The organism is Bradyrhizobium cajani (assembly GCF_009759665.1).
GTDB lineage: Bacteria > Pseudomonadota > Alphaproteobacteria > Rhizobiales > Xanthobacteraceae > Bradyrhizobium > Bradyrhizobium cajani.
The window spans coordinates 1-50,571 of sequence record NZ_WQNE01000043.1; the positions used below are offsets into that span (position 1 = coordinate 1).

The 50,571-nt window shown below is 65.4% G+C and carries 45 protein-coding genes and 1 pseudogene; 14 read left to right on the forward strand and 32 right to left on the reverse strand.

Translation table 11 applies throughout. From position 1 onward, the window contains the following. From GPL20_RS33830 to GPL20_RS33850, 5 genes are all read left to right on the forward strand, one after another. A partial coding sequence (locus tag GPL20_RS33830) for an extracellular solute-binding protein (protein ID WP_347340050.1) occupies positions 1-470 on the forward strand: 470 nt, incomplete at its 5' end. Next, entirely contained in the window at positions 467-1,396 is a 930-nt protein-coding gene (locus GPL20_RS33835; RefSeq protein ID WP_167533332.1) for a carbohydrate ABC transporter permease, read from the forward strand. The genes GPL20_RS33830 and GPL20_RS33835, both read left to right, overlap by 4 nt. Continuing rightward, positions 1,389-2,246, forward strand: coding sequence for a carbohydrate ABC transporter permease (locus GPL20_RS33840; protein ID WP_167533333.1), 858 nt, complete (start codon positions 1,389-1,391; stop codon positions 2,244-2,246). Before GPL20_RS33835 ends, GPL20_RS33840 begins: the two co-directional genes overlap by 8 nt. Before the next feature lie 10 nt (positions 2,247-2,256). Next, positions 2,257-3,366, forward strand: coding sequence for an ABC transporter ATP-binding protein (locus tag GPL20_RS33845; RefSeq protein ID WP_157336114.1), 1,110 nt, complete (start codon positions 2,257-2,259; stop codon positions 3,364-3,366). Then, positions 3,363-4,130: an SDR family NAD(P)-dependent oxidoreductase gene (locus GPL20_RS33850; protein ID WP_157336116.1), complete on the forward strand. Its 768-nt coding sequence runs from the start codon at positions 3,363-3,365 to the stop codon at positions 4,128-4,130. The genes GPL20_RS33845 and GPL20_RS33850 overlap by 4 nt, the downstream gene beginning before the upstream one ends. A gap of 1 nt (position 4,131) precedes the next feature. On the opposite strand, the gene lpxB is transcribed toward GPL20_RS33850, so the two are convergent. The 3 genes from lpxB to lpxA are packed head-to-tail and all read right to left on the reverse strand — an operon-like array spanning position 4,132 to position 6,980. Next, on the reverse strand, positions 4,132-5,316 hold the full coding sequence (gene lpxB / locus GPL20_RS33855; RefSeq protein WP_254126360.1) for a lipid-A-disaccharide synthase: 1,185 nt from the start codon (positions 5,314-5,316) through the stop codon (positions 4,132-4,134). Then, positions 5,313-6,170, reverse strand: a complete 858-nt coding sequence (locus tag GPL20_RS33860) for an LpxI family protein (protein WP_157336118.1) — start codon at positions 6,168-6,170, stop codon at positions 5,313-5,315. Before GPL20_RS33860 ends, lpxB begins: the two co-directional genes overlap by 4 nt. Positions 6,171-6,188: 18 nt before the next feature. Next, positions 6,189-6,980: an acyl-ACP--UDP-N-acetylglucosamine O-acyltransferase gene (gene lpxA, locus GPL20_RS33865; RefSeq protein WP_157336120.1), complete on the reverse strand. Its 792-nt coding sequence runs from the start codon at positions 6,978-6,980 to the stop codon at positions 6,189-6,191. Between the two features lie 157 nt (positions 6,981-7,137). On the opposite strand from lpxA, the gene GPL20_RS33870 reads away from it, so the two are divergent. Continuing rightward, entirely contained in the window at positions 7,138-7,461 is a 324-nt protein-coding gene (locus tag GPL20_RS33870; RefSeq protein ID WP_254126362.1) for a KTSC domain-containing protein, read from the forward strand. A gap of 12 nt (positions 7,462-7,473) precedes the next feature. Here the strand turns inward: GPL20_RS33870 and fabZ are convergent, their stop codons facing one another. From fabZ to GPL20_RS33960, 18 genes and pseudogenes are all read right to left on the reverse strand, one after another. Continuing rightward, a complete protein-coding gene (fabZ, locus tag GPL20_RS33875; protein ID WP_157336123.1) occupies positions 7,474-7,935 on the reverse strand; it encodes a 3-hydroxyacyl-ACP dehydratase FabZ in 462 nt (153 codons plus the stop codon). Further along, the gene (gene lpxD / locus GPL20_RS33880; protein ID WP_157336125.1) at positions 7,932-8,999 is read right to left on the reverse strand and encodes a UDP-3-O-(3-hydroxymyristoyl)glucosamine N-acyltransferase; all 1,068 of its coding nucleotides are present in this window, start codon (positions 8,997-8,999) and stop codon (positions 7,932-7,934) included. Before lpxD ends, fabZ begins: the two co-directional genes overlap by 4 nt. A 124-nt stretch (positions 9,000-9,123) precedes the next feature. Further along, positions 9,124-11,652, reverse strand: coding sequence for an outer membrane protein assembly factor BamA (gene bamA / locus GPL20_RS33885; protein ID WP_157336127.1), 2,529 nt, complete (start codon positions 11,650-11,652; stop codon positions 9,124-9,126). 177 nt (positions 11,653-11,829) lie between these two features. Continuing rightward, positions 11,830-12,981 carry an RIP metalloprotease RseP gene (gene rseP / locus GPL20_RS33890; RefSeq protein WP_157336128.1) on the reverse strand — a complete coding sequence of 384 codons (1,152 nt, stop codon included), beginning with the start codon at positions 12,979-12,981 and terminating at the stop codon, positions 11,830-11,832. A gap of 43 nt (positions 12,982-13,024) precedes the next feature. After that, positions 13,025-14,248 carry a 1-deoxy-D-xylulose-5-phosphate reductoisomerase gene (gene dxr / locus GPL20_RS33895; protein WP_157336130.1) on the reverse strand — a complete coding sequence of 408 codons (1,224 nt, stop codon included), beginning with the start codon at positions 14,246-14,248 and terminating at the stop codon, positions 13,025-13,027. Positions 14,249-14,252: 4 nt separating this feature from the next. Continuing rightward, positions 14,253-15,095, reverse strand: a complete 843-nt coding sequence (locus GPL20_RS33900) for a phosphatidate cytidylyltransferase (RefSeq protein ID WP_254126364.1) — start codon at positions 15,093-15,095, stop codon at positions 14,253-14,255. After that, complete coding sequence (locus GPL20_RS33905) at positions 15,092-15,850, reverse strand: isoprenyl transferase (RefSeq protein WP_157336132.1); 759 nt, start codon at positions 15,848-15,850, stop codon at positions 15,092-15,094. The genes GPL20_RS33900 and GPL20_RS33905 overlap by 4 nt, the downstream gene beginning before the upstream one ends. 123 nt (positions 15,851-15,973) lie before the next feature. Next, positions 15,974-16,537 carry a ribosome recycling factor gene (frr, locus tag GPL20_RS33910; protein WP_157336134.1) on the reverse strand — a complete coding sequence of 188 codons (564 nt, stop codon included), beginning with the start codon at positions 16,535-16,537 and terminating at the stop codon, positions 15,974-15,976. A 67-nt stretch (positions 16,538-16,604) separates the two neighbouring features. Further along, positions 16,605-17,321 (reverse strand): UMP kinase, encoded by a 717-nt coding sequence (pyrH, locus tag GPL20_RS33915; RefSeq protein WP_157336136.1) that lies wholly within the window; start codon positions 17,319-17,321, stop codon positions 16,605-16,607. 60 nt (positions 17,322-17,381) lie between these two features. Then, positions 17,382-18,305, reverse strand: coding sequence for a translation elongation factor Ts (tsf, locus tag GPL20_RS33920; RefSeq protein ID WP_157336138.1), 924 nt, complete (start codon positions 18,303-18,305; stop codon positions 17,382-17,384). A gap of 137 nt (positions 18,306-18,442) precedes the next feature. Then, entirely contained in the window at positions 18,443-19,438 is a 996-nt protein-coding gene (locus GPL20_RS33925; RefSeq protein ID WP_157336140.1) for a 30S ribosomal protein S2, read from the reverse strand. A gap of 231 nt (positions 19,439-19,669) precedes the next feature. Further along, positions 19,670-22,192 (reverse strand): caspase family protein, encoded by a 2,523-nt coding sequence (locus GPL20_RS33930; protein WP_157336142.1) that lies wholly within the window; start codon positions 22,190-22,192, stop codon positions 19,670-19,672. A 132-nt stretch (positions 22,193-22,324) separates the two neighbouring features. After that, positions 22,325-23,065, reverse strand: a complete 741-nt coding sequence (locus GPL20_RS33935; protein WP_157336144.1) for a carbonic anhydrase — start codon at positions 23,063-23,065, stop codon at positions 22,325-22,327. Positions 23,066-23,189: 124 nt separating this feature from the next. Then, positions 23,190-26,693, reverse strand: coding sequence for a DNA polymerase III subunit alpha (gene dnaE, locus GPL20_RS33940; RefSeq protein WP_157336146.1), 3,504 nt, complete (start codon positions 26,691-26,693; stop codon positions 23,190-23,192). Between the two features lie 451 nt (positions 26,694-27,144). Next, complete coding sequence (locus tag GPL20_RS33945) at positions 27,145-27,864, reverse strand: outer membrane protein (RefSeq protein ID WP_157336148.1); 720 nt, start codon at positions 27,862-27,864, stop codon at positions 27,145-27,147. A gap of 366 nt (positions 27,865-28,230) precedes the next feature. Continuing rightward, positions 28,231-29,446, reverse strand: a pseudogene (locus GPL20_RS33950) (MFS transporter). Further along, entirely contained in the window at positions 29,443-30,810 is a 1,368-nt protein-coding gene (locus GPL20_RS33955) for an NAD(P)-binding domain-containing protein (RefSeq protein ID WP_157336215.1), read from the reverse strand. The pseudogene GPL20_RS33950 and the gene GPL20_RS33955 overlap by 4 nt, the downstream one beginning before the upstream one ends. A 48-nt stretch (positions 30,811-30,858) precedes the next feature. Then, a complete protein-coding gene (locus GPL20_RS33960; RefSeq protein WP_157336230.1) occupies positions 30,859-31,176 on the reverse strand; it encodes an ArsR/SmtB family transcription factor in 318 nt (105 codons plus the stop codon). Between the two features lie 132 nt (positions 31,177-31,308). On the opposite strand from GPL20_RS33960, the gene GPL20_RS33965 reads away from it, so the two are divergent. Genes GPL20_RS33965 through arsC form a run of 3 tightly spaced genes read left to right on the forward strand, consistent with a single transcriptional unit; the run spans position 31,309 to position 32,826 of the window. Further along, on the forward strand, positions 31,309-31,671 hold the full coding sequence (locus GPL20_RS33965) for an ArsR/SmtB family transcription factor (protein WP_157336242.1): 363 nt from the start codon (positions 31,309-31,311) through the stop codon (positions 31,669-31,671). 55 nt (positions 31,672-31,726) lie between these two features. Further along, positions 31,727-32,428, forward strand: a complete 702-nt coding sequence (locus GPL20_RS33970; RefSeq protein WP_254126454.1) for an aquaporin — start codon at positions 31,727-31,729, stop codon at positions 32,426-32,428. Further along, positions 32,425-32,826, forward strand: a complete 402-nt coding sequence (gene arsC / locus GPL20_RS33975; protein WP_157336150.1) for an arsenate reductase (glutaredoxin) — start codon at positions 32,425-32,427, stop codon at positions 32,824-32,826. Before GPL20_RS33970 ends, arsC begins: the two co-directional genes overlap by 4 nt. Before the next feature lie 61 nt (positions 32,827-32,887). Here the strand turns inward: arsC and GPL20_RS33980 are convergent, their stop codons facing one another. Continuing rightward, positions 32,888-33,676 (reverse strand): helix-turn-helix transcriptional regulator, encoded by a 789-nt coding sequence (locus GPL20_RS33980; RefSeq protein ID WP_157336152.1) that lies wholly within the window; start codon positions 33,674-33,676, stop codon positions 32,888-32,890. 106 nt (positions 33,677-33,782) lie between these two features. On the opposite strand from GPL20_RS33980, the gene GPL20_RS33985 reads away from it, so the two are divergent. Next, a complete protein-coding gene (locus tag GPL20_RS33985) occupies positions 33,783-34,862 on the forward strand; it encodes an alcohol dehydrogenase catalytic domain-containing protein (RefSeq protein ID WP_157336154.1) in 1,080 nt (359 codons plus the stop codon). Positions 34,863-34,993: 131 nt separating this feature from the next. On the opposite strand, the gene GPL20_RS33990 is transcribed toward GPL20_RS33985, so the two are convergent. The 10 genes from GPL20_RS33990 to GPL20_RS34035 form a co-directional block, all read right to left on the reverse strand. Next, complete coding sequence (locus GPL20_RS33990; RefSeq protein ID WP_157336155.1) at positions 34,994-35,698, reverse strand: ABC transporter ATP-binding protein; 705 nt, start codon at positions 35,696-35,698, stop codon at positions 34,994-34,996. Between the two features lie 7 nt (positions 35,699-35,705). Beyond that, positions 35,706-36,986, reverse strand: coding sequence for a lipoprotein-releasing ABC transporter permease subunit (locus GPL20_RS33995; protein WP_157336157.1), 1,281 nt, complete (start codon positions 36,984-36,986; stop codon positions 35,706-35,708). 73 nt (positions 36,987-37,059) lie between these two features. Beyond that, on the reverse strand, positions 37,060-38,379 hold the full coding sequence (proS, locus tag GPL20_RS34000; protein WP_157336159.1) for a proline--tRNA ligase: 1,320 nt from the start codon (positions 38,377-38,379) through the stop codon (positions 37,060-37,062). A gap of 163 nt (positions 38,380-38,542) precedes the next feature. After that, entirely contained in the window at positions 38,543-40,105 is a 1,563-nt protein-coding gene (locus GPL20_RS34005; RefSeq protein ID WP_157336161.1) for a copper resistance CopC/CopD family protein, read from the reverse strand. Further along, entirely contained in the window at positions 40,105-40,623 is a 519-nt protein-coding gene (locus tag GPL20_RS34010) for a YcnI family copper-binding membrane protein (protein WP_157336163.1), read from the reverse strand. Before GPL20_RS34010 ends, GPL20_RS34005 begins: the two co-directional genes overlap by 1 nt. Positions 40,624-40,655: 32 nt before the next feature. After that, positions 40,656-41,177, reverse strand: a complete 522-nt coding sequence (locus GPL20_RS34015) for a copper chaperone PCu(A)C (protein ID WP_157336165.1) — start codon at positions 41,175-41,177, stop codon at positions 40,656-40,658. 27 nt (positions 41,178-41,204) lie between these two features. Then, positions 41,205-41,702, reverse strand: a complete 498-nt coding sequence (locus tag GPL20_RS34020; RefSeq protein ID WP_157336167.1) for a TlpA family protein disulfide reductase — start codon at positions 41,700-41,702, stop codon at positions 41,205-41,207. Next, positions 41,699-42,910 carry a sialidase family protein gene (locus GPL20_RS34025; protein WP_157336169.1) on the reverse strand — a complete coding sequence of 404 codons (1,212 nt, stop codon included), beginning with the start codon at positions 42,908-42,910 and terminating at the stop codon, positions 41,699-41,701. The genes GPL20_RS34020 and GPL20_RS34025 overlap by 4 nt, the downstream gene beginning before the upstream one ends. Before the next feature lie 26 nt (positions 42,911-42,936). Continuing rightward, entirely contained in the window at positions 42,937-45,336 is a 2,400-nt protein-coding gene (locus tag GPL20_RS34030) for a TonB-dependent receptor family protein (protein ID WP_157336171.1), read from the reverse strand. Between the two features lie 95 nt (positions 45,337-45,431). Then, entirely contained in the window at positions 45,432-45,806 is a 375-nt protein-coding gene (locus GPL20_RS34035) for a DUF2946 domain-containing protein (protein ID WP_205751223.1), read from the reverse strand. A 477-nt stretch (positions 45,807-46,283) separates the two neighbouring features. On the opposite strand from GPL20_RS34035, the gene GPL20_RS34040 reads away from it, so the two are divergent. The 4 genes from GPL20_RS34040 to GPL20_RS34055 all read left to right on the forward strand — a co-directional run bounded on the left by GPL20_RS34040 (position 46,284) and on the right by GPL20_RS34055 (position 50,416). Further along, positions 46,284-46,688, forward strand: coding sequence for a globin (locus tag GPL20_RS34040; protein ID WP_167533334.1), 405 nt, complete (start codon positions 46,284-46,286; stop codon positions 46,686-46,688). 140 nt (positions 46,689-46,828) lie between these two features. Then, on the forward strand, positions 46,829-47,851 hold the full coding sequence (locus GPL20_RS34045; RefSeq protein ID WP_027545749.1) for a sugar ABC transporter substrate-binding protein: 1,023 nt from the start codon (positions 46,829-46,831) through the stop codon (positions 47,849-47,851). Positions 47,852-47,872: 21 nt separating this feature from the next. Beyond that, entirely contained in the window at positions 47,873-49,375 is a 1,503-nt protein-coding gene (locus GPL20_RS34050) for a sugar ABC transporter ATP-binding protein (protein ID WP_157336178.1), read from the forward strand. Between the two features lie 12 nt (positions 49,376-49,387). Beyond that, positions 49,388-50,416, forward strand: coding sequence for an ABC transporter permease (locus GPL20_RS34055; RefSeq protein ID WP_157336184.1), 1,029 nt, complete (start codon positions 49,388-49,390; stop codon positions 50,414-50,416). Positions 50,417-50,571: the final 155 nt, after the last annotated feature.

Sequence of the window (50,571 nt, forward strand, 5' to 3'; positions counted from 1 at the left end):
GGTGGGCCCAGGGCGTGTTGCGCAACGCCGGTTTCAAGTTCGACGATTTCATCATCGTGCCGGGCCCCAGCGACAATGGCAAGCCGGTCTTCCTGTTGAATGCCGATGCCTTCATCTTCTGGCAGCGCAAGGAGCCTGATCTGCAAGCCGGTCAGACGCTGATGGCCCAGCTGGTCATGGATCCGGCGATCCAGACCATGTATTCGCAGATCACAGGATCGATCCCCGTGCGCACCGATGTCGACCTCTCCGGTGACGGCTGGTCGGATGGTCAACGGCGAACCGCGGCCGCGCTCAAGGACGCTGTCGCCAACAATCAGGCCGTCCTGAGCCTCGCGCACAACATGGCGCAGGAAAACGGCCTCACCGCAGCGATGATCGACGTACTCACCGAGTACGTGAAGAACAAGACGATCAAGCCGGAGCAGGCAGTCACCCGCCTCGCCGAGGCCGTCGAGGGCGCGCGTTGACGGACGCCGTCTCCACAGCAACCCGGGCCGGCCGACCGGTAATCTCCGACGTAGTCGGCCGGCTGCCCGAATATCTGATGATCTGGGTGCCGCTGCTCCTGTCCGCGGCGCATCTCATCTCGTTTTCGCTGTGGACGATCTGGATTTCGTTCACGCCATCCACCCTCGTCCCGGTCTCGGGCTGGGTGGGCTTGCGCAACTACACGGCAGTCCTGGCGAGTCGGAACTGGCAGATCGCGTTCGACAACCTGTTGCTGTTTGGCAGCGCTTTCGTACTGCTGAGTTTGCTGACCGGCCTCCTGCTTGCGATCCTGCTCGATCAGCGCATTCGCGGCGAGAACGTGCTGCGATCCATCTTCCTCTACCCCCTGGCGGTGTCGTTCGTCGTTACCGGCACGGTCTGGAGCTGGCTGCTCAATCCTGGCATCGGCATCCAGAAGCTCGTTCACGACCTCGGCTGGACCTCCTTCCGGTTCGACTGGCTGGTCGACCGCGACATGGCGATCTGGACGATCGTGATCGCTGCGATCTGGCAGTCCTCGGGCTTCGCCATGGCGCTCTTCCTGGCCGGCCTTCGCTCCGTCGACGCCGACATCATCAAGGCCGCGCAGATAGATGGCGCCGGGCCATTTCGCCTCTACCGGCGCGTCATCTTGCCGACGCTTTGGCCGATCACGGTCACCGTCATTGTCGTTCAATTGCAGTTCGCGATTTCGGCCTTCGACCTTGTCCGGGCACTGACCAACGGCGGGCCCGGAATAGCGACCCAGCTGCCAGCCCTCGTCGTCTACGACTTGATGTTCCAGCGCAGCCAGCTCGGCCGCGGTGCCGCGGCGGCGGTGCTCATGCTGCTCATCCTTCTCGCGGTGCTGCTGCCCTATGCGGCGTGGCGTTATATCCAGCGACGGCAGGCCGGCCATGCGTGACCGATCCTTCACGCCGGGCCGCATCCTGATCTATCTCGTCGTGACTTTGTTCGCGGCGGCTTACCTCGCCCCTCTGGCTGTCGTCGTCCTGAACTCGCTCCGCACCAACGAGGAGATCGCGCAGGGGTCAATGATCGGCTGGCCGCAACATCTAGCCTGGGGCAACTACGCCAAGGCCTGGAGCGGTTTCTGCGTCGCCGAGACCTGCGCCGGCATCCGGCCCTACATGCTGAACTCCGCGCTCGTCACGATCCCCGCGACGATCATCTCCACCCTGCTCGGCGCCGTCGCCGGCTACGCCGTGTCGCTCTGGCGTTTTCGCGGCGACAACTGGATCTACGGCATCGTCACCCTTGGCCTCTTCCTGCCCCAGCAGATGCGCTTGCTGCCCTGGACCATCGTGCTGCGGGACATCGGGCTCATCAACACGCTGACGGGTCTGGTGCTGATTCACACCATCCAGGGGCTCTCCTTCACCGCGCTGTTCTGCCGGAACTACTATGTCGCCATTCCGCATGAATTGATCCGGGCCGCGCGCATCGATGGCGCCGGATTCTTTCGTATCTTCTGGCGCATCATTCTGCCGCTCTCGGCGCCGATCCTGATCGTCACCGTGATCTGGCAGTTCACGCACATCTGGAACGAGTTCCTCTATGGCGTGACATTCACGACCGGCCAGCAGCAGCCTGTCACGGCCGCCCTCATCGCGCTATCTGCCGCAATCGCAGACATCCCGCAGCATGGCGTGCAGAGTGCTGCGGTGATCATCGCAGCCCTGCCCACCTTGTTGATCTATCTCCTCGGCGGCAGATATTTCGTACGCGGCCTCACTGCCGGGGCCGTGAAATGATGGATTTGTCATGGCAGCACTGAGCATTCGCACCCTGTCGAAGCGCTACGCCAATCTGGAGGTGCTGAAGGGCATCGATCTCGACATCGAGAGCGGTGAATTCACCGTGCTGGTCGGGCCGTCCGGCTGCGGCAAGTCCACGCTGCTCAACATCGTCGCCGGGCTCGATCGTCCGAGCGCCGGGACGATCGAGATCGGCGGGCGCGTCGTCAACGACATCCCGCCCAAGGACCGCGACATCGCCATGGTGTTCCAGTCCTACGCACTCTATCCCTCGATGACGGTACGCCAGAACATCACCTTCGGCATGGAATGCCGCCACGTGCCGAAGATCGAGCAGGAGAAGGCGGTCACGAATGTGGCCAAGCTGCTCCAGATCGAACCGCTGCTCGGCCGCAAGCCGTCGCAGCTCTCCGGCGGCCAGCGCCAGCGCGTGGCGATGGGCCGCGCGCTCGTGCGCAATCCCCTGCTCTTCCTGTTCGACGAGCCGCTGTCCAATCTCGACGCCAAGCTGCGTGTCGAGATGCGGATGGAGATCAAGCGGCTGCACCAGCGCATCGGCGCCACCATCGTCTATGTCACCCACGACCAGATCGAGGCAATGACGATGGCGACGCGGATCGCGGTGATGCATCAGGGCAGCGTGCAGCAGTTCGCCGACCCCGATACCGTGTACCGCTATCCGGCCAATCTGTTCGTCGCGCGTTTCATGGGCTCGCCACCAATGAACACCATGCCGGCACGCCTCGAGGCCGAGAATGGCAGCCTGGTGGTGATCATCGGCGCGGGGCGGCCGGACGAGGTTCGCCTGCGCCTCAAGGGATATGACGCGGCAGCGCCCTTCGTCGGTCGCGAGGTGGTGTTCGGGATCAGGCCGGAATGCATTGCAGAGGGCAGCCGCGCGTTTTCCGGCGATGCTCCTGTCCTCGTCAACGCGCCGGTGGAGATGGTCGAGCCGACCGGTGCCGAGACGATGGTTTTGCTGCGGCTCGGGGGCGAGCCCGCGATGGCGCGCATCTCGCCCGATATCCGCCCCGCGCCCGGCGCGTCCGCCTCCTTCGCGCTCGACACCCGCCGCATTTGCCTGTTCGATCCCGAGACGGAGCGACTGATCGCATGACGAAGACGACCTATTCAGGCCTTGCGGGCCGCGTGGTACTGATCACCGGCGGCGCCAGCGGCATCGGTGCCGCCTTCGTACGGGCCTTCGCGGCCCAGGGGGCACGCGTCGCCTTTCTCGACATCGACGCGGACGCCGGCGAAACGCTGGCGCGGGAAGTGGCAGGCAGCTTCGACGCAGCCCCCCTGTTCGTGCGGTGCGATCTCCTGGACATCGACGCCCTTCGCGCGGCGATGGCGATGGTCCACGGCGCGCTCGGCGATGCCGCGGTCCTCGTCAACAACGCCGCCAACGATCAACGCCAGGTTCTCTCCGAGGTGACGCCGGCCGAGTTCGACTGGATGATCGGCGTCAATCTCAAGCACGTATTCTTCGCAGCGCAGGCGGTCGTGCCGCAGATGCAGGCGCGTGGCGGCGGCTCGATCATCAACATGTCGTCGATCGCGTGGATGCGTGGCGCACCGGCGTTGCCGGCCTATGCCGCGGCGAAAGCGGCGATCGTCGGCTTCACCAATTCGCTGGCCCGGCTGGTCGGGCCCGACCGCATTCGTGTCAACGCGATTGCACCGGGCATGGTGATCACCGAGCGCCAGCGCCGGCTATGGTATCCGGACGAGCAGGCCATCGCCGAGCTGCGCACGCGTCAGGCCGTTCCCGATGCGGTGACGCCCGACGACATCGCCAACATGGCGCTGTTCCTGGCTTCCGACGAGAGCCGGCGCATCACGCGCCAGTGCATCCAGGTCGACGCAGGTCTCGGCTAGACTAGCTCGCCCGCCTGCCCTTGCGCATCGTTGCCAGCACGATGTCGGCGGCGAGCACGCTCGGCGACTTGTTGCCGGTCGACATGATCTGATCGAGCCGGGCGAACGCGTCGACCTGCTCCCGGCGTAGCGGCGATTCCGTCAGCAGTTCGGCGAGCGCCGCTGCCAGCTGTTCGGGCGTGCACTCCTCCTGCAGGAACTCGGGAATGACATCCTTGCCGATCACGAGATTGGCGAGGATCACGGAGGACACGCGGATCGCGCGGCGCAGGATGAAGGCCTCGATCGCGCCGACGCGATAGGCCGTCACCATCGGAATGCCCGACAATGCGAGCTCGAGCGTCACCGTGCCGGATTTTGCCAGCGCCGCATGCGCAATGCGAAAGGCCGCGCGCTTCTCGTTCTCGCCGATCACGATCTGCGGCTTGACCGGCCAGTTCGCGACGCCTTCGCGGATGGTGGACTCCAGATGCGGCATGGTCGGCAGCATCAGTTCGAATGCACGCCCCTGCGTCCGCAACCGGCCGAGTGCCGCACCGAACACGTCGAGGTGATGCCGGATCTCGCTGCGGCGGCTGCCGGGCAGCACCAGGAGCACCGGCGGCTCGCCGCCGCGGCGCTTCTGCTCCATAGCGTTCGGCCGCAGCGACGGCAATTGCTCGACCAGGGGATGGCCGACATAGCTGCATGGCGGCCCGCCGAGCTTTCGGTATTCCTCCGGCTCGAACGGCAACAGGCCGAGCACATGGTCGACATAGCCGAGCATGGTCCGAGCGCGTCCCGGCCGCCAGGCCCAGAGCTGCGGCGAGACATAGTCGATGATCGGGATCGCCGGACTGCGCGAGCGCACGCGGCGAGCGACGCGATGGGTGAAATCGGGGCTGTCGATGATGACGAGCGCGTCGGGCGCGGCCTCGGTCACGGCCTTCGCGGTCTCGCGGATCAGCCGCAGGATCTTCGGCAATTGCTGCACGACGGCGGCGAAGCCGACGATCGACAGCTCCTCGATCGGAAACAGCGTCTCTAACCCCTCGCGCGCCATGGTGCGGCCCCCGACGCCGACGAACTGCACGCCGTCGCCGAGCCGCTGGCGCAGCACCTTCATCAACGCGGAGCCCAGCCTGTCGCCGGATTCCTCCGTCGCGATCAGAAAAATCTTCCGCTTGGGATCGCGACCCTGCATCACGACGGCAGGCCGATCACGAAGAGATATTTCGCATCGGCGAGCGCGATCATCGCCTGCGGCTCGGCGGCAATGGTATTGCCGGCGATGACGGCAATGCCGGCCAGCCCGGCGGCCGCGACGCCCTCGATGGTGCGCGGGCCGATCGTCGGCAGGTCGAAGCGCAGATCCTGGCCGCTCTTCGGCGCCTTCACCAGCACGCCGCGCCCCATGGCGGCGCGAATACGGCCCTCCTCGCGCAGCCGCGCGACACGCGCGAGCAGCGCGTCGGTGCCCTCGATATCCTCGACCGCCACCACATGGCCGTCGATCACCACCGCGGCCTGGCCGATGTCGAACGGACCCAGCGCGGCCAGCACCGCGCGACCGCGCTCGATGTCGGCCTTGCTGGCGTCGCTCGGCCAGGCGCGGCTGATGCAGCCCTCGGGCATCAGCAGATCGGGCGCGACCTCCTTGATGCCGATCATGCGAAAACCATCCTGCTCGAGGATGCGCCCGACGCCGGACAGGAGATGGTCGTCGCCGCCGCGGAAGGCGCGAATGACGTTACCGAGCAGGCGCAGCGTCTTGACGTCGAACCGGATCTCCGACAGCGAGGGCCGCACTAGGGTGCCGATGAAGATCAGGTCGCGGCAGCCTTCTTCGCGGAACAGCCGCATGGCGCGGCCGAGCTGGCCGACCGAGATCCAGCGATGGCGGAATTTTTCCACGCGCGCCGGGTCGCAGGCCCCGCGCAGCGGAAACAGCACCGGCGTGATGCCACGTGCGGCGAGCGACTCGGCGACCGCGAACGGCATGGCGCCGCCGCCGGCGACGATGCCGACCGGTGGCGAAACCTCCGAAGCCGCCGATGTCATGTCCGCGGCCATCCAAAGTCACTTCGCAATGGCGGGAAGGCAGAGCGGGCGCTTGCCCTTGCCGATGAAGTCGAGGATCTCGGCGATCGCCGGGTCTTCGCCGGCGAGCGACCTGGACGCCTCCAGCCGCTCGGCGAACGTGCCGAGCCCATGGAAGAGCTTCTGGTAGAACGCGCGCACGGTCGCGAGCCGCTCCTTGGTGAACTTGCGCCGCTTCATGCCGATCAAATTGAGGCTTTCCAGCACGGCATACTGGCCGTTGACCAGCCCGTAGGGGATGACGTCGTCGCGCACGCCGCACACGCCGCCGACCATGACATAGGGGCCGATGCGCGTGAACTGATGCACCGCGGACAGGCCGCCGATATAGACGGCATCGCCGATCTCGCAGTGACCGCCCAGCGTCGCCGACGTCGCGAAGATCACGTTGTCGCCGACCATGCAGTCATGGCCGACATGGCTGTTGTTCATGAAGTAGCCGCCGCTGCCGACGCGGGTCAGGCCACCGCCCTTGATGGTGCCGACATTCATCGTCGCGCCTTCCCGGATGGTGCAGCCGGAGCCGATCTCGAGCCGCGTCGGCTCGCCCTTGTAGCTGAGATCCTGAGGCGCGCCGCCCAGCACCGCGAACGGCGAGATCACGCAGCCGTCCCCGACCGAGGTATGGCCGATGACGGTGACCTGCCCGATCAGCTTGCAGTTCGCCCCGATTACGGCGTTCGGGCCGATGATGCAGTAGGGCCCGATTTCGGTGCCCTCGCCGATCACCGCGCCGTCTTCCACCCGTGCGGTGGGATCAATCTTACTCATCAAGAAGGTCTGATTATGTGTTGAAGTCGCTTGGTTTTCCGGTGGTTAGCGCGACTATGACCGGTCTGTCCAGTGACGTATCATCTCGCCATGTTTCAAGTACCGGATGAACGCCCTTCGCGGCACATCAACCGGTTCATGCGGAGCTTCAACTCTCGTGGTCAGAGCCCTGGCACTTCTGCTCGCACAGTTCGCCGCCGCCCCGATCGTCTCTGAGACGATCGAGACCGGCGAACGCCGCCCCATCGACCTTGCGACATTCGAGTGCCGCGATATCAGCCGCAGCACGGTGCTTCAGCGCGTCTGCTACGACCGCGCACAGCAGAACCTGATCATCGCGATCAATGGCACGTACGACCGCTATTGCGGCGTGGACTCCGATACGGTCGACCGCCTCCTGGGCGCGCCGTCCATGGGGCAGTTCTTCAACCGGAATATCAGACGGCAGGACGTCGGCAGCCGCTACGATTGTGGCGGGTGAGCCCTCGTCCCCTCAGTCCGTCAGCATGGCGCCGACGTCGGCTTCCGCGACGACATGGCCGTTGACCTTGGCGTCGCCGTGAAACCACCACATCGTCTTGCGGCGGCCGAGCGAGCGCATGTGGTACTCGATGGTATCGCCGGGCAGCACCGGCTTGCGAAACTTGCACTTGTCGATGGTGAGGAAGTACACCGCCCGCGGCTTCTCGGTGCCTTCGACCGACTTGATGCCGATCACGCCCGCCGTCTGCGCCATCGCCTCGATCATCATCACGCCGGGATAGACGGGACGCTCGGGGAAATGGCCCTGGAAGGCCGGCTCGTTGAAGGTGACGTTCTTGATGCCGATGCCGCTGTAATCGGCGCGGATGTTGATCACGCGGTCGATCAGCAGCATCGGAAAGCGGTGCGGCAGGGTCTGGAGGATCGCGTTGATGTCCACCAGTTCGAACTTAACAGGTAATTCCTCCGTCATTCCCGTCCCTCGTCCTTCGGATCGGCCTTGTTGTCGCGAACCAGGCGCTCCACCGCGATGATCTCCTTGAACCATTGTTTGGTCGGCTTGGCGAAATGCCCGCCCCAGCGTCCGCCCGGCGGGATGTCGTCCTTGACGGCGCTCATGGCGGTCACCTGGGCTCCGTCACCGATCTTGAGGTGGTTGTTGATGCCAACCTTCGCTCCCAGCGCCACGTTGTCGCCGATGGTCAGGCTGCCCGCCAGCCCGATCTGGGCCGCCAGCAGACAGTGCCGGCCGATCGTCACATTGTGGCCGATCTGGACCTGATTGTCGATTTTGGTGCCCTCCCCGATCACGGTGTCGCGCAAGGACCCGCGGTCGATCGTGGTGTTGGCACCGACTTCCACGTTGTTCTGGATCAGCACACGGCCGGTTTGCGGCACCTTCAGATGGCCCTCCGGGCCGAAGAAGATGAAGCCGTAGCCGTCCTGACCGATCGAGCAGCCGGGGTGGATCAGCACGTCGTTGCCGATCAGGGCGCACTGGATGGCCGTGCGGGCACCGACATTGCAGTCGCGGCCGATCTTGACGCCCGGGCCGATGACGGCGCCGACGCCGATCACCGTGCCGCTGCCGATCTCGACGTCCGGACCGATCACGGCCAGGGGATCGACGATGACGCCGTCCTCCAGACGCGCGGTGGGATCGATGATGGCCGACGGCGCGATGCCGTCATTGCCGACCCAGGATTGCGGCCTGAGCGCATCGCCATGCCATTCCCGCGCGACCCTGACGAAGGCACGGAACGGCTGCGCCACGCGCAGCACGGCCACATGCGCCGGCACCTCCGCCTCGAAGCGCGGACTCACCAGGCAGGCCCCGGCCCTGGTCGCCCTGAGTTCATCGGCATATTTCAGGTTGTCGAAGAACGTCAGATGCATCGGTCCGGCTTCGTCGAGCGACGCCAGGCCCGTGATGACGTGGCCACCCCTCGCGGGATCGACCAGTTGCGCCTTGGTCAGCGCGGCAATGTCAGCCAGCGCTGAGGCAGGCGGTTTTGTGAAGAAGATCGGTTGCGCCATTCCACCCCGTCGCGGTCCGGCTTCGGCATGAAGCGGCCGGGCCGCATCATGCCTCATCTCTTGAATTGGCACGATCCCTTCGGAAACCGGCTCCAGTGATCCGGATCGTGCCGTGCTGATCGAATTAGAACGTGGTGCCGCCGCCGAACCGGAACTCCTGCGTACGGTCGTACTTGCCCTTGCTGAGCGGCACGGCGTAGTCGAAGCGCAGCGGACCGAACGGCGATTGCCAGATCAGGCCGACGCCGACCGACGAACGGATCACCTTGCTGTCGTCATAGACGAGGCCAGTGCAGGTTCCGGCGGTCGGTGGGTTGACCGTCGAGGGGATACAGCCCGGCGCATTGACTTCGTTGGTCAACGCCCAGCTGGTCGGTCCCTTGTAGTCGTACAGGCCACCGGCATCGGCATAGACCGCGCCCTTCAGACCCACTTCCTTCGGCAGGAACCAGAACGGCATCTGGACCTCGAGCGAAGCGCCCCAATACTTGGTGCCACCGAGCGCGTCCTGCGTTCCGAAGGGATTCAAGTCGCGCGGACCGATGCCATTCGGGGCAAAGCCGCGAACGAGGTTCGGCCCCATCTGGAAGTGGTCGAGCATGCGCAGATCGTCGTTGATCTTGGTCAGAATACCGCCCTGGAGGTGGACGATGCCGACGAGGTCCGACACCAGCGGGGCGTAATACTTTCCGTCCGCGACAGTCTTCAGGTAGGAGACGTCGCCGCCGACGCCGGCGAAATCCTGCCGGAAGTCGATGAGCAGACCGTCGGTCGGGTTCTTGTTGTTGTCCAGCGTGTTGTAGGTCAGCGTATAGCCGAGCGCCGAGGTCAACGTCTTGCCGTTGGCAAGCTCCTTGCGCACCGGCAGCGAAGCTTCGCCGTCGAAGTAGCAGCCGAGGCCATTGGTCGAGGTCAGATCGATCGGCGGCGTCTGCGATGCCGCGAAGGCCGGGCTCGGGTTGAAGGCGGACGAACCGAGGACGTTGTTACAGTTCGCCAGGTTACTCGGCAGCGTGATTTCCTGCTGGTAGACCGAGTAGCGCAACTGCAGCGCCAGATCTTCACGCAAGGAGAAGCCGAGGCGCGGCGAGAAGCCGAGCGTCTTGGTGCCGTAGGAGATGTAGCTGTTGGACAGCTGCTGGCGCTGATAGAGGTCGAGGCCGAGCGCGACGCGGTAGTCGAGCAGATACGGCTCGACGAACGACAGCGAGTAGCCGCGTGCGTACTGGCCATAGGTCACCGACGCCTTGGCGAACAGGCCGCGGCCAAGCAGATTGCGTTCGGAGATCGAGACTTCGGCCAGCGCGCCGTCGGTCGTGGAGTAGCCGCCCGAGACCGAGAAGTCGCCGGTCGATTTCTCTTCGAGATCGACGATCAGGATGACGCGGTCGCTCGAGGAGCCCGGCTCCGTCGTGATCTTCACGCTCTTGAAGTAGTCGAGGTTCTTCAGGCGCCGCTCGGCGCGGTCGACCAGCGCGCGGTTGTAGGCATCGCCTTCCGAGATGTCGAACTCGCGCCGGATCACGTAGTCACGCGTACGGCTGTTGCCGCGAACGTTGATGCGCTCGATATAGGTGCGCGGACCCTCGTCGATGTTGAACACGACCGAGACGGTGTGCGCCTCGAAGTTGCGGTCGCCGCCGGGACGGACCACGGCGAAGGCATAGCCGCGGCGCGAGGCCTCGATCTGCATCTCCTCGACCGACTTCTCGACCGATTCGACGTTGTAGAGCGAGCCGACATTGACGCGCGAATAGCCGCGCATCGAAGAGGGATCGAAGTTCGGAATGCTCGAGCGGAAGTCGACCGCGCCGACGCGGTATTGAGAGCCTTCCTCGATCTTGAAGGTGACGTTGAAGCCCTTCTTCTCCGGATCGTATTCGGTGAGCGCGGCCACGACCTGGACGTCGGCGAAGCCGTTCTTCAGGTAGAAGCGGCGGATCAGGTCGCGGTCGGCCTCGACGCGGTCGGGATCGTAGACGTCGCCGCTGCCCAGGAAACTCAGCAGATTCGTTTCGCGCGTCTTGATGACGTCGCGCAAGCGGTAGGACGAGAACGCGTTGTTGCCGACGAACTCGATCGATTTGACGCCGGTCTTGGAGCCTTCGACGATCGTGAAGATTAGATCGACGCGGTTGTTCGGCTGCTCGATGATTTCGGGAGTGACGTGAACGTCGTAGCGGCCGGACCGGCGATAGATTTCGGCGATTCGCAGCGTGTCGGACTGCACCATGGCGCGGGAGAACGTACCGCGCGCCTTGGACTGGACTTCGGCGGTGAGCTGCTCGTCCTTGATCTTCTTGTTGCCCTCGAAGGCAATGCGGCCGATCACCGGGTTTTCCACCACGGAGACGATGATCTGGCCGCCAGGACCGCGATTGATCCTGACGTCCTGGAACAGGCCGGTCTCGATCAGCGCCTTCAGGCCGTCATCGATGGCGCCCTGATCCAGGCGGCCGCCCGGGCCCGGCTTGAAATAGGAGCGGATCGTCTCCACCTCGACGCGGCGATTTCCTTGGACGGAAATCGACTGCACCGTCTGAGCGAGCGCAGACGAAGACACGAAAATAGCCCCGACCGGGGCAACCACCGGCGCGCCGAACATGATCAGGGTTGCGAGCAAGCCCCCCCGGAGTCGCAGTCCAAACTTCATCGCGCAACGCGCCCTTATCATTCCGTACCAGACCCAACCCCAACGCCGGTCTGGAAGATTCCCCAAGTTCAAGCCGCTTGTAGCCAATTTCCCCGACGCCGCAAACGGCCGAGCGCGCCGCAATTTCATTTTCATTCCAAGACGTTGCTCAACAGCAACGCCACAAAAAAGCCCCTATCACGAAGCCGCCATCCGCAGGATGTCGTTGTAGGTCGCAAACACCATCAACATCAGCACCAAACCGAGCCCGATTCGGAACCCCATTTCCTGAGTCCGCTCGGAAAGCGGCCGACCGCGGAGCACCTCCGCCGCATAGAACATAAGGTGACCGCCATCGAGCAGCGGGATCGGGAACAGGTTCAAGAGGCCGATCGACACCGACAAAACCGCGCACAGATTGATCACGAACTGGAACCCGGCGCTGGCCGCCTGCCCCGACATCTTGGCGATGCCGAGGACGCCGCTGACCTCGTTGGGATTGCCTTGCCCGACGAACAGCGAGCCCAGGAACTTGAAGGTGCTGGTGATGATGAACCAGACCTGCTCGACCCCGATCTTGAGTGCTTCGCCAACGCCGACCGGAGTGGTCGAAGCCTCGCCGGCCTGCGACTTGTGCTCGACGCCGAGCACGCCGACTCGGTGGCTGTTGCCGAAGGGATCCTTGCGCTCGAGCAGCGCCGGCGTCGCCGTCAGCGAAACGATGGCGCCGTCCCGCTTGACCTGGAACACAAGCGCCGAACCTGCGTTCATCGCAACGATTCGCTGCATGTCGGCAAAGCTTTCGATCGGTTTGCCGTCGATCTGGACGACGACGTCCCCGATCTTGAAGCCGGCCGCAGCCGCAGCGCCTTCGGCGACGACGCCATCGACACGCGCGATCGTGCTCGGCTTGCCATAATACAGCGCCATGGCCGCGAAGATCAGCGCGCCGAGGATGAAATTGGCGATCGGTCCGGCCGCCACGATGGCGGCGCGCGGGCCGACTTTCTTGTGGTGGAAGCTGCCGGCGCGCTCCTCGGCCGTCATGGCCGCGAGCGTCTCGGCCGACGGGGTCGAGGCCTCGCTCTCGTCGCCGAAGAACTTGACGTAGCCGCCAAGCGGAATCGCGGAGATCTTCCAGCGGGTGCCGTGGCGGTCGTTGAAACCGACCAGCTCAGGTCCGAAACCGAGCGAGAAGGTCAACACGCGAACGCCTGCCCAGCGCGCGACCAGGAAATGGCCGAGCTCGTGGAAGAACACGACGATGGTCAGGACGAACAGGAAGGGAACCGCGTAGCCGAGGAGCCCATGGCTCAACGCACTGAAACTATGGACAAAAAAGTCGATCATCGATTTCCCTCTCCAGCGCCGCGAGGCCCTGGCCGCGAACCATCTAGGATGCCTTTAAGGCAATTTGAGGCAATAGGGCGGCAGCTCTATTTCGAGCAACATGGTCAACAGAGATTGCATCATCGGCGGAGGTCAGCGGGGCCTGGTTCCCGCTACGGATCCAGTCCTCCAGCGTCGCCTCGACCAGCCGCGCAATCGCGCCGAACCGGATCTTGCCGGCGATGAAGGCCGCGACCGCGACCTCGTTGGCGGCGTTGTAGACGGTGGTCGCCCCCTTCCCGGTCCGGAGCGAATCGTAGGCGAGGCGCAGCCCGGGGAACCGCTCGAAATCCGGCGCCTCGAAAGTGAGCTGGCCGATCTTGGCCAGGTCCAGCTTGGCCGCCGGTCCCTTGATGCGGTCGGGCCAGCCGAGGCAATGCGCGATCGGCGTGCGCATATCAGGCGCGCCGAGCTGGGCCACCACCGAACGGTCGGAGAACTCGACCATACCGTGGATGATCGATTGCGGGTGAACGAGGACGTCGATCTCGTCGGGGCTCAGTGCGAACAGATAGGACGCCTCGATCACCTCGAGCCCCTTGTTCATCATCGAGGCGGAATCGATCGTGATCTTCTGGCCCATGCTCCAGTTCGGATGCTTCAGCGCCTGGGCAAGCGTGGCCTGCTCGATGTCGGCACTCTTCCAGGTCCGGAACGGGCCGCCCGACGCCGTGATGATGACGCGGACGAGCTCGTCGCGGTTGCCTGAGCTGAGCGCCTGGAACAGCGCATTGTGCTCGGAATCGGCCGGCAGGATGCAGGCGCCCGCTTTTGCCGCGCGCTGCATGAAGAAATCACCGGCGCAGACGAGACATTCCTTGTTGGCGAGCGCGACATGCGCGCCGCGATCGACCGCAGCCAGGGCAGGCTTCAGTCCGGCGGCGCCGCTCACGGCAGCCATCACCCAATCGGCCGGACGTGCGCCGGCCTCGATCACCGCGCTTTCGCCGGCGCCGCATTCCGTGCCCGTTCCCGCAAGCGCGGCCTTGAGCTCGGCGAGCTTGGAGGTGTCGGCGATCGCGACATAACGCGCGGAAAATTCCCGGGCGAGCTTGGCCAGCGCCTCGACATTGCCATTCGCGGTCAGCGCCTCCACGCGGTAGCGCTCGGGGGCGGCACGCAGCAAATCCATCGTGCTGTCGCCGATCGAGCCGGTGGCGCCGAGAACCGTGACGCTGCGGACGTCGGACGCAGCAAGCCTGTTGTTACGCAATGGGACCGCGCTCATATCCTCACCAAACCATAAGACCGCTTCCGGCGCTATGCACACCATGGCGGAAGTAGCCGATAATCCATGCCATCAGGATGGCGGCGACAAAACCGTCCAGACGGTCCATAAGACCGCCATGGCCGGGAATTAAGTGACTGGAATCCTTGACACCGAAGCGCCGCTTGACCGCGGATTCGAAGAGATCGCCGGCTTGCGATACCACCGACAGGATGGCGCTGACGAACAGCAGCGGAACAGCCTTCCCGAGCCCGAAGGCGGCAAAGCCGGCGCCGACCGCAAGGCTCGCGGCAAAGCCCCCGAGCGCTCCGGCCCAGGTCTTCTTGGGGCTCACGCGCGGCCATAGCTTCGGCCCGCCAATGCCGCGGCCGGCGAAATAACCGCCGATGTCGGTCGCCCACACCACCAGCAGCACGAACATCAGCGCGGAGAAACCGTGGACGAGATCCTTCCGCACCAGGATCGAGGCCAGCAGCGCCGCCGACGCATAGGCGAAGCCGGTCGCCGCCCACACGAACTTGCCGCGCGCGATCAGCGTCACGATCGCGCCGCCGACGCAGCCGACGATGACAGCGGTCTTGAGCGCGCCGAAGGCCACGCACAAGCCCATCATGGCGATGACGACCGTCCCTGCCCCGGTCAGCGCGGTCGAGCCTGCGCCCACCACCATCAGCCATTCCGCGAACAGTCCAATCGACGCCAGGGTGACGAGAAGCGCCCATAACCAGCCGCCGGCATAAGCGATCGCGATGGTCAGCGGCGCCAGCACCAGCGCTGCGAGGACTCGCAGCACCAGATTGCTCGGGGCAGGCTTGGCGCCTGCCGGTGCGGCGTCGGGTTCGCTCACGAGGCGGTTTTCGCGACCAGACCGCCGAAACGGCGCTCGCGCCTGGCAAATTCGGCGATCGCGCTTTCCAGCGCCGCCTTGTCGAAATCGGGCCAGTGGATCGGAACGAAGACGAGCTCGCTATAGGCGGCCTGCCACATCAGGAAATTGGACAGGCGCTGCTCGCCGCTGGTGCGGATGATGAGGTCGGGATCCGGAATGTCGGGCGCATCGAGATGAGCCCCCAGCGTCTCGGCATCGATCGTACCAGGATCGCGCCTGCCCTCCGCGACTTCGCGCGCGAGCTTCTGCGCGGCCTTCGCGATCTCCTGCCGCGAGCCGTAGTTGAAGGCGACGACGAGCGTGAGGCGCGTATTGTCGCGCGTCAGCTCCTCGGCCTCGTTCAGCAACGCGCAGATGTCGCCATCGAGCCCGTCGCGCTCGCCGATGATGCGGACCTTGACGCCGTCCCGGTGCAGGCTCGCCAGATCGTTGCGGATGAAGCGCCTGAGCAGGCCGAAGAGATCGCCGATCTCGCTTGCCGGACGCGACCAGTTCTCCGACGAGAAGGAGAAGATGGTGAGATAGCGGATACCGAGCTCGTGCGAAGCACGCACGACGCGGCGCAAGGCCTCCACGCCGCGGCGATGCCCCTCCGCACGCGGCAGACCGCGCGCGGCCGCCCAACGCCCGTTGCCATCCATGATGATGGCGACATGCGCAGGCGCGTCGGACCGATCGGGTCCTTCCGTTGCGGGCGCGGCGGCGTTGGACATGACGGCAGCCTTAAAGCATGATCCGGACCCGAAGGGCCGCGTTAGCGCAAAGTGCGAAGCGGTCTTCCGACAAGATCATGCGCGAACAATACTCTAAAGCGCGATGACGATCCTCATCCCGCTTTAGACGGTGAGGATTTCTTTTTCCTTGGCGGCCAGCAGCTGGTCGATCTCGGCGATCGTACCGTCGGTCGCCTTCTGCACCTCGTCGGCGTGACGCTTCTGGTCGTCCTCCGACATCTCGTGATTCTTCTCGAGCTTCTTGAGGACGTCGAGACCGTCGCGGCGGACGTGGCGCGCGGCGACCTTGGCGGCTTCTGCGTATTTGTGGGCGACCTTCACCAGCTCCTTGCGCCGCTCCTCGTTGAGCTCGGGGATGCGCAGGCGCAGCACCTGGCCTTCGGTCGCGGGCGACAGGCCGAGATTGGAATCGACGATCGCCTTCTCCACGGCCTTGACCATCGACTTGTCCCAGACCTGCACCGAGATCAGGCGCGGCTCCGGCACGCTGACGGTGGCAAGCTGGTTCAGCGGCATGTGGCTGCCATAGGCGTCGACCTGCACCGGATCGAGCATCGAGGCGGAGGCGCGGCCGGTGCGCAGGCCGCCGAGCTCGTGCTTGAGGGACTGGACCGCGCCCTGCATGCGGCGCTTCACTTCGTTGAGGTCGAAATTACCCGTGGGCATCACGTTTCTCCTTCAAAATCCCGGCGACCGCTCCGCGCCCTTCGATCGGGGCGCGCTGGATGAGCCGTCAGCCGGCGACGATGGTTCCGTGGCCGACGCCACGTAGAATCGCGCCGATCGACCCCGGCTCCGCGATCGAGAATACGATGATAGGCAGCGACGTCTCGCGGGCAAGCGCGAAGGCGGTCGCATCCATCACCTTGTAGCCGCCCTCGATCGCCTGCGAATGCGTCAGCCGGTCGAACCGCGTCGCGGTCGGATCCTTCTTCGGATCGGCCGAGTAGACGCCGTCGACATTGGTCGCCTTCAGGACCGCCTGGGCCCCGATCTCGGCGGCGCGCAGCACCGCGGTGGTATCGGTGGTGAAGAACGGATTGCCGGTTCCGCCGCCGAGCAGCACGATTCGGCCCTCCGCGAGGTATTTGTGCGCCGCAGTGCGGGTGAACAGCTCGGAAATCTCCGGCATGACGAAGGCGGATAGCGCGCGCGCCGGCGTGCCTTTGCGCTCGATCGTCGCCTCCAGCGCGAGGCAGTTCATCATGGTGGCGAGCATGCCCATGGTGTCGCCGGTCGTCCGCGACACGCCGCGGGAGGACACCTCGACGCCGCGCACGATGTTGCCGCCGCCGATCACCACCGCAACCTCGGTGCCGAGCTGGCGGGCGGCGATCAGGTCGTCCGCAACCCGGTCGACAGTCGGCTGATCGATGCCAAAACCCTGCTGTCCCGCGAGATATTCGCCGGACAGCTTGATCACGACGCGACGATAGACCGGATCAGTCATGAGCACTTTCCTCGTCCGGGCGCCGCTTCCGGCGGCACGCCGGAAGGAACGTTCCGGCGCTTACTTCTTGCCGCTCGCCGCCGCGACCTCGGCCGCGAAGTCGCTTTCCTGCTTTTCGATTCCCTCGCCGAGAGCATAGCGCACAAAGCCGGCGATCTTCACAGGCCCGCCGACCTTGCCCTCGGCCTCCTTCACCGCCTGCGCCACCGACTTGCCGGTGTCGTGGATGAAGGCCTGCTCGAGCAGGCAGACTTCCTTGTAGTAGGTCTTGAGGCCGGATTCGACGATCTTCTCGATCACGTTCTCGGCCTTGCCCTGCTGACGATATTTGTCGGCGAGCACGTCCTTTTCGCGCTTGACGACCGCCGGATCGAGACCGGACGGATCGAGCGCGAGCGGGTTGGCGGCCGCGACATGCATCGCGATCTGGCGGCCGAGCGCTGCGAGCTCGTCGGCCTTGCCCGGCGATTCCAGCGCCACGATCACGCCCATCTTGCCGGCGCCGTCGATGACGGCACCGTGGACGTAGCTCGACACCACGCCCTGCTTCACTTCAAGCTGGGCGGCGCGGCGCAGCGTCATGTTCTCGCCGATGGTGGCGATCGCATCATTGATGGCGGTTTCGATCGTGACGTCGCCGACCTTGGCGGCCTTGATCTTCTCGACGTCGGCGCCGGCGTCGAACGCGACCTGGGCGATCATCTTGACCAGGCCCTGGAACTGACCGTTGCGCGCGACGAAGTCGGTCTCGGAGTTGACCTCGACCACGACGCCCTTGGTGCCCTTGGTGAGCGCGCCGATCAGGCCTTCTGCCGCGACGCGGCCGGACTTCTTGGCGGCCTTCGACAGGCCCTTCTTGCGCAGCCAGTCCTGCGCCGCTTCCATGTTGCCGTCGTTTTCGGTCAGCGCGGCCTTGCAGTCCATCATGCCTGCGCCGGTGGACTCGCGCAGATCCTTGACCATCGCAGCTGTGATCGTTGCCATCGTTGAAAATCCTTCTTGCCTGCCGGTTCGCCGCGGCGCGGCTCCAATCGCCCCGCCGCGGTCCATCTCAGGAATTCGCGTCAACTGAATGAAATGGTGGCCGGACTTGTATCCGGCCAACCCATCGCTCGTTTTGACTATTCCGCTTCCGCGGTCAGCGCCTTGGCCTTGGCCACCCACGCATCGGCGCGGCTCGGCAGACCGACCTCTTCGCCGATCGTGTGCGCGGTGGCGTGGTCGAGCTCGGCAAGCTGCCAGTAGTGGAAGATGCCGAGGTCGTTGAACTTCTTCTCGATCGCACCCGACACGCCCGGGAGCTTCTTGAGGTCGTCGGCGGTGCCGCGCGGACCGGCAAGGCCCTGGAAGCCGCTCGACGAGGCAGCCGGCAGCTCTTCGGCGAGCGGACGAGCCGATGCACCGATGTCGATGCCCGAATCGCCCTGGGCGCGCGAGATGCCGTCGATCGCCGCACGCGCGATGAGATCGCAGTACAGCGAAATGGCGCGGCCGGCGTCGTCATTGCCCGGCACCACATAGGTGATGCCCTTCGGGTCCGAATTGGTGTCGACGATCGCAGCGACCGGGATGTTGAGCCGCTGGGCTTCCTGGATCGCGATGTCTTCCTTGTTGGTGTCGATCACGAAGATCAGGTCGGGCAGACCGCCCATGTCCTTGATGCCACCGAGCGAGCGGTCGAGCTTGTCGCGCTCGCGCTGAAGCGTCAGGCGCTCCTTCTTCGTGTAGGAATTGGCTTCGCCGCCGGAGAGCACGTCGTCGAGGTGACGCAGGCGCTTGATCGAGGCCGAGATCGTCTTCCAGTTGGTCAGCGTGCCGCCGAGCCAGCGCGAATTGACGAAATACTGCGCGCAGCGCTTGGCAGCGTCCGCGACGCCGTCCTGCGCCTGGCGCTTGGTGCCGACGAACAGGATGCGGCCGCCCTTGGCCACCGTGTCGCTGACGGCCTGGAGGGCCTGGTGCAGCATCGGCACGGTCTGGGCGAGATCGACGATGTGGATGTTGTTACGGGTGCCGAAAATGAACGGGGCCATTTTCGGATTCCAGCGGTGAGACTGGTGACCAAAGTGCACGCCAGCTTCGAGCAGCTGACGCATGGTGAAGTCGGGTAGCGCCATCGTTATAATTCTCCGGTTGGTTCCTCCGGAAACGTGTGAGCAAAACGGAGCGTTCTCGCCCCGGCTGCCACCGGACGGCCTTGTGAGCCATGTTTCCGTGTGAGATGGCGCGCTATATAGCGCCATTTCGGCCAGAAGCAAGGAAATAAGGGCCTTTCGGGGGCGGTTTTCGCCCGCGAGAGGCCCCTTCCGTAAAGACCACGCTCCCCCCTGGCACTTCCTGGCACTTGGCTAGCATTTGGGCTGGTTGGGCGGACACTTCTTGGGCGCTGGCGCAGCCGGGTGGTGCGGCGGAGGTGCCGCCGGACGCGGCGGAGGTGGTGGCGCGACCGCCATCCGGGGCGGCGGTGCCGGTGCCGGCCGGGCGACCGGCGGCGGAGGCGGCGGCGCGGGCCGAGCCATCGGCGGCGGTGCCGGCCGGGCCATGGGCGGAGGCGCCGGCCGCGCGACTGCAACCGGTGGGGCCGGTCGTGGCGGTGGAGGAGCAGCCACCCTTGGCGGCGGCGCCGAGACCCGCGGCGGAGGCGGCGGTGTGGGCCGCGCCACGGCCTGAGGGTGCGGTGGCGGTGCGGCCGGTCTTGCCGCCTGCGGCGGGGCCGGCGGCAGATGCTGCGGTCTGATCGGCTCGCGTGCAGCCGACGGCGGCGGCACGATGGGTCTTCCGGCGGCCCCCGCAGGCGTGCCGGGCGCGCCAGCCCGCGGCGGCGTCGAACCAGCCGGCTCGCGGGTTGCGGATTTGGCGCGATCGGCGGGTCCGGTCCCGGGTGGTGTCTGGGCCACCGGTGGCTTGGGCGGCTGGCCGGGCGCAGCGGCCGGGTTTGTCGCGGTGGGCGCAGCGGTCACCGGAGCGGCGGCCGTTGGTGCCCCCGGACGCGCCGGCAGCGTCGTGCCGGGCGCCGCAGTCGTCGGTGCCCCCGGATGAATCGGCGGTGTCGCGCCGGGTGCGGTTGCGGCCGGCGCGGGCCTGCCGCCCGGCAGAGGCCCTGCCCCCGCCGGCGGCGTCGGCGGACCGCCACGGGCGCCGGGGACCGGCAGCGTGTTGGCCTCGGGCAGCCTGGCCTGTGGCGCAGCGGATGGCGCTGCGGTCGGCGCGACATTCGCCGGCGCGACCGGAGGCGCCCCCGGCCTTGCTGTCGGCTGGACCGTCGCGCTCGGCGGCATCGGCGCCTTGCCTTGCTGGATCAGGGCGGCGCGCTGCATCACCGCCTGCGGCACGGCCGGCGCCACCGGGTTGGCACGGCCGGCTACCGCCGGCGCCAGATTACCCGGTCCGACAGCCCCTGCTCCCACCCCCGCCGGCGGGGGCGCTGGCGGGCGGTTGATCACCGTGTTGATGACCGTGGTGTTGTGGATGTTCTGGTAAATGATGTTGTTGGGCGGCGGTGCGACATAGAGCGGCGGCCGGCAATAGACCGGGATCGGCACGAACACCGGCTGCGGCAGCACGAACAGGCCGACCACCGGCAGCGGCGGCGGCAGCACGACGAAATCCGGCGGCGGCGGCGGCAGATAATACACCGGCGGCGGCGGTGGCGGCGCGAAGCCGAAATCAGGATCGCTGAAATACAGCACCGGACGGTCGACATAGACCACCTCCTCCGGAGGCGGCGGCGGCACGTCGTAATCGATCATCGCAAAGGTCGGCGGCGGCTCGGCCGGCGCGGTGAGGATTGCGAGGCGCCGGCGCGCATCGGCCGCATGCGGGCCGCGCGGATAGCGGCGCAGGTACGACCAATACGCTTCGGGCGTGTCGGTCCGGTAGGTCCGCCGCCAGGTGATCGCCTCGCGCCGCGCCGCGACGATCGCCATCACGCGCTTGGCAAGCGGATCGCCGGGATAGGCCGCGAGAAATTCCTCATAGGCCGGCAGCGTGTCGCGTTCGAGCGCGGCGGCATAGGCATCCTGCACGCCGAGATCGCGGATCGGCTTGTTGCGGATCGCGGCGACCTGATCGGGGGCGGCTTCCGGCGGCGGCGCGTCGGGCCCGCGCTCGAAGAACGAGAACTGGGCCGATATCTTCTGCTCGTTCCAGGGCACCTGCGCGCCCTTGCTGGCCTCGTTGACGCGCAGGCGGACGCGGTCGAACACCTCGGGCAGCGGCAGGCCGCCGGTGCGGATCATCTCGGCGAGCGACTGCGCATAGATGCCGTAGGGGCCCGGCTCTTCCGGCGCGACGGTGCCGGGCGCCGCGTTGAAGGCGATCAGCATGTTCGCCTCGGGCTCGACCAGCGCGAGCCCGCTCGCGATCGGCTGGCCGCCCTCGATGAAGGGCTGCGCGCGGGCTGCATCGAGCACGACGATATTCGCCTTCAGCGGGATGGCGGCGAGCTGGCGAATATAGTCGCTGATGCGCAAGGCCTCGGTCGGGACGTCGGTGTCGCGGGTGATGTTGGAATCGACCGGAATGAAATAGTTCTCGCCGGCAAGCTGGATGCCGTAGCCGCCGAGATAGATCATCGCCACGGTGCCGGGCCCGGAGGCCTGCGCCTTCTGGATGAAATCGCGAAAGCTCTTGCGCAGCGTGTCGCCGTCGAGATCGCGCGCGCCGACGACGTCGAAGCCCGCCGCCTGGAGCGTCTGCGCGATCAGGCCGGCATCGTTCGCGGTCGTCGCCAGCGGCGACTTGGCATAGGCGCCGTTGCCGACCACGAGCGCGATGCGCTTCTCTTGCTGCTGGGCGCGGGCCGGGTTTGGCCCCGCGGCAAGGACGAGGATCGGCAGAAGGCAGATGAAGACTCTGAACGTCCCACGCATGGCTTGCTTGCCCGTTATTGTTGTTGAGCTTGCTGCCGCGCATCAGACGCGCGGCCAGCTGAACGGCGCTTGAACGAAAGGCTGGGATTGAGGCGGTGGCATGGCCGGGTCGCTGCCGACGTCAGCTCCGCGTCAGCCCTGCGCGATCAGGTCGACCGTTCCCGTCGTGAGCCGGTAGATGCCGCCGACGACCTTCAGCTTGCCCTGCTCTACCGCCGCATTGAGGATTGGCGCCGCCGACTTTAGCTTCGCGACGTTGTCGATCACGTTCTGCCGGATGGCCTTGCTGAGCACATCCCCGCCTTGCTGCATCGCAGCCTTTGCGGCAGGCGCGATCGCATCGACCAGCGAAGGGATGTGTCCCGGCGGCGGCTTGTCGTCCTTGATCGCCTTCAGCGTCGCATCGACTGCGCCGCAGGCATCATGGCCGAGCACGAGGATCAGCGGCGCGCCGAGCACGGCAACTGCATATTCCATGCTGGCAATGGTCTCGATGCCGGCGAAATTTCCGGCGACGCGGCAGACGAACAGATCACCCCGGCCGGCGTCGAAGGCATATTCCGGCGCGATGCGCGAATCGGCGCAGCTCAGCACGGCCGCGAACGGGTTCTGTCCGCCGACGAGGGCTTCACGCTCGTGCTTGAAATCGTGGCGCCGCGCCACGCCGTCGACGTAGCGCGCATTACCGTCCATCAACCGCTTCAATGCAGCATCAGGCGACAGCACGTTCTGCGGTTTTGGCGGTGCCTTGGTTTCCTTGGCGAAGGCCGCGCCGCCGAGGGCCAAGCCTACGGCGGAAGCGGCGAACAGCATGGCGGTACGCCGTGACGGCACGATCTCATGCTGTAGAGATTGAGAGCATTTGTCGCACATCTGTTCCTCCCGGCGCCACGGACCGACAGTATCGCCGCGATCATAGCCGCGATGAGATGGCGAAACCACAACATCTGCAGCGCCGGACGCCCAGGCCGGACCTCGCCGTGTTCGCGGCGCTCGATCAGAGCTGCTGCACATCCACGACGCCGGCGACCGCCTTGATGGCGCCGGCGATCTGCGGCGAGACCTTGAAGCGGCCGGGCAGCTTCATCTCGACCTCGGTCTCGAGGTCGAGCATCATAACCAGCGAGACCTCGCCGTCGCCGTTGGAGCGCGGCGCGGTGGCGGGACTGCCGATCTTTGGCGCAGCGCCGTTCGCGGATGCCATCTCTGGTCCGGCAAGGCGCTTGGCGATCGACTCGAGCGGCTTGGTGTCGCGCAGGAAGATGCGCAGGCCCTTCTGCGTCTTGGCGGCGGCGTCATCCAGCGGCTCGGCATGCAGCACGCGGGCGCGGACGTCCTCGCCCTGCAGCTCGGCGCCGAGCTGGAGCAGCACGGCCGCACCCGGCTCCAGCACGTCGCGATACTGCGCAAGGCCCTCGGAGAACAGCACCGCCTCGAAGTGGCCCGTGGGATCGGAAAGCCCCATGATGCCCATCTTGTTGCCGGTCTTGGTGCGCCGCTCCATGCGCGAGACCACGGTCGCCGCGACCTTGCCGGCGGTGGCGCCGGTCTTCACCGCGCGCGAGAACTCGGCCCAGGACTGCACCCGCAGCCGCTTCAGCACGGTGGCGTAATCGTCGAGCGGATGGCCCGACAGGAAGAAGCCGATCGCGTCGTATTCGCGGCGCAGCCGCTCAGCCGGCAGCCACGGCTCGACCTGCGGCAGCATGATCGTCGGTGCGTCGGCCGATGAGCCGAACATGTCGTTCTGGCCGATGGTTGCGGCTTCGTGCGCGCGCTGGCAGGCGGCGAGGATCGAGTCGGCGCCGGCGAAGACGCGGGCCCGGTTCGGCTCCAGCGTGTCGAAGGCACCCGCGGCGGCGAGGCTTTCGATGATGCGCTTGTTGATCGCGCGCGGCGACACCCGCGCGGCGAAGTCGGCGAGCGAGGTGAACAGGCCGTTCTTGGTCCGCTCTGCGATGATCTGGTCGATCGCCTGGATGCCGACGCCCTTCAGCGCCGCGAGCGCGTAGTAGATCGTCTTCTCGCCGACCTCGAAGGTCGCTCCGGACCGGTTGATGTTCGGCGGCTCGACCTTGATGCCGAGACGCTGCGCCTCGGAGCGGAATTCGGAGAGCTTGTCGGTATTGTTCAGATCGAGCGTCATCGACGCCGCGATGAACTCGACCGGATAATGCGCCTTCATGTAGGCGGTGTGGTAGGACACCAGCGCATAGGCCGCCGCGTGGCTCTTGTTGAAGCCGTAGTCGGCGAACTTCGCCAGCAGTTCGAAGATGGTCTCGGCCTGCCCCTTCGGCACGCCGTTCTTCACCGCGCCCGCGACGAAGATGTCGCGCTGCTTGTCCATCTCGGCGCGGATCTTCTTGCCCATGGCGCGGCGCAGGAGGTCGGCGTCGCCGAGCGAATAGCCCGACATCACCTGCGCGATCTGCATCACCTGTTCCTGGTAGATGATGACGCCGAAGGTCTCCTTGAGGATCGGCTCCAGCACCGGATGCAGATATTCCGGCTCCTCGTCGCCGTGCTTGCGGGCGCAATAGGTCGGGATGTTCGCCATCGGGCCCGGACGGTAGAGCGCGACCAGCGCGATGATGTCCTCGAAACGGTCGGGGCGCATGTCGACCAGCGCGCGCCGCATGCCCTGGCTTTCAACCTGGAACACGCCGACCACCTCGCCGCGCGCCAGCATCTGGTAGCTTTCGGCATCGTCGATCGGCAGTGTCGCGAGATCGACATGGATGTCGCGCGGCTTGAGCAGTTTGCACGCGACGTCGAGCACGGTCAGCGTCTTGAGGCCGAGGAAGTCGAACTTGACGAGGCCGGCCGGCTCGACCCATTTCATGTTGAACTGGGTCACCGGCATGTCGGATTTGGGATCGCGATACATCGGCACGAGTTCGCTCAGGGGGCGATCGCCGATCACGATGCCGGCCGCGTGCGTCGAGGCGTGCCGCGTCAGCCCTTCGAGGCGCTGGGCGATGTCGAAGGCGCGCGCCACCACCGGATCCTCGTCGCGGAAGGCCTGAAGTTTCGGCTCGCTCTCGATCGCCGCCGCCAGCGTGACCGGCGCGGCCGGATTCTGCGGCACCAGCTTGGTCAGCTTGTCGACCTGGCCATAGGGCATTTGCAGCACGCGACCGACGTCGCGCAGCACGCCGCGCGCCTGCAGCGTACCGAAGGTGATGATCTGCGCCACCTGGTCGCGGCCATAGCGCTCCTGGACGTACTTGATCACCTCGCCGCGGCGGTCCTGGCAGAAGTCGATATCGAAGTCCGGCATCGAGACGCGTTCCGGATTGAGGAAGCGCTCGAACAGCAGGCCGAACTTGATCGGGTCGAGGTCGGTGATGGTCAGCGCCCAGGCGACCAGCGAGCCTGCGCCGGAGCCGCGGCCCGGCCCGACCGGAATCCCTTGCGACTTCGCCCATTTGATGAAGTCCGACACGATCAGGAAGTAGCCCGCGTACTTCATGCGCATGATGACGTCGAGCTCGAACGCCAGACGCTTGTTGTAGTCCTCTTCCGTCGTGCCCTGCGACAGGCCATGCACGCGCAGACGGTTGGCGAGCCCCTCCTCCGCCTGCCGCTTCAGTTCGGCGGCCTCGACCGCGGCGGCGTCCGAGCTCGCCGCGGCGCCGACGGTGAAGAACGGCAGGATCGGCTTGCGCGTCATCGGGCGGAACGAGCAGCGCTCGGCGATCTCGACCGTCGAGGCCAGCGCCTCCGGAATGTCGGCAAACAGCAGCGCCATCTCGGCGCGGGTCTTGAAGCGGTGATCGGGCGTGAGCTGCTCGCGATCGGTCTCGGCGATCAGCCGCCCGCCGGCGATGCAGAGCAGCGCGTCATGCGCCTCGTAATCGTCGGTCGCGGCGAAATACGGCTCGTTGGTCGCGACCAGCGGCAGGCCCTTGGCGTAGGCGATATCGATCAGCCCGCTCTCGATGCGCCGCTCCTTCTCGGTATTGTGGCGCTGCAATTCGATGTAGAGGCGGTCGCCGAACAGGTTGGCCAGACGCTCGCAGCGCGTGGCCGCAAGCTCGGCATGGCCGGCGGCAAGCGCCAGCGAGATCGGCCCGTCCGGGCCGCCGGTGAGCGCGATCAGGCCCTCGGTCTCGCCTTCGAGCCAGTCGAACTTGATGTGGGAGGCGTGGGTGTCGGGCGTCTCCAGGAACGCCCGCGAGTTCAGCCGCATTAGGCTGCGATAGCCGCGCTCCTGCGCCGCCAGCAGCACCACGCGCGACGGCAGGAGCGCGTTGCGCGCATTGGGATCCTGGTCGCCGAAATCGATCGCGAGTTCGCAGCCGACGATCGGCTGGATGCCGGAACCCGCCATCTTGTCGGAGAACTCGAGCGCACCGAACATGTTGTCGGTGTCGGTCAGCGCCAGAGCCGGCTGATGGTCCTTCTTGGCAAGCTCGGCGAGCTTGCCGATCTTGATCGAGCCCTTGAGCAGCGAATAGGCCGAGTGAACGTGAAGGTGGACAAATCCGGCGCTCGGCATGATCGCGTGACGGCCTCTTGCAGATGAGATGGAGCGGTCGCCCGCTCCTGGGGTATCCACCCGCCCGGCCGACTCGCCTCACAATGGTGGGGCGTCACTGCGCCGGAGTCCACGCCGGAGCGGCCGATCGGACGCGTCGTCCCGCTTTTCCCCAACCAGGCCTGCCCTGTTGCCGCAGAATCAGAGCTGCGGGATCACTTGCGCCCAGATCGCGATCATCCCGACGAACAGCGTGATCGACGCCAGTGCGGCGGCTTCTTCCACGAAAATCCTGAACATGGCTTGCTCCATCGCTAGAACGTATGAAGAACATTGTTCTCATTTCGTTCACGGGAGTCAAGCGTGGCCAGCGATCTCGCGACGCGATGGTTAACTCGCTGAATTCACGCAATAAAAAAGCCCCGGCCGAAGGCCGGGGCTTTCGATAACCGGTCGCAAAGAGCGATCGGTATCAGTAACGGCCGATCATCGGGCCGCCGAACTTGTAGTTCAGGCGGACGAGGCCCATGTCGACGTCCTGACGGATGCGCTCGGTGCCGGCGAAACCAGCAAAAGCGACATCCTTGTCGGCCAGGAAGATGTGGTTGTACTCGACGCCAACCGACCAGTTCGGCGCGAAGCCGTACTCGAGGCCGGCACCGACGGTGCCACCCCAACGGGTGTCGCTGGTCGACGCGAGCAGCCCGCCGCCGAGGCCATAGATCTCGTACTTGTCGCTGACCACGGCCGCGCCGCCCTTCACGTAGACGAGGACGTTGTTCCAGGCATAACCGATCTGGCCGGTGATCAGGCCGAACGCATCCATCTTCGTGCGGTTGCGAGTGGCGAACAGCGCGCTGAGATTGTCGCCGGAGAAGTCGGCCCAGTTGCCCTGGCCTTCCACGCCGAACACCCACTGGCCCGACTGCCAGCGATAGCCGATCTGGCCACCGACCGTACCGCCGGTCGCATCGTGCGAGCCTTCGCGACCAACGCCAACGAAATCCCAGGTCGCGTGCGACGAACCACCGCCGCCGTTGATGCCGATGTAGAAGCCGCTCCAGTCGTAGATCGCGGCGACCATCGCGGGCGCCTTGGTGTAGGGCCGCGCGGCGAGGTCAGCAGCCAGCGCCGGCGCAGCCGCGCTGAGCGCGACAAGGCTCACAGCTGCAAGCAACAAATTCTTCTTCATTTGATTCCCGTTCCAGTTTCGTCGTAAGGCCCCCGGGCCGTCTAGCCGTCATAGCAGCGATCGACGGAATTGCTGTAACCTCGACGCAACAGTCGGCTCCAAAGGCCCGCGCTTCATTAATGAAGGTTTACCAGAGCGCGCTGGAAGCCCTTTGAAACAAGAGTTTTCCTGAAATCCAATGTCGACTTGCGGACATATGTTGCATGCACGCGGAACCGACGTCGCGTGCACGATTGCGTGATTGAAGTCTTGAGATGTGTGGAGGAATTGTCTTCCCCATTGTCGCCATATTTGCGCTCGCATTCGCCACATTTGCACTCGCGCTCATCGTTTGCCTGACCGGCGATTGGATCACCAGCGCGTCGATCACGAGTTCCCGTCGATCTGGACGGGCCCCGATGTGGTCCGGTCTGCGCGAAGAAGCATCAGCGCCAGGAACGCTGAAACCGAGGCCAGCGCGCTGACCCAGAGCGCGCCGCTGCCGACATGTTCCACCATCAGCCCCAACGCCAGCGGTGCGGCAGCACCTGTTGCGCGGGACGGAAGCGAAATCATGCCCACGCGCTTTCCAAATCCGACGGATCCAAACAGCGCCAACGGCAGGGTGCCGCGCGATCGTGATGATCCCATTGCCCGCTCCGTACAGGATCGCGAAAACCGGCGAGAACAAGGCCCCTCCCGCCACCAGCGTGATGACGCCAATGGGATTCATCAGCATGGCCAGCCTTGCGGACAGGAGCGGATGGAACCGGCCGAGCCATCCTGCCTCCAGCAGACGTGCACCGACCTGGACGGGTCCGACCAACGTTCCTGCGAGCAAGGCCTGCGTCGGCGTTGCGCCGAAAGCGATCAGCATGGTTGGCAGAATCGCCGAAATTCCCGAGCTGACGAAGCTTGCTGCCGAGAAGATGTAAGCCAGTACGACCATCGCGAAGGTCTCGCTCTGGCGCCCGGAGCGTTGGCTCGTCCCTACACCCGAGTGAGAGCCCTGCTCTATCGGCGCGGCGCGCGGCAGCAAGAGATTTAGCGGCAGCGCCAGGCCGATATGGATCGCCGCCCAGACCTCGCAGGCCGCACGCCAGCCATATTCGGACGCGAGCCAGCTCGTGAGCGGCCAGCCGAGCGTGCTGGCGAAGCCGGCAATCAATGTGATGCCGGTGATCGATTTTCGCGCGCCGGTGCCGTAGATGCGCGCAAGCGTCGCAAAGGCCGCTTCATACAGACCCATCCCCATGCCGATCCCGAGCAGCACCCACGCCGCGATCAGCACGGCAGCGCCGTGCGCAACGGACAGTGTCAGCAGGCCGGCAGCGAAGACGACGTTAGAGATCGCGAGCAGACCACGCCCGCCAAACTTGTCGATGGCCTGACCGACGCGTGGCCCAAGAAGCCCGGAGACGACGAGCGCGCCCGACAGCGCCGCGAACACATAGGTCGTCGCAACGTCGAGATCGCGCGCAATCGGCGCGGCTAGAATGGCAGGAAGATAATAGCTCGATGCCCATGCGATGGTTTGCGTGGTGCCGAGCGCGAGGATGACGGCCAGCGGACCCGCAGCTCGTCCCGCAAGTGTTCGCGTCATGAACAACCGCAGCCCGAAGCGCCTGCCTTCCGCGCCGTCTCGTCGGCGGCGCAGCAGGCGGACGGCTCTTCCTTCGCCGGCCCACCGCAACAGCCCGATGCGATCGACGACTCCAGGCCTCCGCGGGTGCAGACGCCCGTCTCCGGAAGCACGAGTTCGACTCGTGCCGCGGCCTCCTTGTCGCCCGCGATGTCGGCGGCGATCGACCGCACCTGCTCATAGCCGGTCACCATGAGGAAGGTCGGCGCACGGCCGTACGATTTCATGCCCGCGATGTAGAAGCCCGGCTCATCATGCGCGAGCTCGCGCGCGCCGTGGGGACGAACCGTCCCGCAACTATGCTCGTTGGGATCGATGAGCGGCGCCAGCGCGACGGGTGCGTCAATGGCCGGGTCGAGCCGCAGCCGCAGCTCGGACAGGAACGACAGGTCCGGGCGGAAACCGGTCGCGACGATCAATTCGTCCGCTGTCACGCTTCGCGCGCCGCAGCAGGCGCCGGCTGCAATGCGCAGACGACCGTCCGCGTCCGACAGCTGCGTAACGCCGAATTCGGCTTCCATCCGTATCCGTCCGGCGGCCAGAAGTGCGGCGAAGACGGTTCCCAATTCGCCGCGTGCGGCAAGCTTGTCATTGCGGCCACCGCCAAAGGCCTTCGCGGGATCGGAACCGCGCAAGAGCCACACGGGCTGCGTGCCCGGGACCTCGTCGGAGAGATGCACGAGATCGATGAGCGTGCCCACCGCGGAGTGGCCGGCGCCGAGCACGGCCACCGTCTTGCCCGCATATCTGGCGCGATCGACGCCCCTCACATCCGGCATGCCGTAGGCGACGCGGTCGGCGCACCCTACTTCGCCTATGGCTGGCAATCCATTGCTGCCGGCGGGATTGGGGCTGAACCAGGTGCCGGAGGCATCGATGACGGCGTCGGCGCGCAGCACCTCGGGGCCCCTGCCATTCTGATAGCGGATTTCGAACGGGGCCCGTTGCCGCCCTTTCGTCCTCGCCTTGTCGAGGCCGGCACGGCTGATCGCCGTCACGCGGCTGGACGTGCGGATCGTCTCGCGGAGCGGCGTTCGCGTCGCAAGCGGCTCGATGTATCGGTCGATCAGTTCGCCACCGGTCGGATAGGACTGCGGGTCGGGCGAATTCCATCCGGTCGGCTCGAGCAGGCGCGCAGCTGCGCGGTCGACGTTGTATTCCCAGGGCGAAAAGAGCTGGACCTGTTGCCACTGGCGCACCGCGTGCCCCGCTTCGGGGCCCGCCTCCAGCACGACCGGCGACATCCCGCGTTCCAGGACGTGTGCGGCCGCCGCGAGGCCGACGGGGCCGGCCCCGATGATGGCGATCGTCTTGTTACCGTCCATTTGGCTCATCCGATCCTTCTAGAATCATCGAATAATTGGGCAAATCGATCAGGCCGCCGTCGCGGCGTCCTTGCATTCGCTCTCGTCCGCACAGCATTCGGCCACCAGAAAATCGACCAGGCCCTGCATGGCATCGTAGTTCGCGTGGCAGATCAGCGTCGTGGATTCGCGGACCTGACTGACAAGCCCGACCGAAACCAGGGTCTTGATGTGATGGGAGAGCGTTGACGCCGGGATCTTCAGCTTCACCTGAAGGCGGCCAACGGGCATGCCCGGGCGCCCTGCCCGGACCAGCGCCCGGTAAATCTGAAGCCGCGTCCGGTTCCCCAAAGCTTCCAAACGTGCCGTTGCGTCATCGATCTTCATGATCGGTACGGTGCGCGCCTTCATCCTTCCTGTCAAACCATATTTCCAGAATATTCGAAATAAGGATTCGAATTCACGAGGCGCCCGCATTGCGGATTGACGCCGCCGCAATACTTCCATAAGTCTGGATATATGGAAACAGAAGAAGCCGTCCTGGCGCTCGCCGCCCTGTCCCAATCCACCCGTCTGGAGGCGTTCCGGACGCTGGTGCGGTACGAGCCTGACGGCCTCGCGGCGGGCGAACTCGCGCGTCAGCTCGAGGTTCCCCAGAACACGCTCTCGGCACATCTGTCGATCTTGACCCGCGCGGGCCTCGTAAGCTCAGAGCGCCGCAGCCGCTCGATCATCTATCGCGCCAACCTCGGCGAATTCCGCGACGTCGCGGTTTTCCTGCTTCGGGATTGCTGCGGCGGGCGGCCGGAAGTCTGCGCGCCGGTCGTCGAAAGCCTGCAATCCTGCTGCTCTCCAAAACGAAAGGAGCGAGGCCATGTCTGATCGGACGTACACGCAGCTCCGAAGGCGCAGCTCACCCAGCGCCGAAGGCCGGCTGATCGACACGTTCGATCTGTCCCGGCGCCTTGCGGCCGAAGCGCTTGGCACGGGCATTCTCGTCGCCACCGTAGTCGGCTCAGGCATCATGGCGGAGACCCTGACCAGGGATGTCGCCCTGGCACTGCTCTGCAATACCTTGCCGACCGGCGCCATCCTGGTCGTCCTGATCACCGTGCTCGGGCCGATCTCCGGCGCGCACTTCAACCCTGCGGTGACCATGGTCTTCACCGGCAAGCGCGAGCTGCCGGTGAACGAGGCCGCGCTCTACGTGGTCGCGCAGATCGCCGGCGGCATCGCCGGAACGATGGCCGCGCATCTGATGTTCGGATTGCCGCTGCTCGATGTCTCGATGAAGGTTCGGACCGGAGGCGCACAATGGTTTGCCGAAGCCGTCGCGGCCTTCGGACTGGTCGCTACGATTCTGGCCGGGATCCGCTTTCAACGGACGGCTGTTCCCTGGCTGGTGGGCCTCTACATTACGGCGGCCTACTGGTTCACGGCCTCCACCTCCTTTGCCAATCCGGCCGTGGCGATCGCAAGGTCCCTGACGAACACGTTCGCAGGCATCCGCCCCGTTGACTTGCCCGGTTTCATCCTCGCAGAGCTCTGCGGAGCGCTTGCCGGCATGCTGCTGATGAGCTGGCTGCTCGGACGCCCGCAGGCGCGCGGCCCGATCCCAATTGCGGAGACAACCCGATGAGCGTCACGATCTATCACAACCCGGCATGCGGAACGTCGCGGAATACGCTTGCGATGATCCGGCAGAGCGGTGTCGAGCCTGATGTCATCGAGTATCTCAAGACGCCGCCATCACGCGAGCGGCTCAAGGAGCTGATCGCGGCGCTGGGCATTCCGGTCCGCGCATTGCTGCGCGAGAAGGGAACCCCATACAAGGAGCTCGGCCTCGACGACCCCGGGCTGACCGACGACCAGCTGCTCGACGCCATGATGGCGCATCCCATTCTCATCAACCGACCGATCGTGGTGACACCAAAGGGCACGCGCTTGTGCCGGCCGTCGGAAGCCGTCATCGATCTCCTCGATGGTCCCGTCGGTCGGTTCGTGAAGGAAGACGGCGAAGTGGTCGAGGCCCGGTAGGCTTGCCGTTGCGTTCTGCCCATTTGGCTCCTGAGACGCCTGATCGAGCAACGTTCGACCGTTATGCCCCTCCGCCCCTCACCGGCGTGTAGATCACGAGCTTCAACGCGGGATCGTCATTGGCCTGAAAGCTCGTGTGCTCGAAATGCAGCACGCCGAGGGTCGGATGAGACATGGTCTTGAGGCCCGAGGCGGTGCTGCGGATCTCGTGCGCTTCCCACCATTTGACGAATTCCGGACTGCCCTGCCGCAGCCGCGTGAGCAATTCCGTGAAGGCTGGATCGCCCGCCCAGACGTCGTGGCTGGCGCGGAACATCGCCACCATGCGCTTGGCCACCTCCGCCCAGTTCGCGCCATAGGCCTTTCGCGTCTGCCTGTTGGTCATCATCAGGAGCATCGTGTTGCGATCCTCCTCCGGCAGTCGCCCGAACGCAAAGACGGCCTCCGCGGCGGCATTCCAGGCCAGCACGTCCCAGCGCCGCCCGGTGATGTAGGCCGGATGCGGCAGGCTCTCGATCAGCCGCAGGATCGGCGGAGGCACGATCTCGCGCGTGAACGCGCGCTTGTCGCCGTCGCGCGCCAGGGCCTTCAGATGGGCGTGCTCGGCCTTGCTGAGCCGCAGGGCGCGGGCGAGCGCATCGACGGTGGTGACCGATGGGCTGACGGTGCGGCCCTGCTCGAGGCGGATGTACCAGTCGACGCCGATGCCCGCGAGCTGGGCCACCTCCTCGCGGCGCAGGCCTGCGGTACGGCGCCGGCGGCCTGCCGGAAGCCCGACCGTCTTCGGCGAGAGCTTTTCGCGGCGGGACCTGAGAAAGTCGCCGAATTCGACGCGGCGCGGGTCGGCCATGATGTCTCTCGCGATGGAGGGTCTGAGCAATACTAGGATAATACCAGGCCTTCCTGGCGCTTCCAAGGCGGCGCATATGGGCATCACCCGACTTTGAGGTGAACACATGAAAGCTGCCGTACTCAAATCCTTCGGAGCTCCGCTGGCGATCGAGCAGGCCCCGGACCCGGTGCTCGGCACCGGCGAGGTCATCGTCGACGTCGTCGCCACGCGCGTGCTGTCCTACATGAACGAGGTCTTCAGCGGACAGCGCAACTATGCGCTCGACCTGCCGATCATCCCGGGACCCGGCGGCATCGGCCGGGTGCGCGCGATCGGCCCGGACGCAACCAGGCTCGCGATCGGCGACTGGGTGTTCTGCGATCCGACGGTGCGCTCGCGCGACGACGCCGTTGCGCCCGACATCGCCCTGCAAGGACTGACCGCCGCCGGCACGGGCGGCATGCTCCTGCAAAGGCATTTTCGCCACGGCTCCTTTGCCGAGCGGATGCGCGTCCCGACCGAGAACGTGAAGCGCCTCGGCGTGATCACGTCGGAGGAAGCCGCGCAATGGTGCGCGCTGGGCACGCTGCTGGTGCCCTATGGCGGCTTCCTCGCCGCCAACCTCCAGCCCGGCGAGACCGTGCTGGTGAGCGGCGCCACCGGCAATTTCGGCAGCGCGGCCGTCTCGGTCGCGCTCGCGATGGGCGCGGCCTGCGTGGTGGCGCCCGGCCGCAACGATCGTGTTCTCGCCGACCTCGTCCGCCGCTTCGGCAGCCGCGTGAAGCCGGTCAAGCTCACCGGAAACGAAGACGACGACCGCGAGGCGATGAAGCGTGCGGCGCCCGGCCCGATCGATTGCGTGTTCGACATCATGCCGCCCTCCGTCAGCACGAATGTGGTGCGCGCCGCGGTCATGACGGTGCGCGCTTACGGCCGCGTCGTGCTGATGGGCGGCGTCGGCATGGCAGGCGGCCCGGGGCTCGAGCTGCCCTACCCCTGGATCATGCGCAACTGCATCGCCATTCACGGCGTCTGGATGTACCCGCCGGATGCGGCCAGCCGCCTGATCGCGCTGGTACGTGCGGGGTTGTTGCGGCTGGAGGAGTACGAGACGACGGCTTTCGATCTCGACCACGCCAACGACGCCGTCGCGCACGCCGCGGCCAATGGCGGACCGTTCAAATTGACGGTGATCCGGCCGTAACTGACCTGCCTGTCACGCGATGCGCCGTCGCCGCTGATCGGCCCCGACATGTCAAATGGCTAGAGGGCGTCATCCCGCTGGTCGCCGGCCAAGGCCGGCTACTGCGCATGGGGTTGTTTTCGCATATTTTGTTATTCGAGCTCGACCACCTGGCCGTTCGACAGCGACACGCGCCGGTCCATGCGGCCGGCCAGCTCCATGTTGTGGGTCGCGATCAGCATCGACACCTGCGTCGCCTTGACGAGCTGCATCAGCGCCTGAAACACGTGGTCCGCCGTGTGCGGATCGAGATTGCCGGTCGGCTCGTCCGCAAACAGCACGCGCGGCGCATTGGCGACCGCGCGGGCGATGGCGACGCGCTGCTGCTCGCCGCCCGACAGCTCTGCCGGACGGTGGGTGATGCGGTCGCCGAGGCCGAGATAGCCAAGGAGCTCCTTGGCGCGCTTGACGCTCTCGGACTTCTTCAGGCCGCGGATCATCTGCGGCAGCATGACGTTCTCCAGCGCCGAGAACTCCGGCAGCAGCCGGTGCGACTGGTAGACGAAGCCGATATCGGTGCGGCGCAGCTGGGTGCGCTCGATGTCGGGCAGCTGCGAGGTCGGCGCGCCCGAGACATAGACCTCGCCGGAATCCGGCGCTTCCAGCAGCCCCGCGATGTGCAGCAGTGTCGACTTGCCGGAGCCCGACGGCGCCACCAGCGCGACCGACTGCCCGGGCCACAGCGCCAGCTTGGCACCGTCGAGGATCGTCAGCGGCACCTCGCCCTGCAAGTACTGCCGCTTTATCTCGTGGAGATAAATGACCGGCACATCTTCCGCCCCCTGCTGCTGCTCCATCAGCCCCTCACTCGTACCGGAGCGCTTCGACAGGATCGAGGCGCGCGGCGCGCCACGACGGATAGAGCGTCGCCAGGAACGACAGCGTCAGCGCCATAATGACGACCGCCGTGGTCTCGCCGACGTCGATCTCGGCGGGCAGCTTCGACAGGAAGTAGAGTTCCGGCGAGAACAGCTCGGTGCTGGTCAGCCAGGACAGGAATTGCCGGATCGATTCGATGTTGAGACAGATCACGAGCCCGACGAAGAAGCCGACCAGCGTACCGACCACGCCGATCGAGGCGCCCGTGATCAGGAAGACGCGCATGATCGAGCCTTGCGAGGCGCCCATCGTGCGCAGGATGGCGATGTCGCTGCCCTTGTCCTTCACCAGCATGATCAGGCCGGAGACGATGTTGAGGGCTGCGACCAGCACGATCATGGTCAGGATCAAGAACATCACGTTGCGCTCGACCTGGAGCGCGTTGAAGAAGGTCGAGTTGCGCTGGCGCCAGTCGACCAGGAACACCGGCCGCCCTGCCGCCTCCGTCACCGCCTTGCGGAAGGCGTCGATCTTGTCGGGATTGGTGGTGAACACCTCGATCGAGGTGACGTCGTTGCTACGGTTGAAATAAGCCTGCGCTTCCGCCAGCGGCATGAACACGAAGCCGAGATCGTATTCGGACATGCCGATCTCGAACACGGCGACGATCTTGTACGGCTTGATGCGCGGCGTCGTGCCCATCGGCGTGACCGCGCCCTTTGGCGCCACCAGCGTCACGCTGTCGCCGGCATGCAGTGAGAGCTGGTCGGCGAGACGGCGGCCGATCGCGACGCCCTGCCCTTCGTCGAAGCCCTCCAGCGAGCCCTGCTTGATGTTCTTGGCGATCGAGGTGAGATTGTTGAGGTCCTCGGAGCGGATGCCGCGCACCAGGACGCCCGAGGCATTCCACGGCGATGACGCCAGCGCCTGGCCGTCGACCACTGGGGCTGCGAGGCGGATTCCCGGAACCTGGCTGAGCCGGTCGGCGACGTCCTTCCAGTCGGTCAGCGGCGATTCCAGCGGCTGGACCAGGATGTGGCCGTTGAGGCCCAGGATCTTGTCGAGCAGTTCCTTGCGGAAGCCGTTCATCACGGCCATGACGATGATCAGCGTCGCCACGCCCAGCATGATGCCGAGAAAGGAGAACCCGGCGATGACCGAGATGAATCCCTCCTTGCGGCGCGCCCGCAAATAGCGCGCCGACAGCATCCACTCGAATGGCGCAAAGGGCGCAGTTTTCACGGTTTCGGTCATGGTCTCATCCATCGCTCGATAATCCCATGATTCGGGGTCAATTGTGGCCGGATTGGCGGCCGCGATATCGCGCGATGAACAATATTCAGCCGACCAGGCGGGCGACTGCGTCCGCAGGCGACATGGTCTCGCGGGCGCCGTCGCTGCGCCGCTTGATCTCGACCTTGCCGTCGGCGAGGCCCTTCGGCCCGATCATGATCTGCCAGGGGATGCCGATCAGATCGGCGGCGGCGAATTTGGCGCCGGCGCGCTGGTCGGTGTCGTCGTAGAGCACATCGACGCCCTTGGCCGTGAGCTCCGCATAGAGCTTCTCGCAGGCCGCATCGACCGCGGCATCGCCCTGCTTGAGGTTGAGAATCGACACGCGGAACGGGGCGACGGCTTCCGGCCATTTGATGCCGGCATCGTCATGGCAGGCCTCGATGATGGCGCCGAGCAGGCGCGAGACGCCGACACCGTAGGAGCCGCCATGGATCGGCACGTCGACGCCGTCGGGGCCGGCCACCAGCGCCTTCATCGGCTCGGAATATTTGGTGCCGAAATAGAAGATCTGACCGACCTCGATGCCGCGGGTGTTCACCCGCTTGTCCGCAGGCACCTCCTGCTCGAACCGCGCGGAATCGTGGACGTCTTCCGTCGCCGCATAGACCGAGGTCCATTGCTTGATGATCGGAGTCAGGTCGCTGTCATAGTCGACGTCCTCACCCGGCACCGGCAGGTCCAGCACGTCGCGATTGATGAAGACGCCGGATTCGCCGGTCTCAGCCAGCACGATGAACTCATGGCTGAGATCGCCGCCGATCGGGCCGGTCTCGGCGCGCATCGGGATCGCCTTCAGTCCCATCCGGGCGAAGGTGCGCAGATACGCGACGAACATCTTGTTGTAGGCGACCCGCGCCGCGGCCTCGTTGAGGTCGAAGGAATAGGCGTCCTTCATCAGGAACTCGCGGCCGCGCATCACCCCGAACCGCGGACGCTGCTCGTCGCGGAATTTCCATTGAATATGATAGAGATTCAGCGGCAGGTTCTTGTACGACTTCACGTAAGCGCGGAAGATCTCGGTGATCATTTCCTCGTTGGTCGGCCCGTACAGCAGCTCGCGCTTGTGGCGGTCGGCGATGCGTAGCATCTCCGGGCCATAGGCATCGTAGCGGCCGCTCTCGCGCCAGAGATCGGCGAGCTGGAGCGTCGGCATCAAGACCTCGATCGCGCCGGAGCGGTCCTGCTCCTCGCGCACGATCTGCTCGATCTTCTTGAGCACGCGAAAGCCGAGCGGGAGCCAGGCATAGATGCCGGCCGCCTCCTGCCGGATCATGCCGGCGCGCAGCATCAGCCGGTGCGAGACGATCTCCGCCTCTTTCGGATTTTCCTTCAGGATGGGCAGAAAGAACCGCGACAACCGCATGGCAACACTCGAAGAATCAGTGACGGGGTGCAGTGAAACCGGATTGGGAGCGAAAACACAAGACCGGGAATGAGGAAAAGCTGCTAACGCAACGGAATTCCTGTCATTTTTCCGTCGACTTCAGGTTTGACTTGAGGAGCGGCGTACCCCAAAGCCGGCGTGCCTAGGGCGGCGCCACCTCGAGCTCGTCCTCCAGCGTGATCTTCTCGAAATCGGTCACCAGCGCGTCGATCTGCACATGCCAGCGGCCGGCGACGGGCAGCTCGACCTTGCGCACATGCCAGTAGCCATCCGGCCCGAGCGAGGCGCTGCGCTCCATCGGCTCTATGCCGCGCTCGGGCAGGCTCAACGTCAGCGTCACCTCCTTGGCCTTGAGCAGCGTCCCCTCTGCGTTCATGAGCTGGAGCACGAAATCGTCCACGCCGGCCTTTCCAGGAGACACCAGCACCTGGAACATCGCCTTGTCGCCGTGGATGTGGATCGCCAACGGCGTCTCCGGAACGATGGTCCGCGGCGGCACCGCGAAGCGCCAGCCGGCGACGACGGCGAGGATGGCAAGCGCGATCACGCATTCGAGCAGAATCGAGCGCTTGAGGGCGCGCGCGGCGCCGTGGTCCGATGCGAGCGCCGGGGTCAATCGAAAGCGATTAACCGCGGCAAGTGCGAACAGCGCGAGGACAAGTGCGAGCTTGATCGAGAGGATGATGCCATAGCGAGTCTCGACCAGCGCCGACGGCCTTTCGAGCTGAACGACCGCAAGCCCAAGGCCGGTCAATGCCAGCACGCCGACCGCCGGCACGGCGATGCGCGAGAAGCGGTTCACGACGGGCAATGTTGCCGCCGTCGGCTTCGACAGCAGTGTCGCGAGCGGCGCCAGGGCGCCGATCCAGAAGGCGACGGCAAGGCCATGGAGAAACACCGCGGGCCGCGTCAGCGTCTCGGGCGGAGCCGTTGCCGCGTGCCCGGTCATGGCCAGCGACAGACCGACACTGACCAAGGCAATGATCGCAAGCGCGCGGGCGTACCATGCGCTGCGCAGCGCCAGCAGAGCGAACAGCATCGCAGCAAAGGCAACCAGCGAGGCAGGGCCGGCGCTGGTCGCGAATGCGACCTTCCAGGGCGCAACCGTCACCAGAGCCGCCGGCGGCAGCCCAAGAAGATCGAGTCCCAACAGCCCGAGGCAAGCGACGGCGCCCGGAAGACCAATGGCGAGCGCAACGCGCGGCGCCATCATGCCCGTCATCGACCATGCAATCCACCGTGCAAAGAACACGCCGCCGACGCCAACAAAGAGCCCGAGGTAAAGACCGACCCGCGCCAGCCAGATCAGCGTGCTCAACCTGCCATCCGCGGTGACCGGAGGCTTTGTCGCCGTCGGCGTGCCGATCGAGAAGATCACCGATCCCGAGACCGGATGGCCATCCTGCGAGATCACGCGATAACTCACCACCGACGTGCCCTGCGGCAGGTCCGGCGGCATCACGACCGAGATTGTCTCGCCCGACCCATTGACGGGCGCATCGTCTCGCACCCTGCCCGCGCCATCGATCAGCCGAATCGCGCCTGGCGTCACCGCCTCGTTGAAGCGCAGCTCCACAGCCCTTGGCGCGCTCGCAAGCATGCTGCCGCTCACCGGCTCGACCGCGATGAGCGCCGCATGCGCAAAGGCGCCGGTCGCGAAGCCGACAACGAGCAGCAGCGTCGCGAGCGCGGCGAGCAGGCGCATCAGGGTTTTGGCACGAGCTTCACGCCAGGTGCCGGCGACTTGCCCTCATGCGAATGCCCTTTCCCCTCCTCCGGAATCTCGATCCAGCGACTGACGCCGGTCTCGCACTCCTGGACGACGGGGAAATACACGGTCGTATTCGGCTTGAGCTTGTCGGTCAGGAACGTGTGCATGACGAACTCGTCGTAGTTCTTGTCCGGCAGCTTGCCACCGGACCATGCCACCTCCTTGACGCCGGAGGAGAGCTTGTTGCCATGATAGTCGTACTCGCTGGCATATTGGCCTTCGATGGCATCCACGTTCCAGCCCGCTTTCGGCATCGGCTTCACCGCGATCACCCCTTCCGGAATCTGCACGCGGATCTTCACCGTCGGCGAGCCCGCGCAGCCGTGCGGCACGGTGAAGACCGCCTTGTAGGATGCACCGACCGTCGCCTGCTTGGTCTCGAGCGACACGTGCGCCGCCGCCGGCGAGGCCGCGCACGCGGCAATCAGGACCAAGCAGAATCGTTTCGACATGCTCGGCCTCCCGAGGCTCATGATCGGGCTCATTACATCTTCATTCCCGAGTGGTCCGGCATTTTCTTCATCATGTGTCCGCCATCGCCGGGCGCCTGTGCGCCGACGCCCTGGACGTCGAGCGAGACGGCGACCTTGCCGGCCTTCTCGAACTGAAGCGTCACCGGCACCTTGTCGCCCTGCTTGAACGGGCCCTTCAGCTCCTGGAGCATCAGGTGATTGCCGCCGGGCGCGAGCTTCACGGTCTTGCCGGGGTCGATCGAGATTCCCTTGTCGAGCTGACGCATCTTCATCACGCCATTGTCCATCGCCATCTCGTGGATCTCAGCCTTCCCCGCGATATCGGCGGAAACGCTGACCAGCCTGTCCGCCGCCGTCCCCTTGTTCTCGATGGTGAGATAGCCGCCCGCGACCTTGGCGCCGCCTGGCGTCGCCCGGCTCCAGGCCTGCGAGATGACGAGATCGCCGGCCTTGACGTCGTCGGCCACGGCCGGCGCCGCGCAGATCGTGAGAGCGAACGTCGCGAGCAGCACATTCTTCAACATTGTCCTCATATCCGTATTCCTGTTTGCAGACTGGATTCAGTGCGTGGAGAGTTGTTGGGCCGACCATTTCTCGAGATCGGCCATCTCGGCCGAACCTTCGATCGTCGTGACGGTCCCGTCGCGGGCGAAGAGCATTGTCCTGGGGATGTCGCCCTGCCAGGCAGGATCGATCTCGAACCGCAAACGCTCGACAAAGCCGTCGCTGAAGATGAAGTTCTCGGTCGACGACAGCCCCGCCTTGTCGAGCATCGATTGCGTCGCGGCCGGCAGGTTCGGTACGAGATCGGCGCTGATCGTGACGACATCGATCTCGGGATGGTCCTTCGCGAACTTCCCGAGTAACGGCAGCTCGACCTTGCAGGGCCCGCAGGTCACGCCCCAGAAGTGCACGAGCGTCGGGCGGCCCGCGTGGCCCTTGAGCACGCTTTGCCAGGTGCCTCGTTCAAATGGCTTGAGGGCCGGAGGCGCTCCGAGCGCAGACGCGGATGCGATCAGGATGGTCAGGCCCAGAATGCCTGCAAATCGACGTCTCATTGTTGATCCTCGATCGTTGTGAGACGATAGCCATCAGCCTTCGTCATCCATGAAAGATACACTTGCCGGCCATTGGAGACGAGCAAGGGATGGTCGGACGTGTCGGTCGTGCTCGATATCGTCTTCGGCGGCGACCAGGTCTCGCCGTCGTCCCTGGAGATCGTCATCTGGACCGAGGTCTTCTCACCGTCGAACTCCTTCCAGACCATCACAGTTCCAGCCGGGCTTGCCAGCACGAAGGGACGCGTCGGATTGCGATCCGGCCGCCCCAGCGCCATGGGGGTAGAGAACGTGCGACCTCCGTCGCGCGAATGCGCGTAGAACAATCCCTTCCGCGCCTTGCCGTTCGTGTACCAGGCGACGTGATAGGTCCCGTTCGGCGCCACCGTCAGGCTTGGCCCATGGTGTGGGCAGGCGTTGATCTGCCAGTCGTCATGGCTGACTCGGTGGATGTCACCCGGCGTCGAGACGTCGGCGAAGGTCATGACCGCGTGATCGCGCACGCCGCGCTCGAAGATGTTTCTGAAGATCACGGCCGGCCGCCCGGGCGCCGCGAACGCCAGCCCCAATCGGCAGCACTCGCAGGTGCCGTCACGCGCGAGACCGGCCTCGGCAAAGGTGGCGCCGCCGTCGCGAGACGAAGAAAAGAACAGCGCTGCTCCCTCGTACTTCCGTCCCGCCTCCTTCGCGGGGACACGATTGCGCTTGTCGAGCCAGGCCGCAAAGACCGTTCCGTCCTGATCGAGCGCCAGCGCTTCAAAACGCTGGCTCTCGTTGCTCGCAGTGATGGGCTTCAGCTCCGCGAATCTCTTTCCGCCGTCGCCCGAGCGCGTGTAGAGGACCTGGCCGTTGAAGGCCTCATCCCTGAAGATCGAGAAGGCGACAGCGATGCCGCCGTTGCGGTCGACCACGATCTTCGGCCGCGCATCCGGCCCCCAGTCAAGGTTCAACCGCTTCGTCGTGACCTGAGTGGGGGCCGAGAAGCTCCGCCCCGCATCCTGCGAGCTCGCAACCGAGACTTGCCCGCCCGCCATCCAGACCAGCCACAGAGTTCCGTCCGGAGCGAATGCGGGCGTCGCCTTGGTTGCACAACGCAACGTAGGCTCCTCGCATGCCGCTTCGGACGCATGCTGGCCGTGCATCTGTCCGTGCGCCCCGCCTTGCAGGAATGCGAGAGCGACGATCCCGAGCAAGCCATTTCGGATCATGGCCTTACTCCCTTCGAGAGCCCGGATCATTTGAACGCCACCTTCATACCCGCAACGAAGGTGCGCGGCGAGCCCGCATAGATCGATCCCGTCGTGTTTGCGAGCACGCTCGCAGGATTTTGAAGGCCTGCCCCCGTAACCGTGTTGGCGATGTTGTTGGCCGAAGCGACGTAGGTGCGGTCGAAGACATTTCTGACTTCTAGAAACAGGTTCAGGGATCTGAAGGTGTCGGACACCAGATCGGTCTTGTAGTGAACATTCACGTTGACCAGCTCATAGCCGGGCGCCTTCAGCAGATTTGCGTTGTCCATGTAGAAGGAGTCCTTCCACTGCACCTCCACGAAGCCTCCGAGGCCCGTCAGCGCTCCGGCGAACTCGTCGTAGCCGATCCGGGCCGTCAACTCGTTGGGCGAGATGCCCGGGATCTTGTTGCGTGCCCGGTTGAAGCTGAACACCGCGCCATTGGTGATGTTCTCGACATATTCGGTGTAGACCTCGTCGAGATAGGTGTACGCCGCCGTGAAACGCCAGCCCGGATAGAACTTCCAGTCGGCGGCAAGCTCGATGCCCCGATGCTCCGATCGCGGCGCATTGAAGGAATAGGTTACGCCTGCGACCGGCGTCGCCTGATTGACGATCTCGTTGCGGAAGAACTCGTAGAAGCCGGTCGCGCTGAGCTTGAGCGTGTTGTTCGGCGTCCAATCAAAACCAAGGTCGTAGCCGAGATTCTTCTGGGTCTGGAGCTGGGTATTGTTGCCCGACAAGCCCGTCGGAAGGATGAAGAGATTCGAAACCTGCGGAGTGCCGTACCCCGTGGCGACTCGCCCTCGGAATAGCCACTCATTGTTGAGGTTATAGAGAAGCGCCAACTCCGGCGCGGCATTTTGAAACTGCCGGTCCGCCGTCGTGAGCGTGGTCGTAGTAATGCCGGTGGGTCCAGCGTATGCATACGCGGTGTTGATGCCCTTCAGGAGGGTTGTCTCCCAGCCAATGCCAGCAACGGCCGTCAGCGACGATGTCAGCTTGAGCTCCTCCCGTGCGCGGACGCCGTAATTGGTCGTTTCGCTGTAGAGGTTGCTCGAGAGCCTGCCGAGCGTGGCATTGCCGCCCGGCATCACGTTTCGCGTGTCACTCGACGCCGTCAGCGTATTGTAGAAGGCGCCGAAGAACGCGGTGGACTCCATCCCGAGAATCTCGCCGCGCTTGGTCAGATCGCTCATGTAGTTGTACGACGGAAAATCTCCGATCGCGCTGGTCGTGCCGGTCGGCTGACTGATGTTCCTGTCGTCGAAGACGAACTGGTTGCGCCAGGTCATGGTGTTGTCGAAATCGTGCTCCCAGCGGCCGCCGGCGATGGTGCGGCGGTCGTTGCGGCCGAGCCCGGCCTGCACGGCCGTCTCCGTGTCGGTTCCGGCGGTTGCGTTGAAGCCATTGTTGAACAGCCTGACCGTACCGCATCCGGGCGCGGCCGTGGCGCCGGTGGCACAGCCCTGCTGGAAGGGGTTTTGATAATACTGGTTCAGCGACTGCCGGATCGGCAGCCGCGTGCTGAGCTCGTTGTTGATGATCTTGACCGTGAAGCGATCGTCCGGCGTCGCCCTGAGCGTGCCGAGGAAGTTGACCGTCTGCGTGTTGAACCAACTATTGCCGATGTAGCCGTCACCCCGCACGTCGCTTGCGAACAGCGAGCCCTCGAAATTCCCGACCTTCTTGCCGGCCGCCAGGTAATTGTTGAGATAGCCGTAGCTGCCCCCGTCGACGCCATATTCGACGCCGTCGATCGTGCCGCCCGGCCGTGTCCGGAAATTGAGCGCGCCGCCAGTCGCGTAATTGCCGTAGAGCGCCGACGAAGGGCCGCGGATCACGTCGATCGCGCCATAGGCGTGTGGATCGATCAGGTCGCTCCGCGACAGGCCGTCGGGCTGCGTCACCGGAAAGCCGTCCTCGAAGATCACGAGATTGCGGATGCCGAAGCCGTTGCGGGCGTTGGAGCCGCGAATCGAGATACCGAAATCGCGGGGGCCATTCCCCTGCTTGACCGAAATGCCCGGGCTGTCCCGCAAGACGTCGCTGACGGAAAACGACGGGCGGTTGTCGAACTGACTACGATCGATGGTCGTCGCGGTCTGGCCGGCCGGCGAACGATTGAGGCCATCTCGCACCGCGCCGGCGGTCGCCGTCTGGTTTTGGGCCGGGGCCCTGTCGGTCGCGTTCGGCGCAACGGGTCTCGCTGCGCGGCCTGCCGAAGCAGAGCGCAGTCGCGATGGCCGGGTTACCGGTTTGGGACGGGCGGCCTGCGGCGCCTCGACAGTCACTGGGGGAAGCGCCTCCTGGGCGGCCTGGGCGAGCGCGTCTGAGCTGATCGAGGACAGCACGCCACAAAGCACAGGCAAGCTCGCGCTGCCGATCGCACGAATGCGTAACATCTCTTGAATTCCTGACATCCGGCGCATCGGCCGGTCCATTAAGCACGCCACCGGCGCGGCAACGTGGCGCGCCAATGGTTCGGTTCGTCGCTACGTCAGGAAAAGCGTGGAGGTGCGCGCGCCTGGGCGCCTTGGCCTCTATGGGCGGAGACAGTGGAGGTATCCGCGTCGCGCCACACCATGCGCTCGGCGAGGCGGACGGGAATGGCGAATGCGACCTGCGGCGGCGAATCGAGTGACGCGTTCGCTTGCGCCAGGCAACACAGAGCGCAGGCGCCGGCATGCGCGATCGGTGCGCCGGTCTGATCGTTCAGGCCGCCCTGCTCGCTCGCGCTGTGACAAATCACGCCGGTGGACAGCGGATCGGCAACGGCCTGCCCGGCGGCCCAGCACGCGGCAATCGGCGCCAGCACCTGCATGACCAGGGCGAGCAGGACAACGGGTAGGAATTTTTGCAGCCGTGCGCGCATCCGCCGAGCCATTCGTTCGCCTGCTAACTAACCACCGCCTCGCCCCTAAGTCGAGGTCAGTTCCGCCGCCGTCTTGGCCCAGCGCAAAGTTCTCGAAAATTGTCGTCGGGGCACGCTACCGCGGACGGAGGGCCGGCATTTGAGACAAATCAAACACCCCCACCGTCCACAGATTTCTTATGTTTGTCATATACTTATATGGTCAAAAGCCCGATCATTTCGTCAGCTGCTCGAATTTTGAACATTCGTTGCTGAAAATGATGACAAGTGAGAAAAGTTGATCTAGCATCCCTCTCGCTCAGGCAGGCCGCGAGGTCGAAGTCTGGTGGTCCAAGTCTCGGGAGGAGCCCCTGGCGCGCAAAACGCAGCGTCGCCCCGTCAATCAAGAGCAAATCTTAGAATCGGGGATAATAGGGTCGACACAATTTTCGAGCGGGGCCAGGGCCCCGCTCTTTTTTTGCCTGCATGGCTTCGCCGATGAACGATCCCTCTCATGCGATCGAACGGAGCTTTGAGCTCGCGGCCTCGCGCTGCGCCGATCTCGCGCCCCTCGTCTACCAACGTCTGACCGAAGAGCATCCGGAAACGCGGACGATGTTCCGCTCAAAGGGCAGCGAGCTCGTGAAGGGGTCGATGCTCGCGCTGACGATCGAGGCGATTCTCGACTTCGCGGGTGAGCGTCGCGGGCATTTCCGGCTGATCGCCTGCGAGGTCGCCTCGCACGATGGCTATGGCACGCCGCGTGAGCTGTTCATCGCGTTCTTCGCCATCATCAGGGATACGCTGCGCGACCTGCTCGGCGGGGAATGGTCGCCGGACATCGCGCGAGCCTGGGACCAACTCCTGGTCGAGATCGAGGCGTTCGCCGCCATTCCGGCCTGATGCTTTGCGCTGCACCAACGGTGCCTGCGGCGATCTCGCGATTGATTGCAGATTGAGTGGCATCAACTCTTGTGAGAGACTTTCGGACATCGGTAGCGCAATCAATGACGCGCCGACGATAGAATATATGGGAGCGAGCGATGTCCGGGACGAAAGATTTCTCGACGACCAGGCGCGATCTTCTTCAGGCGGCAGCGACCGCCGGCGCCGCGACTGCCATCCTCGGCAGCATGGGCATAAACCCAGCACTTGCAGCCGAAGTCGGACGAAGCGAGAAGCCGCTGAAGGCGGCCTTCTCCAATGCGGGTCTCCAGGCCACCTGGTGCGCGCAGGGCAAGCAGGCCGCGGAATTCTGGGGCAAGCTGTTCAACGTCGAAGTGACCTGGTTCGATGGCCAGCTCGACGCCGTGAAGCAGCGCGCGGCGATCGACAACATGGCCTCGCAGAAATGGGACTTCGTCGCGATCCAGGCCTTCGGCATCGGCACCCTCACCCAGCCCGTGCAGAAGATGATCGACGCCGGCACGCCCGTGATCGACATGGACACGCTGATCGCGCCGCTCGACCAGATCAACGTCCACTCCTTCCTCGCCCCCGACAACGAGTTCATGGGCGCCTCGGTGACGCAGGCGCTGTGCAACGCCATGGGTGGCAAGGGCAAGATCATCATGACGCAAGGCGCGCTCGGCCACACCGGCGCGCAGGGCCGTGCCAAGGGCTTCAACTCGGTGGTCAAGCAATTCCCGAACATCGAGGTGCTCGACACCCAGCCGGCCGACTGGGACGTGTCGAAGACCGCCCGCCTCTGGGAGACGTATCTCACCAAGTATCCGCAGATCGACGCGGCATTCTTCCACAATGACGACATGGCGCTCGCCGCCGCCAACATCATGAAGGCGCGCAATCGCACCAACATCCTGATCGGCGGTGTCGATGCCATGCCGCCGGCGATCCAGGCGGTGAGCGAAGGCCGCATGTTCGCGACCGTCCGCAATCCGTCCTGCCGCATCCACGGCGGCGCGATCATCGCGGGCGTGTCCGCCGTGGTCGGCGGCGAGAAGAGCGGACAGGGCATTCCCAAGAACGTCGTCACCGACGGTCCGGTCGTGACCAAGGCCAACGCCGCCGGCATGCAGTGGATGCAGGATCACTTCCTGATCTGAGCCTCCAAGATCTGATCTGCCATGCCTGCGGGACATCAGCCCATCCTGGAGCTCCAGGGCATCACGAAGAGCTTCGGCGGCGTCGAAGCGCTTCGTGGTGTCGACTTCGCGCTTCTTCCCGGCGAGATCCATGGTCTCGTCGGTGAGAACGGCGCCGGAAAAAGCACGCTGATGAAGATCATCGCCGGCGTGCACACCGAGTTCTCCGGGCGCTTCCTGGTCGACGGGACGGAGACGCATTTCCGCTCGGCCCGCGATGCGCACGCGGCCGGCATCGCCATGGTGCACCAGGAGCTCAGCGTCGCGCCGGACCTGACCGTCGCTGAGAACGTCTTCCTCGGCAACCAGCCGACCAACGCCCTTGGCCTCGTGCAATGGCGGCGGATGGCGCGCGAGGCCGGCGAGCAGCTCGCCCGCTTCGGCATCGACGTCGATCCGATGTCGCGGCTCGGCGATCTTCCGATCGGGCTGCAGCAGCTCATCGAGATCGCCCGGGTGCTGTTCTCGGGCGCGCGCATCGTCATCCTGGACGAGCCGACCTCCGCCCTCTCCCCGCCGGAGGTCGAGCGGCTGTTTGCAACGCTGCGACGCTTACGGGAGGAAGGCACTGCCATCGTCTTCATCTCGCATTTCATCGAGGACATTCTTCGCGTGTCCGACACGGTCACCGTGTTCCGCAACGGGCGGAAGGTTGCCGAAACAGCAAGCGCGGCGACCAGCAAGGGCGCACTGATCGAAGCGATGATCGGCCGCGGCGGCGAGGCCCTCGAGCACAGCTACACCGACGACCTGATGCTGCCGCGGCCGAGCGCCAGCTCGGTGATCCTGAAGGTCGACCAGTTGTCGCTGGCCCGCAGCCTGAAGGACGTTTCCTTCGAGGCGCGCGCCGGCGAGGTGCTCGGCATCTACGGCTTCATGGGCTGCGGCCAGCAGGAGCTGTCGCGCATCCTCTTCGGCAAGCTGAAGCCTGATGGCGGCACCCTCGCCGTCGAGGGTACGCCAAAAACCTTCGCCAGCACGGCGGCGGCGCGGCGCGCCGGCGTGGCGCTGGTGCCGGAGAGCCGGCGCGACATGCTGTTTCACCAGGAGCCGGTCTACAAGAACATCTCGATCAGCATTCTCGACCGCATCGCAGCGCTGCTGCTCAAGCCGGCGCAGGAGCGCGACATCGCGCAGCGCCAGGTCGAGCAGCTGCAGATCAGGCCGCCGGTGGTCGGCCTCGATCTCGGCATGCTCTCCGGCGGCAACCAGCAGAAGGTCGCGCTGGCAAAGTGGCTGACCTACCCGCCCAAGCTCCTCGTCCTTTGCGAGCCGACCCGCGGCATGGATGTCGGGGCCAAGAACGACGTCATCAACATCGTCCGCGACCTCCGCGACCGGGGGCTCGCGATCATCGTGCTGTCGACCGAGCCGGAAACGGTGCTGTCGCTGGCCGACCGCATCCTCGTGCTCAAGCGCGGCGCGTTGGTGCGGGAATTCAAGAGCGAGCCGGTCAGCAAGGACCGCCTGCTGCAAGCGGCGTGACGGAGAACCACCATGGCGAGCAGTGAAACGGTTCCAGCGACGGGTGCGCGGACGCGAGGTCTTGCGCCCTTCCTGCGCTCGCAGATGCGCAACATCGCGCCATTCCTGACGCTGATCTTCCTCTCCGCCTTCTTCGCCCTCGCCAGTCCCTCCTTCGCGACGCTCGACAATCTCGGCAACATCCTGACGCAAGTGTCGGTCACCGGCATCATCGCGGTCGGCCTCACCTTCGTGATCCTCTGCGCCGAGATCGACCTGTCGATCGCCAGCATCGCCAACGTCACCGGCATCGCGGTCGCCTACTTCACGCTCCAGGAATCCTACGTCAACATCGCCAACATTCCCCTGCCGGGCGCGGTCGCCATCATCCTGTCGATCCTGCTCTGTGCGCTGCTCGGCCTCGTCAACGCGCTGGGGCTGACCGTGATCGGCATCCCCTCCTTCATCATGACCTTGGCGATGATGCAGATCGCGGCCGGCATCTCGGCGCTGCTGGTGCGCGGCCAGATCGCCTACAAGGTGCCGAGCCTGATCACGACGCTCGGCTCGGGCTCGATCGGCGGCATCCCCTGGATCGTCATCGTCGCCGCGATCATGCTGCTCGGCGGCCATCTGGTGCTGACCTATACGCGCTTCGGCCGCTACGTCTACATGGTCGGGGGCAATCGCGAGGCGGCCGAATATTCCGGCCTCAACGTCAAGCTCATCCTCGGCGCGGTCATGGTGATCTCGGCGGTGTGCTCCGGCATCGGCGGCATGCTCGGCGTCGCCCATTTCGGCAGCGCGCAGCAGAACGAGTTCGACACCTACCTCCTCGACTCCATCGCCGCCGTCGTGGTCGGCGGCACCAGCCTGTTCGGCGGCCGCGGCGGCATCGGCAACACCATCGTCGGCCTGTTCGTGCTCGGCGTCCTCAACAACGGCCTCGACCACGTCAACATCGACAGTTTCCTGAAGATCCTGATCCGCGGCCTGATCCTGCTGGCGGCGCTGGTCATCAACGTCTACGCGCAGCGGCTGCGGGAAAAAGCGGCGGAGTAGACCGCCGCGCCGTCATGGCCGGGCTCGTTGTTTAGCCCGGACAGATCACTGACGGGTGTTCGGAGACATAGCTGACACATCAACATGGCTGGATTGGTCGATTCGGGAGGCCGTCCATGCCTTGGAGTGAGGTGTCGGTAATGGATCAGCGTCAT

What these genes read in the sequence shown, in the direction of transcription:
- dxr (WP_157336130.1), bottom strand. Translation starts at nt 14,248, where the DNA reads ATGAGCGCGGTCCCATTGCGTAACAACAGGCTTGCTGCGTCCGACGTC.
- tsf (WP_157336138.1), bottom strand. Translation starts at nt 18,305, where the DNA reads ATGGCAACGATCACAGCTGCGATGGTCAAGGATCTGCGCGAGTCCACC.
- GPL20_RS33930 (WP_157336142.1), bottom strand. Translation starts at nt 22,192, where the DNA reads ATGCGTGGGACGTTCAGAGTCTTCATCTGCCTTCTGCCGATCCTCGTC.
- GPL20_RS33925 (WP_157336140.1), bottom strand. Translation starts at nt 19,438, where the DNA reads ATGGCGCTACCCGACTTCACCATGCGTCAGCTGCTCGAAGCTGGCGTG.
- GPL20_RS33990 (WP_157336155.1), bottom strand. Translation starts at nt 35,698, where the DNA reads ATGGAGCAGCAGCAGGGGGCGGAAGATGTGCCGGTCATTTATCTCCAC.
- GPL20_RS33985 (WP_157336154.1), top strand. Translation starts at nt 33,783, where the DNA reads ATGAAAGCTGCCGTACTCAAATCCTTCGGAGCTCCGCTGGCGATCGAG.
- GPL20_RS33980 (WP_157336152.1), bottom strand. Translation starts at nt 33,676, where the DNA reads ATGGCCGACCCGCGCCGCGTCGAATTCGGCGACTTTCTCAGGTCCCGC.
- GPL20_RS34020 (WP_157336167.1), bottom strand. Translation starts at nt 41,702, where the DNA reads ATGAGACGTCGATTTGCAGGCATTCTGGGCCTGACCATCCTGATCGCA.
- GPL20_RS34040 (WP_167533334.1), top strand. Translation starts at nt 46,284, where the DNA reads ATGAACGATCCCTCTCATGCGATCGAACGGAGCTTTGAGCTCGCGGCC.
- GPL20_RS33845 (WP_157336114.1), top strand. Translation starts at nt 2,257, where the DNA reads ATGGCAGCACTGAGCATTCGCACCCTGTCGAAGCGCTACGCCAATCTG.
- GPL20_RS33995 (WP_157336157.1), bottom strand. Translation starts at nt 36,986, where the DNA reads ATGGATGAGACCATGACCGAAACCGTGAAAACTGCGCCCTTTGCGCCA.
- GPL20_RS33960 (WP_157336230.1), bottom strand. Translation starts at nt 31,176, where the DNA reads ATGAAGATCGATGACGCAACGGCACGTTTGGAAGCTTTGGGGAACCGG.
- GPL20_RS34005 (WP_157336161.1), bottom strand. Translation starts at nt 40,105, where the DNA reads ATGCGCCTGCTCGCCGCGCTCGCGACGCTGCTGCTCGTTGTCGGCTTC.
- bamA (WP_157336127.1), bottom strand. Translation starts at nt 11,652, where the DNA reads ATGAAGTTTGGACTGCGACTCCGGGGGGGCTTGCTCGCAACCCTGATC.
- GPL20_RS34050 (WP_157336178.1), top strand. Translation starts at nt 47,873, where the DNA reads ATGCCTGCGGGACATCAGCCCATCCTGGAGCTCCAGGGCATCACGAAG.
- pyrH (WP_157336136.1), bottom strand. Translation starts at nt 17,321, where the DNA reads ATGACTGATCCGGTCTATCGTCGCGTCGTGATCAAGCTGTCCGGCGAA.
- GPL20_RS33955 (WP_157336215.1), bottom strand. Translation starts at nt 30,810, where the DNA reads ATGGACGGTAACAAGACGATCGCCATCATCGGGGCCGGCCCCGTCGGC.
- GPL20_RS33850 (WP_157336116.1), top strand. Translation starts at nt 3,363, where the DNA reads ATGACGAAGACGACCTATTCAGGCCTTGCGGGCCGCGTGGTACTGATC.
- GPL20_RS34025 (WP_157336169.1), bottom strand. Translation starts at nt 42,910, where the DNA reads ATGATCCGAAATGGCTTGCTCGGGATCGTCGCTCTCGCATTCCTGCAA.
- GPL20_RS33945 (WP_157336148.1), bottom strand. Translation starts at nt 27,864, where the DNA reads ATGAAGAAGAATTTGTTGCTTGCAGCTGTGAGCCTTGTCGCGCTCAGC.
- GPL20_RS33935 (WP_157336144.1), bottom strand. Translation starts at nt 23,065, where the DNA reads ATGTGCGACAAATGCTCTCAATCTCTACAGCATGAGATCGTGCCGTCA.
- GPL20_RS33905 (WP_157336132.1), bottom strand. Translation starts at nt 15,850, where the DNA reads ATGTCCAACGCCGCCGCGCCCGCAACGGAAGGACCCGATCGGTCCGAC.
- arsC (WP_157336150.1), top strand. Translation starts at nt 32,425, where the DNA reads ATGAGCGTCACGATCTATCACAACCCGGCATGCGGAACGTCGCGGAAT.
- lpxD (WP_157336125.1), bottom strand. Translation starts at nt 8,999, where the DNA reads ATGGCGCAACCGATCTTCTTCACAAAACCGCCTGCCTCAGCGCTGGCT.
- frr (WP_157336134.1), bottom strand. Translation starts at nt 16,537, where the DNA reads ATGCCCACGGGTAATTTCGACCTCAACGAAGTGAAGCGCCGCATGCAG.
- GPL20_RS33840 (WP_167533333.1), top strand. Translation starts at nt 1,389, where the DNA reads ATGCGTGACCGATCCTTCACGCCGGGCCGCATCCTGATCTATCTCGTC.
- fabZ (WP_157336123.1), bottom strand. Translation starts at nt 7,935, where the DNA reads ATGACGGAGGAATTACCTGTTAAGTTCGAACTGGTGGACATCAACGCG.
- GPL20_RS34045 (WP_027545749.1), top strand. Translation starts at nt 46,829, where the DNA reads ATGTCCGGGACGAAAGATTTCTCGACGACCAGGCGCGATCTTCTTCAG.
- GPL20_RS34010 (WP_157336163.1), bottom strand. Translation starts at nt 40,623, where the DNA reads ATGTCGAAACGATTCTGCTTGGTCCTGATTGCCGCGTGCGCGGCCTCG.
- GPL20_RS34055 (WP_157336184.1), top strand. Translation starts at nt 49,388, where the DNA reads ATGGCGAGCAGTGAAACGGTTCCAGCGACGGGTGCGCGGACGCGAGGT.
- dnaE (WP_157336146.1), bottom strand. Translation starts at nt 26,693, where the DNA reads ATGCCGAGCGCCGGATTTGTCCACCTTCACGTTCACTCGGCCTATTCG.
- GPL20_RS33965 (WP_157336242.1), top strand. Translation starts at nt 31,309, where the DNA reads ATGGAAACAGAAGAAGCCGTCCTGGCGCTCGCCGCCCTGTCCCAATCC.
- GPL20_RS33860 (WP_157336118.1), bottom strand. Translation starts at nt 6,170, where the DNA reads ATGACATCGGCGGCTTCGGAGGTTTCGCCACCGGTCGGCATCGTCGCC.
- rseP (WP_157336128.1), bottom strand. Translation starts at nt 12,981, where the DNA reads ATGATCGACTTTTTTGTCCATAGTTTCAGTGCGTTGAGCCATGGGCTC.
- lpxA (WP_157336120.1), bottom strand. Translation starts at nt 6,980, where the DNA reads ATGAGTAAGATTGATCCCACCGCACGGGTGGAAGACGGCGCGGTGATC.
- GPL20_RS34035 (WP_205751223.1), bottom strand. Translation starts at nt 45,806, where the DNA reads ATGCGCGCACGGCTGCAAAAATTCCTACCCGTTGTCCTGCTCGCCCTG.
- GPL20_RS34030 (WP_157336171.1), bottom strand. Translation starts at nt 45,336, where the DNA reads ATGTTACGCATTCGTGCGATCGGCAGCGCGAGCTTGCCTGTGCTTTGT.
- GPL20_RS34015 (WP_157336165.1), bottom strand. Translation starts at nt 41,177, where the DNA reads ATGAGGACAATGTTGAAGAATGTGCTGCTCGCGACGTTCGCTCTCACG.
- proS (WP_157336159.1), bottom strand. Translation starts at nt 38,379, where the DNA reads ATGCGGTTGTCGCGGTTCTTTCTGCCCATCCTGAAGGAAAATCCGAAA.